This window comes from Leptospira stimsonii, from assembly GCF_003545885.1.
Lineage (GTDB): Bacteria > Spirochaetota > Leptospiria > Leptospirales > Leptospiraceae > Leptospira > Leptospira stimsonii.
The window spans coordinates 57,672-115,342 of record NZ_QHCT01000005.1; the positions used below are offsets into that span (position 1 = coordinate 57,672).

Below are 57,671 nucleotides of genomic sequence, written 5' to 3' on the forward strand. Positions count from 1 at the left end.
TGATCTGGCTTCTTTGAAGTCAGGTCATCTAAAATTCGTTTGTATTTTCGATTTGCGTTTGGTGATTCCCAATCGATTACGCCTGAACATTCCTCATCTAAAATCGAGAACGGTTCTAAAATAGTGAACTCAAAACTAACAATGGAAACGAAATCAGAACAGAGTTACGGATCTCAGAAAAGTTTCGTAGCGTGGCAAGTAGACGAAGTTCGTATAAACGCGGAGATTTCAAATGATTCTTAAAACCCGAAACTACGCGAAGTTCGCATAAGCGCGGAGATTTCAAATGATTCTTATTATCTCGCACCACTCGAATTTTAAGTAAACATTCCGAATCAAAATTTTTCTATAAGTTTGGCCTATAATACGACCTTCGTATAAACGCGAAGATTCCAAATCATTCTTATGAACTCGTAATCGACTGAAGTTTACCTAAATGTTCCGAATTCAAATGATTCTTTTAATCTGACATATATGCGAAGTTCGTATAAACACGAAGATTCCAAATCATTCTTGTGAACTCGTAACCAACTGAAGTTTACCTAAACCTTCCGAATTCAAATGATTATTTTAATCTGACATATATGTGAAGTTCGTATAAACGCGGAGATTTCAAATGATTCTTATAAACTCGCATCAATACGAGGTTCATATAAATGTAGAAAATATTGTAAAATTCTTCCTCTTCTCATTCCAAGTTCAATCTGGTTCCGCGTTTGTAGAAAGCAGGAAAGGGTGTAAACTGAATTCGAATGCTCGCAATGTTCTTTGTACTGATCGTGATTCCCTAAATACTTCTGATAGAACTTGCGAATCGACGAAATGAATTTTGGAATTTTGTAAACGTTACAGAAACTTCTTTGGGTTTGTATGTATCTGAGAATTTCAGATTTTTCTTATGAGATCTGAGAATAAGGAAAAAGTGATGAATTCCTAAGGTTAGAATCTTGTTTTGAGAAAGGTTTCTACGAGAGAAAGAAAATGATTTCCTCTTTCCTCAAAATTCTTATATTGATCAAAGCTTGCGCAGGCCGGAGAGAAGACGACCGATGAAATAGAGGCTCCGTTCTCTAAACGAATCCGGAGATTTTGTTTTTCATCCAAGACAGGCTCAGATTTTCCATTTTTCAAAATTTCAAAAGCGTCGTTTAGGGTTTCTACTGCGAAAAGTTTCTCTCCGATCAGTTTTCGAATTCCTTCCTCCCAAACGGGACGACCTTCTCCGATAAGGATTACGGAACCGATTCCTTCCATTAGGAAATCATAAAGCGGTTTCGGATCCTCTTGTTTTGGCCTTCCTCCAAGAATGAGACAGGTTTTCTCCCTTTCTTTCCAGGTGGACATTCCGGCTAACATACTGTGAAGATTTGTCGATTTAGAATCGTTGATAAGCGAAAAGCCGTTTTTTTCTCCTGCGATTTGGAAACGATGCGGAAGACCTTTGAAGAGTGAAATTTGAGATTGAATCGATTTCGGTTTTCCTCCGATCGCTTCCGCCGCAAGAATTGCGGCGGCGAGATTCTCTCGATTGTGGGTTCCAGGAAGATGGAACTGCGAAAGATCGTATTCGAATTTTTTTGTTTTGATTCGAAGGGAATTCTCATCGAGAAACGCATCCGCTTCCGGAATTCTCCCGAAGCTTAGAAGTTTGCAACGAAATTCTACGGAGTTTAAAATTCTCTCTTTGAGTTTCTCGGAAACGATAAAAGAATGATTTTCATTTTGAAGATCGGCGATCCTGAGTTTCGCTTGGAAATAATTTTCCATCGTTTTGTGTCTCTCTAAATGATCGGGCGCGAGGTTCAAAAAAACGGAAACGTCCAATCGAAGAGGAGAGGAATCATCTAATTGATAGCTCGAAAGTTCGAGAACAGCCAAGGAGATTCGTTCCTTACAGAACGAAGTGAACGGAATCCCAAGGTTTCCTCCTTCTCTAAGATCCGAAAAATCTTTCTTTAAGAGATGAGCGGTGAGCGCCGTCGTCGTCGACTTCCCATCCGTGCCGGTGATTCCGATTATTTTTCCAGGAAAGAAATTTCTTCCGAGATCGATTTCCGAAAAAACCGGAATTCCTTTCTCTTTCGCGTAAAGAAGAATCGGATGAGTTGGAAGGATTCCCGGCGATTTGATGATCAGAGAAATTTCTGGAAGCGAACTTGGTTCTATAGAATCGGAAAGAAAAACGATTGAGCTTTTGTTGGGAGGATTTCGATCACAAAGAATTGGATCCGCTCCCAATGAGATCAAAAGATCCATGGCCGAATTTCCGGAGATTCCTCCGCCAAGAACGAGAGTCTTTTGGCCTTTTAGGGACTCGGGAAATTTCATTTTTTGACCTTGGAACAGTGATTGACAGGTTATTTTCACCCCCGATAGTTGTCAGTAGCAAAAACTTAAGGATATTCCCTTGCTCGATCACAAAGTACGCGACGGTGTTTTGATTGTTTATCTCAAAGGACGTTTGGACGTTTCCATCGCCAATGAAGTAGAGGAAAATCTGAATGATCTGATCGACAATCAAGGTCATAAAAAAGTAATTCTGAATATGCAGGAAGTGGATTATATGTCTTCGTCCGGATTCAGGGCTTGCATCTCCACTCTTAGAAAACTCAACTCAAAAGAGGGTGCATTAAAAATTTGTAATATCAAACCGGCCGTCAAACGTATCTTTGACGTAATCGAACTTACCTCTCTTTTTGACATTCGCGAAACGGAAGACGAGGCTTTGAAATCTTTCTAAGCTTCTGATGTCCTCTACTCAATTGCACCGGGTTCTCCGGGAAATCATCAACACAAAGCAGAACGAGATTAAAAATATTCAGAGTTTCGATCCGAGTCCTTTTCAAGGACTCGGTCTAAGGGAATCTCTGAGAAGTCGTAAGTTCTCCATCATCGCTGAATGTAAAAAGAAAAGTCCTTCCGCAGGTGAGATCCGATCCGATTACGATCCTGTAAAGATTGCGAGTATTTATGAAGACTCCGGTGCCTCGGCGATTTCCGTTCTTACGGATAGGGATTATTTCGGGGGATCGCTGGATGATCTGAAGAACGTTTCCGCTAAGGTTAGGATTCCCGTTCTAAGGAAAGATTTTATCATCGATGAGATTCAGATTCGAGAAGCACGAGCTTACGGTGCTTCTGCGATTCTTCTCATCGTTAGAATTTTGACTCCGGAGCAGATCAAAACATTTTTACGATCCGCGTCTTCTCTGGGAATGGACAGCCTCGTGGAGGTCCATACAGTCGACGAAGCTAAATTAGCCTTGGACTGCGGGGCAGAAATTATCGGAATCAATACAAGAGACTTGGATACATTTCAAATTCATAAGAATCTTGTGGAAGAAGTTTCCTCATTCTTGCCACCTAATGTGGTTAAGGTGGGCGAATCCGGTGTGAAGAATCGTTCCGATCTGGACAACTTCCGAAAACTTGTGGACGCGGCTTTGATCGGAACCTATTTCATGGAGAAGTCGGATATTCACAAAGCTTGGCTCGATCTATTTTAAGATCTTCGATTTTATTCCTAATTCGAGTTTTTTTTCGAACCGTTTACCGGTTCGGATTTTTAAAAAAACAAAGCGATTCTTCAGAATGTTCTTATTTGATTCCCAGAAAAATGGATTTGAATGAGATTTGAGACAGGCGTGTTGTGCGAATTCGACAAGTCAGGATCTTTCCTAATTTGAGAGATTGTCCTTTTTATTCCCGGATTGTTCCACTTTGTCGATCGAAACCGTTTTCGGCGGAACCTATTCTTATAGACATTTATCAATAGAAAGTTAAGAATTTTAGAATGCCAATTCCTGTTATCCCGGAAGTTTTTGAGGGAGAGTGAGGAAAAGTATGGTCCGATATTCTTTTTTCTGGTTGCTCCTTCTTGTTTTTGCATTTCTCAATGCGATGATCCGGGAACTTACATATAAAAATATTTTTGGTGAATTTTTATCGCACCAGATTTCGGTCTTCACCGGAATTTTTCTCTTGAGTTTTCCGATCGCAGGGGTGGCGAAATATTTTCCCTTTTCAAGCGCGAGACAAGCGATCGTTGTCGGTCTTCTTTGGCTTATTCTTACCGAGCTCTTTGAATATGGGATGATCGTTCTCTGGTCTAAAAAGTCGATTTCCGAGTTCTCTCAGGCACATGACGTTTTTCACGGCGAACTCTGGATTCTTATCTTAATTTGGATTGCGGTTTCTCCTTATTTGTTTTATCGATTTTTGAGTCGTTCGTAGAAGAGGGCCGTTTGGAAAGGAAGCTTTCGTTGTCGAAATCGTGTGTTATTCTGCTCAGGTTGGCGGTTTCTGCAAATTTTCTTCGAAGCTCAAAGGTTAGCGAGTTTGTCTTCTGTGGAAACCGATCTAAGGCAAGCTCCGTTGCTGAGAGGCGAAGTTCGCCTAAACGCCGCGAAACGGATTCAATCGATCCGTCATCGTAACTCGGACGTGAAGAATCTGATTTGATTAGGTTTTCTTGGTGTTTATACGAAGTTCGTATAAACGCACGGCGACTCAAGGGAATGATTCTCGTAACGTCGTTCGCCGGAACTCAGACAAAATCTCACTTCGCGCTTCGACTTCTCCGTTACACGAAGTTCGTATAAACGCGCGGCAACTCAAGGGAATGATTCTCGTAACGTCGTTAGTCGTAACTCCGACAAAATCCCACTTCGCGCTTCGACTTCTCCCTTACAGGAAGTTCGTATAAACGCGCGGCGACTCAAGGGAAGGGTTCTTTTATCCTCGTTTGTAGTAACTCCGACAAAATCCCACTTCACCATCAACTTCTCACTTATACGAAGTTCGTATAAACGCGCGGCGACTCAAGGGAAGGGTTCTCGTATCGTCATAACTCTTCCAAGATTACACTTCACACATCGACTTCTCCCTTACAGGAAGTTCATATAAACGCGCGGCGACTCAAGGGAACGACTCTTATCTCCTCATTCATCCTAACTCTTCCAAAATCCCGCTTCACCATCGACTTCTCACTTACAGGAAGTTCATATAAACGCGCGGCGACTCAAGGGAACGACTCTTATCTCCTCATTCGTCCTAACTCCAATAAGATTAAATTTCACACTTCAACTTCTCGCTTATACGAAGTTCGTATAAGCACGCATTCTTCGAGTTGGAATCGAACCGGAACCGGCGTTCCGAAGTTGGATAGAAAGATAGGGTCTTTTCAAATCCTAGAAGAAAAAAGGAACATAAGAATCCTCCTCGAAAAGTAAAGGGGTTCTGATCATTTAGAAAAGTGAAGAGACTTTGCTCCTTTAAAAGAGCAATGTAGCGAAGGTTCTTTTTCTCCTTCGTTGAAAAATTCTCTTTGAAAAGAGTTTTCTCAAAGGGGCTAGAGAAAAAAATCGACTTGTAGGATGATTCCCATGACACAAGAGACGCTCGGAGAAGTTCAGACAGGAAAAATTCCTTTGAAGGGTAGAACCTTGAAGGAGCTCTCGGATATCATGTCGTCTCTTGGTGAAAAATCTTTTCGTGCTAAGCAGATCTATCATGGTCTCTATGTAAATCGTTACGAATCCTGGGAACAGTTCACAACATTCTCCAAAGCTCTTAAAGAAAAATTGGAAGAGCTCTGCTCCCTCACTCGTCTTCACGTTGCCAAACATCTCAAGTCAGTAGACGGAACTCAAAAATTTACGTTTACTTCGGAACCGAACAACGGAAAAGAATTCGAAGCCGTTTGGATTCCATTCGGGGACGGAGGAAGAAAGACGATTTGTATCTCTTCTCAAGTGGGTTGTACTCTCAATTGTAAATTCTGCGCGACAGCAAAATTGGAGTTTCAGGGAAATCTCAAGGCTCACGAGATCGTAGATCAGATTCTCCAAGTCGAAAAAATCGTAGGCGATAGAGCGACTAACGTTGTTTTTATGGGAATGGGCGAGCCCTTTCACAACTATTTCAACGTGATCCGTGCGGCTTCCATCCTTCATGATCCGGACGCTCTCAATCTGGGCGCTAAAAAAATCACGATCTCCACTTCGGGGGTCGTCAACGGTATCAGACGTTTTATCGAGAACAAAGAGCCATACAACTTTGCGATCTCCCTCAATCATCCGGACCCGAACGGAAGAAAAGAGATCATGGATATCGAGGAAAAATTCGCACTTCCCGAGCTCATCCAAGCCGCCAAGGATTTTACGAGAGAATTGAATCGAAGAATCACCTTCGAATACGTTATGATTCCCGGCGTGAACATGGGACAAGAGAACGCAAACAAACTCATAAAGATCGCGAGATCCATGGATTGTAAGATCAACGTCATTCCTCTCAATACGGAGTTTTTCGGTTGGAGAAGGCCGACGAGAAACGAAGTCGAAGAGTTTACCGCGCTCTTGGAACCGGCCGGCGTTCCGATCCTCAACCGAAGATCACCAGGAAAAGATATTTTCGGGGCCTGTGGAATGCTCGCCTCAAAAAGTTGACCTCAGCTTTCCTTTCTGAAAAATGGGGGAATGAATCCGAGAAGAATTCTTCTTTTCCTCTTATTAACGATCTTACCTTTCGTTTCCTGTCAGGAATACGTTCAGCAAAAATGCAGTTCAGCCTGTAAGTTCTTCGTCCAGTGCGCCGTGACCACGTTTAAGGACGTGAAGGTGACCGAGTTGGAAAAAAATCAGGCGATGATCGACTGTGAGAGCGGTTGTATCCGAGAACAGAGTTTTGTTCTTCCCTGTTTCGAATCCGAAACTACATGCAAAGGTTTTAATACCTGTGTCCTCGAATCCGGATTTATGGATTAATAAAGGAATAGAAAATGAATTCAATCACTTCCGATAAACCTCTGATTTCCATCAAAGTCCTTTTTGTTTTTCTTTTGATTTCGATTCTTCCTTTGCTCCTCACTCTTCCTCTCGATGTAATCGATATCGATTCTTCCCAATACGCCGAGATTTCAAGAGAAATGGTCGAGGGAGGAAATCCGTTTTTTATTCGAGACAACGGAAGAAGATATCTGGATAAACCGATTCTCACGTTTTGGAAAATTTCCCTTTCCTTTCTTGTCTTCGGTTATCAAAATTTCGCGTTTCGTCTTCCGGCGCTTCTCTTTACGTTTCTTTCCTTCTGGGGAATTTTCAAACTTACGGAATTGTATTCGGGAAGTCGTCTTCGCGCTTGGATCTCCGTATTCTTATATTCTCTTTCACCCGGACTCTACTCGATGGTCGTGGATCCGAAGATCGACGTCTACCTGACTCCGTATCTGATTTTGGTCCATACATTCTACTATTTGGGATTTAAGAAGAATCGTAATTTTTACTATCTCATGTATTTTGCGATGGGCCTCGGGTTTATCACAAAAGGCCCGATCTCGATGGTGATTCCCGCCTTGTCAATCGGCGGAGATATTCTTTTTAGAAGGGACTGGAAGCGTCTTCTGGAGATGAAATTGTTTCCGGGTGCGTTTCTCGCGATCCTTCCTCCTATCCTTTGGTCGATTCCTCTTTATCTTGAATTTCAGACCTACGGTCCTTATTTCTTTTTGTGGATTCAATCCTTTGGAAGATTCTACGTGAAGATGTACAATCAAAAATTCAATCCTCTCTTTTTCTATTCCAACTTTTCCTGGGCCTTCGGAATTTTTATTCTTCCTTTTGCCGGATTTGTGATCGATCGGGTTCGTAAGTTCTTCAAAGAAGGAAAAATAAAGGGAGTATTTCAGAATATTCTAAAAAATGAATATAAGAATCTGGATTTTGTTCCTGGCTTTTGGCTTTTTCTGTTCTTATTTTTGATCAGCTTTTCAAGATATCAACTCCCTCAGTACATCTATTGGTGTCTTCCCGCCGCGGCGGTAATCGGTGCGGGAGTTTTAGAATCGATTCTTCTTTCTTTGAAAGATTCCCAAAAAGGAGATTTCTTTTTACGAATCGGAGTTCTGCTTCTTCTGATCACCGCGGGAGCGTTTTTGGTCTCGATCTTGATTCTTCCCTTCTTGAGCATCCAAGTCGGTTGGAGTTATCTGATTCTTCCTTTGATTTATTTAGCCGTTTTTATCCGGATTTATTTTCAAACGAGTAGGGAAGGGCTTCTTCTTGCGTCTTGGATATTTCCCGTGTCTTTGTTTTTTTCCGTCGTGAGTTTGTATCTCTATCCGATGTTGACTTCGTATCAACCTTCGAAAGAGATTGGAACTTTTATTCGGGAGAATGAACCGGGAAAGGAAAAACTTTTTCTCTTCGGAGTTCCCGCTTCCAAAAGATCGTATGCTTATTATTCGCAAAGAATTTCGAGAACTCTTTTTGATCCTGCGATTTTGGTCGACGCGATTCAAAAAGACGGACAACGTTATCTGATCGTTCAAGACAAGTGGTTGAGTAAAATGGATGAGTTCTTCGGAAATGACGTTCAATTCGAAACGGTAAAAGAATACCCTTCTTATAAAGTGGCTACTCCGGAAGGGAAATTTTTTCTAAAATCACAAAGAGAGAAGATCACAGGAAAGGTGATTCTGATGCGAGCCACGTTAAAAAAAACGGAGAAAAAATAAGAGTTCGTAAAAAATGATGAGGAGAATTTTCGATTCTCCCGAAAAGTAAATTAGGCTAAATTGTGAGCCTGGTTTGGTTTTGGTCCCTGGGTAAAACCGGGGACTACTTTTCCAAAACGTAGTTCGATCCTTTAGATCCTCGCTTTCTTCCCTTCTTTCTTTTGATTCTTCTTTTTCCTTGCAGATTTGGCGACGGTTGACTTTTCATAGGTTTGTATCTTTCGTTGCAAGAGATTCCTTCGTTCCGCGTTTTGGCGAGCTTTCGTCAACGCGTGGTTAGGTGAATCCGAGAGTTTCAGTGGTGAAAACCGGTTCCTCTCTTTTTCATCGAATCGAAACACCTTGTTTTTTGTTGATAGAGTATCCTAGATACTTAAGTTCTCCGTTATGTTCAGAAGGTTGATCTCGATTCTTTTTCTTGTTCTATTTTTCGGCGCACTGCCTGCATGGTTTCTTTCTACGTTGGAAGGATGGATTTTCGTGGATTGCCTCCAAAGAACGTCCACTGAAGGAATGGAGTGCGCGATTTCGGAACGATTCGCGTTCGCTTCTCGTAGTCTTGTTTATTCCACGAAAAGCGCCCGATCTTTGAAAAGTTTTCAACAAGGTCGTCGCGGAAAGAGCGTTACCTATCAATTGTTTCTTTCTACACCGAGCGGTGAAAAAGCCGTTCTACGTTCCCCGATCGGAAGCGTAGAAATCGATCGAATCGCAAAGGATTTGAATGTCGCTCTCCAATCTCGCGCGACAGCCTATCACGCGAAAATCAATCCGGAACCTTTGTTTTGGATGACTCTCTTTCTTTTCATCGTCTTTGTCGGAGTCGGCGTTTTTATTTCTCTACAAAACACGATCCGCCGCAAATCGAGAAAATGATTTCTCAGAATTATTTAGCCTCCGGTTTATCGATAGAGCATACCAATTTCATTCTTCTAATCTTGCGCTTTCGTTTTACGAAGGACGCTTTTTTATTTGAATGAGTCCGCAAATCTTGACTTCTATTTTTCGGCGCATGAAAAAATTCGTATTTCCGGATTGGCTTTGAACAATGGTTCGAGTGCGCGGACCACATCCTTCGCAATTAGATCGCTTCTAAGATCGCTTCCGCTTGTTTTTTTAATCCAAATCCGGGAAGCACTTGGACATCCTCATCACGTAACAACAGTTGTTTCGATTTTGCGCCGGATATTTTTTAGAAACGGCTTTCTAAATTTCTCTTATACGCGGTTGGCCGCAGATCGATCGTTTGTATCGATCTTTAAGATGATTTCAAGGAACGCCTTTTAGGCAAAGGTCCTCTTCGGAAGCATGAACAAAGAAACGAGGAGCGATGTAAAAATTGATTTACTCACGCCTTGTGTTGAAATTTGATTCATCTAAAGTTCTCCTTTATGATTGGGATTCTATTTGCCGTTGATGAAACTGCATTGTATAATTCTGCAATCGTGAGATAAAAATATGCAAGCTCTCTTAATGAAAATGGATTCTTCTCCTTTGGATCGTCAGGAAAGAATATGTATCTGGGGAAGTCGTTGTTTGTTTGCCGGTTATCTTCCGGATTTAACCTTGCGTAGAAGAGCGGCGGCAACGGTTTGTATCGGTTTGGATGGTGAGTTTCAGCTTTCCTTGAATGATAAGGATTGGATCGCATTTCGTTCCGCAATGATCCCTCCGATGATGGATCATTCCATACGATTTTCCGGCGGATTCTGCGTGCTTCTTTTTATGGATCTAAGTAGCCCCAATTATCATGCGCTTAGAACCTCTAACGCCGAAAAAGAAAAGGAAGGCATTTTTATTTCTCTAAAGGAAGAAACACAACTATTCGATAGGATCCATCGAATCGTATCCTCCGGCTCGGAGGAATCTATATTAGATTTATTGAATCAGATTCCACCTTTATCCGGTGACACGTCGCGAATGATAGACAATCGTATCCAAAAGATTGTGGATAGGATCACGACGATGCCTCAGGAAGATCATTCCGCAAAGGAACTCGCGGAATTTGAGGGAATGTCCGTATCGAACTTGGAGCATTTATTCAAAAAAGAAGTTGGCATTCCTTTGAATTCGTTTCGCACTTGGTTTCGGTTGAAGTTGACGGTCTATTCGCTTCTCCATGGAATGAATCATACGGAAGCCGCGCACCGCGCAGGGTTTTTCGATTCCGCTCATTTTACGAAGACGTTTCGGGCAACGTTCGGATTGCCTCCTTCGGAAATTTTCAGAAATACGAGGCCTTTGAAATCGTTTATCGAAGTTCCTGCGAGTTACGCCGAATCTTGGTAGTCATTGTAGACTCAACAAACTTAAGACTGCGTAACCTCCTGGAATGACAGCCGCTTGCGGGAAGCCCAAGATAAAGTAAAGCACACCCCAGAGAAAACCCGCCGCGGTAAAAACCATCGAGAAGATGATCCATCCGTTCATATGAAGATTCTCGCGTTCCGTTGTTGTTTTTATGGATGACATGGTTCCTCGATAAGACGAATGAAAAAATGAAAGAATAAATTATTCGTATCATAACCGTTCGGATTCTCCGGCGCTTGTATAATTCTGCAATTCGATCGAGAAGTTTTTTTTTGAACGTTCTTATTTTTTAGAAACCACTGCAGAATTATACAAGGCTCTTCGACTCGTGCAAGCTATACTACGCGGCATGCACGGTACTCTTTTGTATCAACTTTTCGAAACACAATCCTCTACATTCACTTATTTGATCGCTGATCGAGAAAGCAGAGAAGCGGCCATTATCGATCCGGTTTTGGAAACGGCGGATCGGGATCTGAAACTGATCGAAGAACTCGATCTTCATTTGGCGTATATATTGGAAACTCACATTCATGCGGATCATATCAGCGGAGCGCACGAGATTCGCAAAAATACATCCGCTAAATCGGCCGTAAGCGCTCGGGCGGGAATCGAATGTGCGGACATCGCGCTTGAGGACGGTCGGACTCTTTCACTTGGAAATAAAAAAATTACCGCGATTGCGACGCCAGGACATACGAGTGCGTGTATGAGTTTTCACTTCGAGGGAATGTTGTTTACGGGAGATTCTCTTCTCATCCGTGGAACCGGAAGAACAGATCTCCAGGGTGGTTCTTCGGAAATGTTGTATGAAAGTATCACTCGAAAAATATTTTCCCTTCCGGATCATACACAAGTTTATCCCGGACATGATTATCACGGGCGCATGAATACGACGATCGCATTGGAAAAAAAATTGAATCCGCGCGTCGGCGGCAATCGTACGAAAGAAGAGTTCAAAAAGATCATGAAAGAATTGCGACTTGCGGCTCCAAAGAAGATACATCTGGCCGTGCCCGCAAATTTAGAATGTGGGAAAATTGAAACGATCAGGGTTTTAAATCCACAGATTCGTTCCGGAATTCCCACCGTAAGGAACGAGGAAGTGTTCCAAAAAATCGGAAAAGTTAAAATCATTGATGTACGTTATCCCGGAGAATTTCACGGAGTTCTTGGTCATATTCCAACCGCTCAGTGTGTTACATTCGGTTCGGAATTGACGCACTTTTTGGAAAATGGAGATCGTTCGCAAGAAATTGTCTTTGTCTGTCGAAGCGGGAAACGATCCGCGGAAGCCACAAAGGATAGTATTCGTTTCGGTTATAAATTCGCGTACAACATGGCAGGTGGTATGTTGGATTGGAACGAGAGATTCCTGCCAAAGGAGTTAGAAGAATGACAATGGATTGGATCATGGGATTGATCGGAGGAGCGGTCATCGGAATCGCCGTCTCTTTGATGCTTTTGTGGAATGGAAGGGTTACCGGAGTCAGCGGTATCGTATACGGAGTTCTTATCCCGGTGAAAGGAGATACGGCTTGGCGTTGGTATTTCATAACGGGTTTGTTGTTAGGTGGACTTTCTCTTAAGATCTTCGCTCCCGATCTTTTAGCTGTCGAATTGCAAACGAAAACATGGATCGGCTCGCTTGCCGGAATACTTGTCGGCTTTGGCGCGATGTTGGGAGGAGGTTGTACCAGCGGTCACGGAGTCTGCGGAGTCAGTCGATTTTCAGTTCGATCCATCGTTGCCACATTCGTTTTTATGGGAGCAGGGATGGCGGCTGTACTATTACTCCGAAAGATCGGGTGGTTTGTATGAAGTATAATCTCGGCGCCCTTATCGTCGGTTTGTTATTTGCCATAGGGTTAGGGATCTCCGGAATTTTACAGCCGGCAAATATATTAGGTTTTCTTGATGTGTTTGGAAAATGGAATCCCACTCTTCTTTTTACGATGGCGGGAGCAGTGGGGATTCATTTTATCACTTACAGATGGATCCGTAAAAGAAAAACTCCGATGTTCTCTAAGGAATGGTTTATACCCACTCGACAGGAGATCACGCCCGCGCTTGTTATCGGAAGTATCATTTTCGGGATCGGCTGGGGTTTGGGAGGTTATTGTCCCACGGTTTCGGTAACGTCCCTTGCGAGTTTTGAAACAAGACCGCTCATCGTTTTTGGGAGTATCATTCTTGGGATGTTACTCTTTTACCTTCTCGATAAGAAGCTAAATTTAAAAAATAAGTTAGAATAAAAGACGAACGATGATGCAGATCTTTGGCTATTTCGCAACGTTCGTAATGGGAACATCATTCGGACTCATCGGCGCCGGCGGGTCCATTCTCATGGTGCCTATTCTTTTCTATCTGTTTAGACAGAATGCGATGGAAGCGACCACAAACTCCTTGTTTGTGGTCGGTGTAACTGCGTTGATTGGAGCCTGGGTGAAAGCGAAAAGCGGAGAGATCGATCTGAAAATAGGATTTTTTTTCGCGATGCCGAGTTTTGCGGGAATCTTTTTCGCGAGACAATGGATTCTTTCTTCGTTACCAAATTCCTTGGTCCATGTGTTCGGAATCACGTTCACCAAATCGGTGTTCGTAATGACAGCTTTTGCGATCGTAATGCTTTTCAGTGCTTGGGCAATGATTCGTTCCGGCAAAGCGGAAAGAGTGAAAGCTCCTTCCTTCAAAACGTTATCGACGAACTTTTGGAGCATCGGTCTTAAAGGATTGATCGTGGGCGTGATCACAGGCTTGGTCGGAGCAGGCGGAGGTTTTTTGATCATTCCGGCTCTTGTATTCCTTCTTAAGTTCCCTTTGAGCCTCGCCATCGGCACGTCGCTTGCGATCGTCTCCGTGAATTCTCTCTTCGGGTTTGCAATCAGCCTTTCTTCTTTGCAGACAACGGATTTTCCCTTCCTTTTCGGCGTTTCTATTTTAGGGATTGGAGGAATGTTCTTAGGACAGATGCTTTCCGCAAAGATCCAGGAACGATATCTGAAAACAGGATTTGGCTATTTCGTATTGACGGTCGCGTCTCTGATTCTTCTGGATCAAGGTTCTCGTTTGTAAAAAATATTTTACTTCTATTGAGTTGCCGACGTGTTTTTTTTCGCCCGTCGATTCTAATAACATCGATGGAATCCTTGGATGAAGAGTGTTGTCCAGTTTTCTCTTGCGGAAATATGAAAATTCTATAATATACTACGGGTTCGATTCGGATCGAAGAATCCGATCGCAGAACAGAACTTTCTTGAGAGTCTGAACCAACTCTTCGGTTTCCTTGTCGGAATGGAGAATTCAACTCTATTTCCTAAGTTATTCTCTCCAACAAAGAGAAAGGGTTCCGTTTTGAAGATTTATTTTCTGAAGGAACTGCCGTGTTTATCCGATGGCCGCCCCTTTCCGGAAGCATCTCCTAAACAGAAATCGCGTTCCATGTTGAAAATGGAGTCTTCTTTGAATTCTTTAGATAGAAAAAGGAAGAATCGCTTCGTTTCATCCGAAACGAAAAAGAGGAAAGAGAGCGGCTTTGTTTGCTGACGAAGATTTGCTTGAAAGGCAAATCGATTCAAGAAAAAATTGAAATGGGAACAAAATCCCGCTGAAGTCAGGTTAGGCGAAAGAATTCTTTCGGGAATTGTCGCGGAATCTCCTCTTCAGTAACTACAAAAAAAGTGGAAAACGAATCAAATCTATGGAACTAAAAACACTCTTAGAAAAACTTTCCAACCCGGCAAAACGTGCGATTCAAACTTTGAAACTAAAAAAAGTCGAAGACTTCACAAAGTTTACCAGGAAGGAGATCGCAGAACTTCACGGAATCGGACCCAACGCACTTTCCCTGATCGAAGCGGAAATGAAATCTCTGAAGTTGCATTTTAAGAAGCCAGAGGGTGGATCTCGGTCCATGGCCGGAGAGAAGTTCAAAACGATCGATCAATACATCGCTTCTTTTCCGAAAGAAATCCGAGAAATATTAAACGAAATGAGAGATCTCATTCGAAAATCGGCTCCGATGGCTGTGGAAAAAATAAGCTATAATATGCCGGCTTTTGCATATAACGGAAATCTTGTTTATTTTGCGGCTTTTAAAAAACATCTTGGTTTTTATCCAACCGCAAGCGCGACAAAAAAATTTGAAAACGATTTGTCCCCGTATAAATTCTCGAAAGGTGCGATTCAATTTCCTCTGAATAAGAATTTACCGAAAGCGCTCATAACAAAGATCGTAAAGTTTAGAATCGAGGAAAACAAAAGCAAATCGAAATGAGCATCCGCCTTTTGACTTTATATTTTGGCAGATCCTATCGACGAAGCGACTTTGACGTGGTTAAAGTCATAACACCGAATGAAGCTAAAACAAAGATCATCGTCGATTTAAAAAATCGAATTTATCAATGAGAATCATGAAAATCGTTTTATTAAACTTTTTTGTTAGTTTCAGTTTATCTTTTGTCGAAGAGGTCGTAAAACCGATTCCCGCTCCAACCGTATCTCGTAAAGAACTGCTGACCGCGTTTTTGGGAGGAGAAAGGACTTCTCCAATGTAAAAATCGTCGAAGTGACTTAGGAAGGAGGAAAAAAAGCTCCTACACATCTGCATCCTTGTGTCACGATCGGAGTGGTTACGGAAGGTGTGATCAAGTTTCAAATCGATGGTCAGCCGGAACCATTCTTAAAAACAGGAGACACTTTCTTTGAGTCGGAAAACGTGAGGATCGCGAAGTTCAACAATGAAAGCGATTCGACTGCGAAGTTCGTGGTCTTCTATCTACTCAAAAAAGAGAGGGATTCCACTCTTCAAGTGATCGAGAAAGAATAATAACTTTCCTTGATACGGTTTCGTATCACACTCGCGACGATCCAATCTGAATCTTCATTTCTATTTCGGATCCTTACAAAGTTAGGAATTCTAAATTGAAGAGCATGGATAGAGTCTCTCTTCCATTCTTCGAAAAAAGAAAAGAATGGAAAAAAGGATAGTCGACGATGTAGTGGCGTTATGATCGTTGAAAATGAAAACGCCAAAAAAAAGATCCGAATCATACTCCTTGTTCTCTTTGCCGCCGTTTTTGTTTTTCATTTTTTCGTTTTGATCCGGATCATTCCTTATACCATCGTTTGGGGAGGACGACTGCAGAATTTAGAGCAGATGTATATTTTCGAAGTCGTTTCCATCGTTTTGAATTCTTTCTTTCTTTTTGTTATTCTTATGGAAGGCAGATGGGTTCGAGGTTATTTTTCGACATCTGTTTTAAAAGGCATTTTGTGGGGGATGATCGTTTTGTTCTCCTGGAATACATTCGGAAATTTGAATGCACTCGATTCGTTTGAGAGTATCGTATTTACTCCCATCACGTTTCTGATCGCCTTACTTTGTTTTCTTTTGGTTTAATCGAACAAAAGGCGCCTTCGAAACTCGATTTCGAAAAAATAAAGATGGCAATCAGAAAAATAAATTCTTCTTCCGGAAAGAAAAAAAAGGATGGCATCCTGAAAAAGAATCACGCTTCCGATTCTTTTCTCGAGCTAAAAGGATTGTTTTTGGATTCTTACGGATTGAAACCGGAACAGATTTGGATCGAAAAGGAAGGAGGCGAATACGGTGCCTGCCGATTTGAACTCAACAATCGTAAGATCGTATTTCGAATGGCAAAGATTACTCCGACAAAAGCCGGTCAATTTGTTACTCTCTGGAAACGAAGGAAGGACGGTCCTACCGAGCCGTATCATATCAAAGACGACGTCGACTATTTTATCATAGCCGCCATTTTTCGAAAACATTCCGGACAATTTATTTTTCCAAAGTCAGTCCTGCATCAGCTTGGGATTCTTTCCGGCGCAAAGGAAGGAAAACGAGGTTTTCGAATCTATCCACCTTGGGATGTGTCGCTTAACAAACAGGCGAATCAAACTCAAATCTGGCAGTCGAATTATTTTTTGGAGAAGGTCGCGGATTTAGAAATCGATCGAAAGAATTTTCTCAACCGCTTAGGTCTCGGAGAATAAAATGAATTTTCGTAGAAATTTCGTATTCTTTTGGATCGTTACATCGAACAATGTTTGTGATCTTTCGATTTCAACGAAATCGTTTCCCACTCTTTTGCCGTTTTAAGAACAAATTCCGTCGACTTTTATGAAAGCTTGGCCACAAGAAGATTCGAATTCTGGGAACATTCGCTGAATCGAATGATTGCAACGGCGGCGAAGAAGGATCCGGAAACCGTCTCGACGTTTATATTTTCCTCCATACGGGAAAATCCTTGCCTTCAAAAAAGATACATTGAGTTGCTCGGTTTTTATACGTAGAGATTTCCCATCGGATTCTCCGCGAAATGGAAATCCGTTTGGAAAGAGTTGGATGTTCTAGAAATGGAAATCCCGGATTCCATCCATTTAGAATTTCAAAATCGTTCAGCTCCTGAAGTCATTTCGTTTATCAATTCTCTTAGAATGGATCCGATAAAATCGAATTTACGTCCTTTTGTTTTCTATTTTTAAATCGGGAATAGAATGATAATCCTCTCGATCTGTTTATAAATTGGGTTTTGTCTTTTCGCGATTTATGGCGAAGGTTGCAAATTTATTATATAATATAATCTTAATTCAAAGACGTGAGATGAAGTATTTATTTTTAAAAAATAAATCCGCAAATTCTTGCGAGGCTCTTGTTGCTTGGTGCAGGAAAAGTCTTGAAGAAAACTTCAACGAGTCTTTGAAAATATTCTAAAGGATTCTCAATGAAACAAAAAACAATCTTACTGGCGCTTATTCTTTTGTTCCCGGTTTTGGCATACGCGAAAGGGCCGACAAAATACGTTGCGTCTTTGAAAGACTCAACTCAACAAAACGTGAATGCAAGAGGAAGCGTGGACGCGATTCTGGACGACGAAACAAACAAGCTGAAAGTTTCGGGTTCTTACGAATACTTTGGAACGAACGCGACCGATATCCTTGTTCAAGTAGAAGGGGCCGCCGCTCCGATTTGTTCCTTCAAACCTCCTTACAACGCGACCAATAGTCCTTGGAAAGACTGGGGATCCTGTGATTTGAATCTGGATCAAAAGAAGGCGTTGAATGCCGGAAAGGTTTATATTCTTATCAAAACGATCGGAAGAGAAGACGGACAAGTGAAAGGAACGATCACTCTCGAAGCAAAAAAATAATTACCATTTAAGAATTTCCATTAACTGATCGATTGAATTCGAGTTTGTCTTAGGCGCTCCCGAAGCCTAAGACAAATCCTTTTTTTTACAATTTGCGCGAAAATCAATGCTCGTAAAAAACAAATTCCCCGCCAAAAAGTTTTGTTTTCTCTATTGTGCCTCAACGAATGAAACGGAATTCGTATGAAACCGATTTACTTCATAGTTTGTTTCGCGATTTTCCTGATTGGATGTTTTTTTACTCTAGAAGCTAAATACATGGGATTTCCTTCCTCTTCCGGAGGTGCGACCGAATTGGAAAGGGCGCAACGACCTTTGTTCTATCAATACGGCTCATTCTGTTTTTTTATCGCCGCCGCTCTTCTGACTCTTTCTTACAAAGCGGACGGATCTCGATGGAGGAACTTGTTGAGAATTCTAATTCTTCTTTTATTCTTCGTTCTTTCTTTGATCGTGTATGAAATCGATCAGAAATTTGTTTCCACACTGAACAGAGGAGAAGGCGGCTAACGTTGGTTTCGGATTTTAAAACAATCTTCTTGTTTGAGTTCAAGTGCAACGATGGATTCTTTCAAAACGGATCTTTTCAAAAAAGAAAAGTTAGGAATACCTTAGAATAGAATCTCCATGTTTAAATGGTAATTCGCCGTATAAAAATCGGCAATTCTATTTGAGTTTGATATTCTTAGGATCGCTGGGGAATGGGGTTTGTTCGGATCAAACTCGGGCAAACCCCAATCCTGAATTTACTGTTCTACACAAAGGATTCTCGCTGTTGTATTGCAATTGATTGTTCCAATATGGATCGACTGAACATCCTTTTCTGTTGGCAAGCCGACTTCTCCTTGTCCTCCGGCGTCGACGGTCCAATTGGTACATGACGGTGCGGCGCTCCAGTCCGGATTTAAAGCGGTCCAAATTCCGGTTCCACCGGTCGTGGTAAAAGAGTTTTGCAATGAGTTTGCCGGGTTAAAGTCAAAGAGTCGTCTGCTGTTGGTTCGAAAAACAATCGTCGTTCCGTTAGCGCTTCTGTATTCCGTATCTGCCCTTAGTACCCAGTCGACTTGTCCGTCTCCTAAGCCGTTAAAGTTTGCATCCGCATTCAAAGATGCTATTCTTGTGTTTCCGGCGCCGGCGTTTCCCGTAACGAGCAACGCTTTGAAATTTCCAGTCGTTCCTAATCCGTTCGGTGTTTGGATTCTACAAAACGTATCAGCTCCGCTGATGCCGCCGAAGTTTCCGTTATGGGCGTCCGCAGTCACGAAAAGGTATCGAAAGCCGCGATTATCAGGAGAAGACGCCGATTCGGTACTCTGTTTAAACAGGAGCAAACTAAGTAAATCGGAATTGTCGTTCTTATCTTTCCCCGAACAAAGCACATTCAGAAAAACGAATGAAAGGATTAATAGTTTTTTAAGAATTGTTTTCATGCACCCAACGACCGAGATAGGTGTTTATTTTTGCATTTCTAAAAAAAATCAAAGGCTCAACTTATAACCGAGGTCTTGAGTTATGAATCACAAATTCTTGTTCGATCAGAATGTCCTGAGGCCATTCCGGAATGAAAAATGTATGTTTTGAATTTTACTTTTTCTTTTTTTTCGACATCGAATCCGCTTCGAAAATATTTTTGTCCCACCCACGGAGTTCGTAATACTTAGATTTTGGCTCACCCGTCCAACCGTGGATTCCTTTTTTTGGAAGAACGATCGCGTGGATGTAGAGAACGGGTAAAAGTGCTAAGGCTAAAAGTAGAAAAGAGAACGTTCTTCCGAAGTAAATGGAAGTAAGGATGATGATCATGAGAGTAAGAATAAACTTTCCCAGCTTTCTCCAACTGGGGCCTCTTTCTTCGAAATGCCCTAAAAAAATATGTCCTAACAAAAAGAAAATGGTCACAACCGACACTTCCAACCATAACGAATCCGTATTCCACATTCTTTTGATTCTCCTTAACGTGTTTGTATCAAATCAACCGCATAGATCCGCTTAAACTCGACTGGAAAAAGTCCGAATTGAGACCGTAAACTTCCTTTATCTCGCGAATTTTTGATCGCATATGCGAAACGTTACGCGGAAGAGCCCCGGGAACTTCTGCAAAAATCAAGCGCGATTTGACTGGAAAACGGACTTTCAGTCCGCAACAACCTTTTTTCAAAGTAGAATCCATTTGTCGGAACAATCAATTCCATAAATTTAGGCTTGAAATCCGCAAGAGTATTTCACTCGAGTCCGATCTCCAAGGCGACAGGGCAGTGGTCGGAAAGTCTTTTCTCGCTTTCCGGAATTCCGTCAAAGTCTCCGTCGTCTTCGGGAAACGGAATTTGACTAAAGCGCGCGTTTTCAAAGGGAAGATCCGTCAATATAAAATCGATCAGGGATTTGTGGCCCCAACAGGTCTGTTTCGTATAACGTCCCGGATTTTTCAGATCCAAGTCTTCGGAAAGAAGTTTCCAGGATTTTTTGTCCTTCCCCAAAGGAACGTTCATGTCACCGAGTAAGAAATAATTTTTTTTGCCTTTGAGAATTTCGTTTAACGTTTTGAGCTGTCTGAATCTAAGATTGCGATCTTTTCCGGAATGACCCGCTTTGAGATGAACGTTTAGGAAAGAATATTTCCTTTTTCCGATGGATACTTTCAGTTCGATTCCACTTCTCGCGCCGGGCTCTAAGGAAAGTTCGGGATAAAGAAGAATCTCGTGAGAGACGAATTTCTTCTTCCAACATATTCCCACTTCTTGTTGATAACCGGGAGTTTTTGTCACGGAGCAAAGATAAGAATTCGGAAGAATTTTGAGAACCGCTGTCTCGTTCTCCACCTCTTGCACCGCTAAAATGTCCGGATCGATCTTCGAAAGATGCGCTTTGATTTTTTCGAAGTCGGATTCTTTTCTTGGAATTCTTCCTTTTGGAAATTTATTTTCGTCTCCGACCTCGTCATAGAGAAACATCGCATTGTAACTTACGATCTTGAGTTTGGTTTCCTGCGCGCTCAAAGATGGCAACAAACCGGAAAGAAATCCAAAAAAAATAAGGATTCGCATCAGGATTCCGGGTGAGAATGAGATCTTTTCTTTCTGCATCGTGTTGAATTTCTCTAACATTCTTTTTATCCGTAGTTATGTTCGGTTTTCGGGTCTTCTTTTTGGATTTTTGGAATCAGAATTTCCAAACGCACCGGGACCGAGATCGGAAAAGACCTCTTTTCTCTTCCGGAACACCGTCAAAATTTCCCTCGTCTTCCGTTTAAGGAATCCTATGAAACCTAGCATTTTTATCAGAACAGAACTTACATCGACAAGCGGATATTGATTTTTCCTTCAAATATCGATTCGATCGTTTTTATTTCCGGGAATGGCTTTTGTAACGCTATAAGAATCCGAATTGGGAAGAATTCTCCAGATCGCGACTTCGTTTTCCATTTCTTACAATACGATTCTGAGAGAATCGATTTTCAGCAAATGATTCCGAATTTTCTCGAAGTCGGATTCTTTTCTCGAAATTCTTTCTTTTGAAAATTTTGTTTCCTTCTTCTGCTTCCTCCAAGAGAGACATTGTGTTGAAGCTTGCAATTTTAAGCGTTTCTTCTTGTGCCTTGAGAGATTTCACAGCGGGATCACCGCCGAAAAGAGAAGAATCGTCCCGTAAATTCGATTTCATCTTATAGTTTTCGGAGATCGCATCGAAAGGAGAGGCCTTAGACGTTCCTTGCTCGTCAACTTTCCATTTTTTGAAACCATCTTTTCTCAAAAAAATGAGAATTCTCCTCGGTTGTTCCTTCGGATTCGAAGAATTTTTTTTTCTTCTTTCAGAACTTTTTTTAAAACAGATGAAACTTTCGTAATTGATTTCGATTCTCAAATAGCCTTCAAAATAAACGCAAAGAAAAGGCCCTGGATCTTCGTTTACTTGCAATTTTTCACATAACCAAAAATCCTGTTTCCAATACCAATATTGGATTCATAGGGACTTCATACGAATGAATAACAGAGCACTGAAACTTTCGGTACCGCTCATTGCCATCGCGGCCGTAGCGTATCTGATTTTCTCTCCCTCCAAGTATGTTGGGTATGCGCCCGATCAGCCTATACCCTTCAATCATAAGATACATGCCGGAGATAATAAGATAGACTGTAAGTACTGTCACACCGGGGTAGAAACCTCAGCACACGCCACAGTCCCCTCCACATCAACTTGCATGAACTGCCACTCTCTTGTAGCAACCTCCAAACCCCTCATCAAAACGCTGACAAAATCGTATAACGAAAACAAGCCGCTTGAATGGGTGAAGGTGCACGATATGCCGGATCACGTTCAATTCAACCACTCTCGTCACATTTCGAGAGGAGTGGATTGTTCTCAGTGTCATGGAAACGTAGCGGAGATGGTCAAAGTGAAACAAGTCGCATCCCTGAATATGGGATACTGCGTGGATTGTCACAGAGAGAACAACGCACCGACCGACTGTTCAACCTGCCACAGATAACCGGGAGTAATACTAAGCATGGATCAAAAAAATTTCCAAAAAGAAAAGAAGGCTCACTGGCTCTCTTATGATCTCAGAGACAAAGACGAAGAAGTTAAGGAAATGCAAAAAGCGGAATTCTTTACTTCTCCGGATCCTCTGATCGCGAGAATTAAGTCGGGAGAATTCGATCGCAAATCCTTTCTCAAATTGATGGGAGCCGGGGTCGCGATGACCTCTCTCAATTGTGTGCGTAAGCCGATTGAGAAAATCGTTCCTTATGTGGATCTCAATAAGCCGGACGAAAACGCTCAATATGATTTCGTAAAACACGGACATTCTTACTACTACGCTTCCGTTTATGCAGGAACCGGGATTCTAATCAAAGCAAGAGACGGACGTCCTCTGAAACTCGAAGGAAATCCCGATCATCCGGTTTCTCAAGGAGCGCTCGGCGCCGCAGGTCAGGCTTCTATCTTCGATCTTTACGATCCGGACAGAGCGCAAGGACCGGCTACCATCGAAGGTGGTATTGAGGTTAAAGCCGATTGGGCGACCGTTGACGCAAAAGTAAAAGCGGCTCTGGCTTCCAACAAAGGTAAAACAGTCGTTGTTACAAGACCGCTCGATTCTCCTTCCACGAAGTCGATCATCGGAGATTTTCTTCGCACGGTTGGCGGTGGAAAACACTACGAGATTTCTCTTACTTCTGCGGAAGAAGTTGTGGCAAAAGGGCAGGCCGCTTCCTACGGAAAGGCTCTCATTCCGAACTATCACTTCGATCTCGCGAACGTAATTCTTTCTATCGATTGCGACTTTATGGGCAATTGGCTTTCTCCCGAGGAACACCAAAAAGATTTTTCTAAAAGAAGAAATCTTCGTAACGGTGCGAAGGACGTAAACTTCTTCGTAGCGGCGGAATCCATTCCTACGATGTCGGGATCCAATGCCGATCTTCGTCTTCCGATTCGTCCCGGGGATCAAACCGCTCTCGCTCTTGCGATCGCGGCGGCTCTCGGCGAACTCGGAGCCAACACAAAAGACGCGTTAGGCGGTGCTACCGTTGCAAGCCTCGCTTCTTCCTTAGGTGTGAGCGAAGAAAATATCCGTAAGACTGCAAAGGCTCTTTGGTCCAACAAAGGCAAGTCTCTCGTGGTTGCGGGAAGTCTCGCTGCGACGACCAAAGACGCAGTGGATCTTCAAGTTCTTGTAAACCTTCTCAACAGCGTTTTGGAAAATGACGGCAAAACCGTGGATCATTCCAATCCGAAAAAAGAAGGTTCTGCGGATTATTCGAACAATCTGAATTCTTTAGCTTCCGAGCTGAAAGGAACCAAAGTAGGCGTTCTTTTCGTAAACGACGTCAACCTGGTTTATCAAGCGGGAGAAGAATGGAAAAACCTTCTTCACCAAGCCGCGTTAGTCGTTTCTTTGAGCGATCGTGCGGATGAGACTGCGCTTGCGTCTAACGTTCTCGCGACCACCACTCATTTCCTCGAGTCTTGGGGAGATTCCGAAGTCACAAAAGGAATTTTCTCGATCCAACAACCTGCGGTTCGTCCTCTCTTCAATTCTCGTTCTTTTGAAGACAGTTTGATCGCTTTTGCGGGCGGATCTCTCGGCGGAGAAACGAGCTTTTACGAATACGTAAAAAATTCTTGGACCAAAAAACTCGGTTCGAAACAAAAATGGGAAGACCTCTTAAGAATCGGAACCACCGTAAAGGCGTCCGATCGTAAGAAGTCCGCCGGTTCTTCTCGGAACTTCAACCGTTCCGCTCTTAAAAAAATCGCTTCTCCTTCTGCGGGACTCAAACTCGCGTTGTATGAAACCTCTGCGATCGGAGACGGTAGAGCCGCGAACAATTCTCAGCTCCAAGAACTTCCCGATCCGGTCACCAAAGTTACTTGGGACAACTACATTCTTCTTTCTCCCGCTCTTGCAAAAGAAAAGGGAATTTCTTCAAACGACGTTCTGGTTTTAAAAACCGGAAACAAAACGATCGAACTTCCGGCGCAGATCCAACCTGGAATGCACAAAGAAGCGATCGGTGTTGCGGTCGGTTATGGAAGAACTGCTGCGGGCGCCGTCGGAACCGGAGTTGGTAAGAATGCGTATGTTCTTTCCGAAAACGGAATCTATTCAGGAATCGCAGTCACTTCTCTGGAGAAAACAGGAAAGACTTACAAGTTGGCTTGCACTCAGCATCACCACATGTTGTCTCCCGGTTTTAACTACCCGGATCGTCCGCTCGTTCAATCCACTTCCATCGAAGAATACCGTAAAAACCCTGCCTCCGGCAAGGCAGCATCCGAGATTCCTAAGATTCTCAAAGACGGAAAACTCGTGGATGCGGTCGGAGCGAATCCGAATTATTCTTACCCCGGTTACAAATGGGGAATGAGTATCGACCTTTCTTCCTGCACAGGTTGCGGTTCTTGTGTGATCGCTTGTCAGGTAGAGAACAACATTCCGGTCGTTGGACGTGATGAAGTTCGCGTGGGTCGCGAGATGCACTGGCTCCGTATCGACCGTTATTACATCGGCGAGCCGGATCAACCGGAAACTCTCCAAGTGGCTCACCAGCCTATGCTCTGCCAGCACTGCGATAACGCTCCTTGTGAAACCGTTTGTCCGGTTCTTGCAACCGTTCACAGTTCCGAAGGGATCAACGACATGGTTTACAACCGTTGTGTGGGAACTCGTTACTGCTCGAACAACTGTCCTTACAAAGTGAGACGTTTTAACTGGATGCAACACTGGTATAACGGTGCGGAAGGCGCGAAGGCTCCTCGTTATCTGGGACTCAATCCTGAAGTTACGGTTCGCGGTCGCGGGGTAATGGAAAAATGTAATTTCTGTTCTCACAAAATTGCGGAAGCGAAGATCGCCGCGAAAAACGAAGGTCGAGTTCTGAAAGACGGAGAAGTCAAAACCGCTTGCCAACAAAGTTGTGCCGCGGATGCGATCAGCTTCGGGAATACGAACGACAAAACTTCCGAAGTTGCGAAACTTTCTTCCGATCCAAGATCGTATCGTGTTCTCGAATATCTGAACGTCGGTCCTCAGGTTGCGTACCTGACCCGAGTCAGAAGCTCAATTTAATGGAGTAACGTAAAAAGCTATGTCAATGTCCAACGCAGTCAAAGAAGCCCTGGATATCCAGCCTCTCGTAACCGGCGGTAAGTCGGTTCGAGACGTTACCGAAGATATCCTTAGACCGGTCGAAGCGTTCCCCACTTCTTTGTGGTGGAAGGCTTTCCTTCTGGTTCTTACCATTACAGTCATCGATTTAGGTATCATCGGATATCTAATGTGGGAAGGTCTCTATATCCTCGGGATCAACAATCCTGTGGCTTGGGGATTTTTCATCGTAAACTTCGTATTCTGGATCGGGATCGGTCACGCCGGAACCCTGATTTCAGCCGTCCTTTATCTGTTCCGCCAAGAATGGAGAACAGGGATCAACCGTGCCGCGGAAGCGATGACCATCTTCGCCGTGTTAACCGCCGCTTCCAACTTGATCATCCACATCGGTAGACCTTGGGTGGGATTTTGGTTGTTCCCTTATCCGAACGAAAGAGGGCCTCTTTGGGTCAACTTCCGTTCTCCTCTGATCTGGGATACGTTCGCGGTTTCGACTTACTTAACGATCTCTCTCGTGTTCTGGTATATCGGTTTGATTCCGGATATCGCGGCTGTAAGAGACCGTTCCAAAGGTGAGATGAAACGTAAGATCTACGACATTCTTTCTTTAGGTTGGGTAGGCTCGAACAAGGCCTGGTCTCACCTCGAGATGGTTGCGATGATCCTCGCGGCTCTTTCCACTCCTCTGGTTCTTTCGGTTCACACGATCGTATCCTTCGACTTCGCGGTTTCCATTCTTCCTGGATGGCACACGACGATCTTCCCTCCATACTTCGTGGCTGGGGCGATTTTCTCCGGATTCGCGATGGTTGTGACCCTGATGGTAATCGCGAGAGAAGTGTTCAACCTGAAAGACTACATCACGATGAAACACTTGGAGAATATGAACAAGGTCATCATGGTCACTGGTTTGATCGTGGGTCTTGCTTACTCCACCGAGTTCTTCATGGCATGGTATTCGGGTAACGAGTACGAAGGATTTACCTTCGTAAACAGAGCCTTCGGTCCGTACGGTTGGGCTTACTTCATTATGTTTAGCTGTAACGTTTTTTCTCCGCAGGTATTCTGGTGGAAAAAACTCAGAACCAGCATTCCGGTCATGTTTATCATTTCTATCGTCGTAAACATCGGGATGTGGTTCGAAAGATACGTGATCGTTATGACGACGCACGCGGACTTCCTTCCTTCCAGTTGGGATATGTATATTCCAACCGTTTACGACTTCATGATGCTCATCGGAACGTTCGGAATCTTCTTCACGTTGTTCCTTCTGTTCTGTAGAATCATGCCTGTTATCGCGATCGCGGAAGTCAAAACCGTAATGCCTCACAAAGACGGAGGACACCACTGATGTATAGACCTCATAAAGAACAATTTCATACGTTTGAAGAAACGAGCGCCGGAGTATTCGGCCTCTTCGACTCCCCAGCGGAAATTATTTCTGCGGCGGAAAAAACGAAAGAGAAGAATTATACGAACTTCGATTGTTTCACTCCGTATCCGGTTCACGGATTGGATGACGCGATGGGAGTTCCCCGTTCCGGTCTTCCTTGGGTCACATTCTTCATGGGACTTTTCGGTTGCACCGTAGGTTTCGGAATGCAATATCTCACTCACAAGTTTGATTGGCCGATCAACATCTCCGGAAAGAACTTGAACGCTTGGTTTGCTTATATCCCGATCACATTCGAGTTCACCGTGTTTATGGCCGGTGTAGGAACCGCGGCGGCGATGTTCTTTCTAACCAAACTTCCGAAGATCAATCGGAGAGTTTTGCATCCCGATATCACTACGGACAAGTTTGCACTCTGGATCCCTTCTTCTTCCAAAGGTTACAAGGAAGACGAAGTGGTTAGCTTTATCAAAGGTCTTGGCGGAAAAAACGTCGAGGTTGTGAAATAGGAGTAGCGACAAGAATGAAATTTACTAAATCACTGATTTTTCTTTTGGCCGCTGTTCTATTTTGGAACTGCGAGTCCAAAACGCCTCCACTGGAATACTTTCCGGATATGGCAGATTCTCCTGCGAGAGAAGCGCAGGAAGTGGATCCGATTTCGAGCAACGGAGCGGCGTCCAGAATTCCTCCGAAGGGCGCGATTCCTGTGAACTATCATCCATACGAATTCCTCGGAATGGACGTAACACAATTACCTAATAAAGGACTTTCTAATCCTTATAAGAATGATTTAGCGAATCTCCAAAAAGGAGAGGCGAAATACCAAACTTATTGTTCACCTTGCCACGGCGTAAGAGGAGCAGGGAACGGAACCGTCGTTGGTCCGGAGCCGCGCTTGAAGGCCATAAACGAATTTGGTAATATGCGACCTCTGATTAACGAAAGGGTTAATGGATATTCCGACGGACAGATCTATCACGTGATAACCGCGGGATGGAGTAGGATGAAAAGCTATTCAGCTCAAGTTTCTCCCGAAGACCGCTGGAAGATCGTTCTCTACGTGAGAAAACTCCAGGAATACGAGAAAAGAACAAAAAAAGACGTGGCCAGGAATTAAGAATCATGGAAGTCAAAGTCGAACAAAATCTGATTAACTTTAAACTCGACTCCAAAACTCGTAGCGCCCTTTTCGGGATGATCGGGATCGGAGTTTTGAGTTTACTCATCGGGTATTTTACCCTATCACACACACCTCCAAGACACGAGGGTGGACATTCCAATCCGGCTTGGTCCGCGTTTTTGATCGGAACCTTTTTTATCACCGGGATTGCTCTCGCGGGAGTATTCTTTACTGCGATCAGTCATATCACCGGTTCTCATTGGTCCGTCACGGTCAGAAGAATTGCGGAAGGATACGGTTTGTTTTTACCGGTTGTCGCGGTTCTTTTGCTCGTTACCACGTTCGGTATTCACGATCTTTACGAATGGAGTCATGAGGACGTCGTAGCACACGATCATCTTCTGCAACACAAGAAACCTCTTCTGAACATTCCTTTCTTCGTAGTTCGAATGATTCTTTTCGGAGCGGTTTGGTCGGTTTTCGGTTGGCTCTTCTACAAAAGATCCACGAAACAAGATCAGGATAAGGATGTAGCGCACACGCAGTTCAACGCAAGATTGTCCGGTGGGTTTATCGTATTTTTCGCACTTTCCTTTTCTCTCGCTTCTTTCGATTTGATCATGTCCTTAACCCCGCATTGGTTCTCTACCATGTTCGGTGTGTATTGTTTTGCAGGCGCGTATCAAACCGGACTTTCCAGTCTCGTGATTATGATCTACTTTCTGAAAAAGAAAGGATATCTCGGAAACCTCGTAAACGAAAATCACATTCACGATATCGGGAAGTTTCTGCTCGGCTTCTGTACATTCTGGGCATACGTAGGATTCTCACAGTTTATGTTGATCTGGTATGCGAATATCCCGGAAGAAACTTTTTTCTATGAACAAAGATTAACCGGCGGATGGGAAGTGATCACATACGCTCTTCCTTTTATTAAATTCGTAATTCCATTCCTTCTTTTGTTGAATCGTCCGAACAAACGAGATATCAATTCACTCGTGAAGATCGCTCTTTGGATCGTATTTACACAAGTGATCGAAATCTACTGGCTGGTTTTCCCGGCGAACTTCGAACACTTTAATTTTTCCGGATTGGTTCTTACTTTCGGAGCGGTGATCGGGTTTATCGGATTGTTCGCCTTTGTAGTTCTCAAACGTTATGAGTCGGCTCCATTGATCCCGGTGGGGGATCCTAGATTGGATCAAGCTCTGCATCATCATCAATAAAGAGGAAGAAGAATGAAAAGAAATATAACACTTGTTGTTCTCTTGACCGCAACGGCTCTTCTTCTGGGAGCATGTTCCAAATTGGCCCAGGTTACAAATCATAAGAATTGTGATCCTAGTTTGGTGAATCCTTCTCTGAACCCGACGGTACCAATCTTTGCGGAAGCGGATGCGACGTCCGCCGTGAAGGAGAGAGTTGCACCTGGAACCGTTGTAAGAGTGTATGACTATAGAAATCATGGACCAAACCCAAGACCGTTTGTTCGTGTAAAAACCGAAACCGCGGAAGGTTGGATCAATCCTCGTTGTTTGGTCGTCGGTCAAGATCCTGAAAAATCCGTTTTTTCTTGGGGTTACCGCAAAGACTACGTTCACTTTTACAATCCGGAAGATCACGAACACTATCCAAACGGATACGAATTCCCGGATTATGCTTCTCTTCCAAAGGACAAGGTTCCGCTCGCGGAACTTGCTCCTGAATTGAAGAAGTAAGTAAACAGCAACCGTTACAAACATTAGAAAGTTCCATGTCTCTCCGAAAGGAGGGCATGGATTTTTTTTGTCCTCTTCTCGCTTGCAAGTGCAATGGAAACGATTTGAATTCCTTGTGTTCTGCGTTGTTTGAAAAAGCCGTTCTATCTACGATTTCTCCTTCAGAGATTATTGATACATTAAAATACCTTAATATTTGGAGCTGATCCAAGATAAAAAAAAGAAAAAGTTTCGATTCCGGTTCTTTCATCTCATTCCCATACGGAAATGCTATGGTTTTAAAAGTGGAAGAATATTGAATCAACCTCTCTTCAGAGTTTTTTGTTCTAAGAAGAATAATCCACAAAGAAGATCAAAAAAATTCCAAGGAATTATGCCCGATTGTTTATTTCGATTCATGAATGTCGAAAATCGTGTTCCATTGCTACTCTACTTCCTCTTCCTATCGAGGAGATCGACCTTTCCTCGACCGCAGAATTTCAGAGATTCCATTCATACAATTTGGATTCAAGAAGGCGGAGATCAAAAATTATTTGTAAATCGGACTCCGGATATTCAATCAAATCGATTGCTTTGGGCTACTTCTTTAAAAAGAACAAACATGCATATTCATAACCTGCTTGGACAAATTTGATCACTTGGGGGACCAAGAGCTTACGAACTCAGTCTGTCGCAGTGGAATAATTTTCTAAATCTGAACCCAAACTCAAAGGAAAAACAAGGGCCGATCGTGGGTGAATCTAAGAATGATTTATCAGAGCTCGAAATCCGTTAGGCATCACTTGAGGAAGGGGGCGCAGAATTGTTAAAATATTCTTACCTTGATCAACAAACTATCAATGAACCTATGAAAATTAGAGTTTAAAAAAATGTAAAGTTAGACGAAATTTAGATTCTGAGGAAAGATCCAAGATCGAATGTTCAAAAATCCGATTTTGTTCTTTTGTTCCGGAACTTTTATACTTTAGTAACGGATTGAAGGGGTTCCCTATTCACGGTTGAATTATAAAATATTAATGTTATAATACTCACTTTATATATTGAACTTTAAAAAACGGGAACCATTGGAAAGTAAAAAACACACTTACGGTCTTAGCGACCATGGGCAAATCGTACGGTAAAGATGGATTTCAAGATCGAAAAACAGATCGAAACCAAAGGATTCTTTTATTTTCACTCGCGCTCTTGTTGAGTGCTACAAGCGAGGTATTATCGCAAACTACCGCACGTTTAAAAATATTGGCGGCTTCTAAGACGGATCCGCCGAGGGAAGTTTGGATTCGAGGGGAGGGCTATTCTAAAATTCTTTCTTTTTCCGATCAGACAGAACTCTCCGTTGAATTGCAACGTCGCGGAACTTACGACGTTGTACTTACTTTTCAAAGCGGTCGAATGGAGCAGAAATCGATTCGTGTTGATTCCGATCAGGAACGCGTAGAATTCTTACCAAAACGAAAGTTCGACTCGGGTATCAACGTAGTCGGAAAGAAGCCCGACTTTCCGCCGAGTTATACATTAAATCAAGAAGACGCCATTCGAATGCCGGGCGGTTTCGGAGACGCATTGAAAGCGGTTCAATCTTTGCCCGGAGTGACTCCGTTGTATCAGACTTATACCGGTTCCAGTTTTCAGAACGCGATTCAGACGTTTAACCAAAAATCGACCTCGAGCAGTCCGGACAAACCGAACGGAGAGCCAGGTTTTCTCGTGATGAGAGGGGCGGGGACCAGGGCCAATCAATTCTATTTCAACGGACTTCCGATGAGTTATCCGTTTCACGCGGACGGTTTGACGTCCGTAATCAGCAATCAGGCGATCCGTTCTATGGAATTGTATTCCGGTTCTTATTCTGCGCGTTACGGCTTCGCAACGGGAGGAATTATCAACATTGAAGGATTTCAAAAAAGAGACTCCAATCTAAGAGTGGCACATTTGAACGCGCTCCTTACGGATGTATACGCATACCATAATATTACAAAAGACTTAAATGTTTCCGTTTCCGGGAAGAAATACTATCCAAACGTTGTTTTCGGAAAAATTCCTCACCTGATCCCGACGGAAACTTTTTTGGCGGATTACAACGATTATCAGGCGAGAATAGGTTGGGATATCAGCGACAAACATTCGATTTCCTTTCAGACGTTCGGCGCAAGAGACAAACGATATCCTTTTAAGGAATATAGTCAATATACACCGAAGGAAGCCGGTCGATCCGCATTTCAGCCCCCATCCGATAATGCGAGATTGAATCGCGTTTTTAGGACGGACGGGTTTCAGCATATTTGGAAACCGACGAACGCGATCACCAATACTTTCAATGTTTCCAGAAATTACTTCAATGAAATCACGGAAAGCGGTCTGGATACCTTGGTTTTGGATTTTTCGAAAAAGACAAATCCACTTTCCCTTTTTGAAAGAGTTCACACGGTACAAAACGAATACTTTAACGATCTAAAACAGTTGGAAAATATCTCCGAAATTGAGTTGCTAAAACGAAATTGGAAAATCGCTTTCGGTGGACAATATCGGGAAGTAAATGCGGGTTATAAGGGAAAGATCACGCAGTTCAATCCGGATCCGTTTTATAACTTTTATCATAAACTATTGCTCTCGTCTCCGGAGACAACGGCGATTTTGGAAGGAGATTCGGTGAATACGAGACAGATCGGTTATTTTTTAGAGAACAAAATAAAGATCAAAGATCTAAACGTAAATTTGGGAATTAGGAGGGAATACTACGATAAAGAAAAGGTTTGGAAAACCGCCCCAAGAATCGGAGTCAGTCAAGAGATACCTTGGACCCAGTCTCGCATTTTTGCAGGTTATGGAAAACACTTTCAGGCGCCGGTCGACGTTAGTCGTTATTCGGCGAAAACAGGGAATCCAAATTTGAAAATGGAGGAATCGGACCACGCAGAAATCGGATGGGATCAAAAGGTCGGGGCTCTTTGGAATGTGAAAGTGGAAGGGTATCACAATACGTTTTCCAATTTAAGCGTCGCCGATCCGTTCGTAATGGATCCATTCTCAAGAAATCGGGATCTCGCGCGGGAGTCGTTGGATCCGAATGTAAATTCTTCCTTGTTTCGTCCGAATCATCTGAATTATTCCAACTCGATGAACGGCTTCTCTAAGGGTGTGGAGCTTTTTATTAAGAAAGAACCGAGCACAGACTCTGGTTTTTACGGCTGGCTCTCTTATACGAAGTCCGTCACGAAAAGAAATCGAAATCTTCCTGAAATGACCGACCAGCAATACGCCGCTTGGTCAGCACAAAGTTCTTCAAAAGAATTGCTTCATCAGGAGGATACGAAGCACTATTACGCGAATTATTATCGGGATGGAAGTTACGATCTTCTTCTCAAAAACTCTAAGGAAGAATTGTACGACTTCGACAGAACTCACGTTTTTACGATGGTGCTCGGCTGGAAGTTTTCGGACAAGGGGCAGATCGGAATAAAAACGACCTACTTAACGAATTATGCATATACTCCCGTATCTGGTTCGGTCCAGACTACTTTGAATCAAAGCATCAGCGAAGCATTTCCTGATCTACCTCCTCTTTCCTCGAGCGGAAGCGGGAGTAGTTCTTTGCCGGTGTATAAGCCGATTTATTCGGATATGCATCGTTCGGCGAGGCTTCCTCATTATAAACAATTCGACATCCGTTTTGATCGATTCATTCACACGGATTGGGGAAAAATTACACTCTATTTGGAGCTCGTGAACATCACGGGAAATCGGATTGCCTCCGGACCCGGAACTTTTGTACCGATTCTCCCCCATGTTCCCGGCGCAAATCCTCAGACGCAGTATATGTATATCAACGGTCAACAAGCATTGCAGACGGATAAGAATAAGATTCCGTATTTGAATTTCGGAATCGAACTGCGATTTTGAAAAAAATTGACTCAAAGAGAAATCGATTTTCTTTTTGATTGCAAAGAAGAATCGTTTTACTGATTCTAATATTAAAGGAAGGTTTCGATTTTTGAAACCTTCTTTAAGAAAAAATTATGAAAGATCAGCAAAGCTTCCGATTCTTCTTTTTTTTATTTTTGTTCCTTCTGAATTGTAATTACCACTATTACGTCCAGAAAAGTCCAGCCGAGTCCGCGATAATTCCGAATCTATCTAAGGGAAGAATTGTCTATATCGGTTTTCGTCCGTTTTCCGCGGAATTGACTACTTCGAACTCTCAGGAAAGAATTTATACGGCCAATCTGGTTTATCCAGATCGAACCGTTCCCAAGTTTCAGAACGGATTTTACGCATCGGACTTGAGGTCTTTCGGTTTTAGAAAAGACGTTCCTTCGGAAAAAGTTAAGAAGTTTGTGAAGGATTATCTGAACGAAGTGAAAGAGAGTGGAGTTTTGGAACTCACCTATGTTACGAGTATAGAAAAAAAGGGAGAGGAAAGAATTTACAAATTAAAGGACGTCGGCGCGGACTATTACGTCGTTGGCATTCATAATCCTGCTTTTCAATCAACGAAAAATTTTGCCGGAAGTTTTGTTCAGCTTTTTTCCTCGATCTTCTCCGTCATAACTTTCGGTTTGATCCCGAGCTATGCTTCCTTACAAGCAGAAACGGAAATTAAGATATATGATAAAAATTTGAATCAACTAACGACGATTCAATACGATAACGGATATTCGGTTTTAGGAGCGGTATGGGCTTCTTCCATTCCGGAAGAATGTGGTAGAATGGGGTGTAACGCCCTAAAACAGGTGAGTTCGCCTCCTAAATTCGTTTACCAAGATTTGGGTCCTAAGATGGAATTGGATATTGTAACCTTTATCCAATCACATCCTTCGTATCGTAGATGATATGATTTACTTGGATTGGTTCGGGAATGCGTTTGCAATTTTCGGCGGGTTCTTGGCCTTTCTGCTCGCGGTCCCGGACCTTCTTCTCCCCAAGAGGACCAAGTTTCAAACGTATTTTTCGATCGTCTTGATTCTGATCGGCGTCTTACAACTGTTAAACGAGATCGTCTTTCAAGGAGTTTTGCGGGATCCGTCCATCTATCTTGCTTTCAGTCTTCCTTTTCTTTTTACGATCGGTCCGGTTGCGTATCTCTCCATTCGAGCGATGGTTGAGGAAGAATTCCGATTTGGAATCTTCCCTTGGATTTCTCTTCTGCCGGCTATTGTGGTCGTTTTTCCCATTTCTATTTTATTCTCAACGGTTCGTTTTTTTCCTTGGGATTTTCCTTTCTCGGAGCTCAACGAAGCGGAATGTCTTTTCAAAGCGCTTTATTTGGTTTCGGCCTTGTATTCTTTTTATTACGGGATTTTGATTCTTCGAATTTTATCTTCCGTTCAAGAAAAAAAACTCAAACTTTTAATCTGGATTTCTTTTATCGATTTTTTCTTCGTTTCCATTTTTGGTTTTTTGGGAATTTCCGTTGAATTCTTCTTTCTGAAAGTTTCAAGTTGGGTTGTGACGCTCGCGTTGTGTTTGGTTTATTACGTCAGGAAAAAATATCCGGAGTTTGAGGAGACGATTCATGTCGAACTCGTAAAGGCGAAATATTCCCGTTCTCGGCTTGGAGGATTGGAAGTGGATTCCATTCTCAAGAAACTTGAAGTAATGATGAAAGTCGAAAAGGTCTTTCAAGACGAAGAGATTTCTCTTTCCTCCGTTGCAGAGAGGGTTTCTCTTACCACTCATCAGCTTTCTGAGTTGATCAATCGTAAACTCAACAAAAGTTTTTTTATCTGGTTGAATGAATATCGAATCGAAGAGGCAAAAAGACTTCTTTACGAAACGGATAAGACCGTCATCGAAATCGCTATGGAGGTAGGATTCAATAATCGTTCTTCTTTTAACGAGGCCTTCTTAAAATTCACGCAAAAAACTCCGGTGGGCTACCGCAAATTTTCAAGAGAGGACGCCACATTTTTCACTTCTTCTTAGAAAACGCGATTTCCAATAAAAGACTTCCTAATCCTTTTAAAAAATATGTAAGCCGTTATAACTCCAGTCGATGGGCTTTCGAAAATGGGGTAGACTGTCTTTCGTTACAAAACTTCAACTAGGATGATAAGAATGCAAAACGACAATCTTACGATAACTCGATCCGTCGATCAGGATCGAATTCTTTCCCTCATTTCAAAAATTTTTCTCCTCATGAACATCGCGGTGTACGACGCCTTCGCGATCGGTTTTTTCTTGATTCCGCTGAAATTGGCTTCTTGGATCGGAATTGAACTGCAAACAACCGCGGCCTTAGCCGATTTTCGCGCTATGTATGGCGGACTTTGTTTCGGCATTGGAATCGTTCTCGTTCTTGCTCTCTTTCGGAAGGAATGGCTTTCGAGTGGACTTTTACTTTCCGTTACTACGGCAGGCGGTCTCTTGTTAGGAAGGCTCTATACCCTTCTTTGGGACGGACCCGGGAACGAATACATTTACATCAGCATGGCAATGGAGATCGGCGCCGTTTTGATCGGAGGTTGGCTTTTAAAACGTTCCTAAAGAGAAAAACTTCCCTCGACTTTGAACGAGGGAAGTGAACGGATTACTGTTTCCTACAACGTGCTCGAAATGAAACAGTTGTATCCGGCGGGTTACCGCCCTGACCGTTCAATTCATCCGTAACTGGACAATCGATCAATTGGAGATCGTAGACCGTCGCCGAATTTTCTTTTACGGTTGCTGTACAAGAGCCGGCAACTTTGTTTTTCCCTGCCATGTAGACACCAATAGTCGTATCGATGTCCATCTGAGAGCCACCGGCTCCGATGGTTATCGTGTTCTTGGACGGATCAATATTATGTACGTTTAATCCTGGAGGATACTCTGCGGCGGATTGACCGATCGTAAAGCCGCCGCCTACCACTCCTGCTGTGCAAATTAGAACGTTCGTTAATGTATATTGAACGTCTCCTAATTTCAGGCTGGCCGTGTTCAAGGCGGGTTGGGGAAGATCTACTGTTTTCTGTGTTGCGGCTAATGCGAGCAATGGCGTCAAATCTTCTTTTTTGTCCTTCTCGCAGTTCGAAAAACTCGTAAACGCGCCGATCATCAAGATCAGGGTCGCGATTTTTAATTCTATTTGCATTGTCTTCAATGGGAAACTCCTAAAAATGTTTGTTGGAGCGGAAGAATCCTTCTGTAGTCTATTTTTTTTCAGAGGAAGTTTGCTCCGCGTCGACATGAGCTCGATTTCAATTTTCATATTACTCAAAGATAATTTGGGTTTTCGAAAATCAGAATTCCGATTAATCCTAAATGTCTCGAGAATCGAAAGGTCCAATTTGTTTTGAGATTTCTCTTGAATCTTTACGTATTTTTCAAAGTCTCTACGTTAGAATCTACATCGTATTAAATTGGATTTCGATATTCTTATGATCAGGCGAATCGAGGCAATTTTGTTTGGTACAAAATTTGTGACTGAAAAGAGACGAAACTCCCCTTTAAGTCCTTAAAGGGGAGTATGAAAATTACTGTTTCGTACAACGTACTCGGAAGGATGCAGTTGTATCCGGCGCGTTACCGCCCTGACCGTTCAATTCATCCGTAACTGGGCAATCGATCAATTGGAGATCGTAGACCGTTGCCGAATTTTCTTTTACGGTTGCTGAACAAGAGCCGGCGACTTTGTTTTTTCCTGCCATATAGACCACTCCAGCGGCTTTGTCGATATCCATTTGGGATCCTCCAGCGCCAATCGTCACGGTAGATTTCGTAGGATCGATAGCATGCACGTTCAAGACAGGAAGTACGTTCGGGAGTTGGCCTATGGTGATTCCAACGTTTGCGATTCCCAATTTACAATCCTGAAGATCGGCGAGAATAAAGGTCTGGTCACCGAGCTTTAAAATCCCTGTGTTGTTCGCAGGTTGAGGAAGGTCAACAGTTTGACTAGAAACAGCGGCTAACGCTAGTAAAGGGGTCAAATCGTCTTTTTTTTCCTCTTTGCAATTCATCGCACCGATCAGAAGTCCGATCATAAGTAGTATCGAGGTGATTTTTATTTTGGTTTCTTTTAGTTTCAATGGGAAACTCCTTATTGTATTTGCATGCTCAGAACGAAATCATTCCTTTTTATATTCAAATGATGTTCGTTCCAATTTGTAGTCAGGTTGGTTTTCATATTTTTATTTTTCAAATTACTCAGAAGATCCGGATCTCGAAAATTCGGAACGATACTCTCCAAACGGAAACACAGAGTTCTCATTTTGCGATTTACTCATTCGCAAGCTATGCTTCAACGCAAAGGAGAGTAACGTTCTTTTTTTGGTTTCGTATTTGCACTCTGGTCTTACAGTTTGAGTTAACCGATTAGGATTTTAGAATTTTCATGAAAAATCACATAATTTCTATTTGGTGAGTTGTTCATTCCGTTATTTCTGGGCTTTGTTCCTTTTTGATGTTTCTTTTTTTTCTTAAACCGAGAAAAAATAATTCGATATGCAATGAACTCTTTCCAACTGAGATTCGGATTCTTTTTAGAAAATTTAAAATTTGAAAAAATAACTCAGATATTGGAAAGAATTGTCGCGGTGACTGTTAACGTGATTTTCTAAAGGGATTCTGAAGTAGAATTGAATACGATCGAATTACAAGAAAAAGTTAGAAAAAGTTTCTCATAATTCGATTTTGTACGCAGGGAAAATTCTAAAATCAGTGCTGATTTGTGATCAATTGAATATTTTCAGGGTAGAGCGGTTGTCCAAATTGGGCTCCATTTGAATTCTTATAATATTGGTAAACCGCTCCTGTATACAGTTCGTTTTGTTCTATCAATGCACGAGGAATACTGAAGTCGCCGATTCCGGTCATTTTCGCGAATAAAAATTTTCCCGTCGCAAGCGGAGTGATATTCGCGGTCTCATCTTCGATTTTACAAACTTCATATAGCCAAAGTACGATTCCGTTTGCGTCCGAGCTTTGTAATCCGAAGTAGGACTCGTAGTCGTTTGTCGTTTGTGCAAAAATGGATTGTGGTGACGCAAGTGAGGAAACGAGGCCGATTCCAAATTTAGAAACGTATGCGCATTGATTGAATCCCCCGTTTTCCTGACAGTCGACTGTGATTTGATTGGGGGTGTTTCCTCTATCTCCATTTAGATCATATTGGAACGTCCATGTTGCGTTTTGAATGCTTGATCCGTTAGTCGCTTTTGTGACGTTCTGGACAATAACTTTGTATTTGGAATAAAGTTCTCCTTTGCTCGTGGAGACAAAACGAATCGATTTTGAATCCGGATAGGATATCGTTCCTGGAACTGGAACTTGCGACGAATTTTGAAGCAAGATCGTTCCCGATGAAATCGCTTCCTTGTATACGATATTGATTTCTATCGGATCCGAGACAGAGATCCGTTCCAGTTGAAATGTTCCATTAGACTGACAATTATTCGACTGAAAGTGAATTCCTTCTTCCGTGTATGCCGATCGAAATTTTCCGCGATGTGCGGGAGATATGGATTGAACCTCTTGCGGGATCACGGAATCGTCCTGATTCAGATTCGGATTGGAAGAACTGAAAGCGGGGCCTAAAGCAAGAAGTGCGGCGTCGTTCTCCTTTTTTTGATTTTCAGTTCCGCATTGGATCAAAAAGAAGAAAAGAAAGAAAATTCTTAGTTTAGAAGAGAGTATGTATTGCATTTTGCTGTCCTTTGGAAAGAGCGTTAGCTCTCTTTGTTCTTGAAAGTTCATTGTATTCTGTGATCGATGAGTTCTTTTCGATTTTTTTGAATCCGCTGTACAGAGCACTTAGAATTTCCAATGGATGAACGGCATTCATTCCGAAAAGTCGTCTGTTGATTCCTTTATTTTTGCTGGTTGGGTCTTTTTTAGAGATCGCATTTCATAAAAAAAATATCAAAATCGAAAACTTTGTCCTAATTCTTAATCGGGAATCTTGGGCGATTGTTAAAAGTACATTCTTGGATAAACGTTATCGCCTGTTTGCGTAGATTTTGGATGTTTGGCAATTACAAGGAAAAACGAGAATTTAGTTCTTTGATTGCATTCGTTCCGTTTCTCCGGATTTTTGGAGGTAAGAACTGAGAGAAACAGAGAGAATTATGATTCCAAATAGAATACGCGATTCCTTCCTTCGGCCAAAGGCTGAATTTCCTAAAAAAATTAATCTTCCCTTTGAAAGGATTTGGCAAAAGGTGATCGCACTTTTCCTAATTCTTCTTTTTCCCGGATCTTTGTTTTCTTGGGGAACTCATTATCTTGTTATGGACCGTGCTTTGGAACATCCGAGTATGAGTTTTACTTCGCAAGAGGTTATGTCGGAATCTCTTGATTCTTTCGTTAAGAAGGAAAGGGATTCTCTTAAAATTTTGTTTGATGAATTCGCGGAATGGGAGCGGGCAAGAGGTTCGAAGCGATTTCAAAAAGTCGAGTTCCGTCCCGATCACGCGAGCGTCTTAGAATTTTTACGCGCGGCTCGTCTCAATCCTGCGACAAAATTCTTAGATGTGGAGAGAATTCTTCCCAGTAATCCGATGAGACAAGGGAACGTTTTAGCTTCTTCCGTTTCTCCTTATCTTCCCGATACGCCCGAATTACCCGCGAAATTTATTTCTAAGAATGGTGGAAAGATTCGGATTCGTTCCCTTCTTTTCACTTATATCGATGAACCCGACTGGGGAATGGATCATAGTCTTTGGGGAATCTCAGAATACGGTTATGGTAAACAACCCTATGGAAAACCGGATGGAGAAAGTAGTAAGGCGCCGTTTCACATGCAGTTTCAGAATGAGAATTGGCTTCTTTCTATTTTTGCTCCGGAAATCGTGGAAGGCGGAATGATGTTGGATCGTATCGAATTGTTTTCCCGACTTTCTCGCTTAGCAGGAAAAACAGGACACGATTATTGGAAATATCGATTTGCCGCTTGGGCCTGTCATTATATCCAAGACATCGGACAACCTTATCATTCTAAAGCGGTTCCTGACGCGGGATTCTTTTATTACGTCCGTTTTGTTTTTTCTTCTAAAGATGCAAAAAAAGTAATGAAAGCGAGAACAACTCAGTTGGTTTCGAACCGTCATTTTCTCTACGAAGATTTTGTTTCCTACGGCTTGATTCAGTTTTATAAAGGCCCGACTCCGGTGACTTCCGCTCTCACCGGCTTTTTGACAAAGGAAGTCGAGGGTTTTCCGCAGGCATCGTCTAACGAAGATTTAATGAAGTTCGTCGGAAAGAAGGCTTCTTCCCACGCGACGGATATCAACGAATCAATCATTGATACATTTAGTCCGGAGTACACAATGAATCCTGAATATGATTTAGAAAAAGAACTCGGCACCAAAATGAAAGAAATTTTTCCGACCTTGGATCCGAAACGAGCCAACCAACTATTGGAAGAGACGGGGCGTGATTTTTCTCTCACTGGCGTTGCGACCAGGGAAATTCTTCTTTCTATCCTAAATCACTAGAACGGATTTTTGTTTTCTCTTCGCGGTTGTCCTTTTCAGTGAGTGGACGTGAATTTTGAGAAAACGAGATTTTGTGAGGGAGTTTTGTAGGAGTTCCTACGTGGTAATTTTTATTTGCGAGACGTTTGATTTTGTGATAAGGGAAATCTCCCGGTTTTTTCCGCCCCCCACCCCTCCACCCAAAAATAGGGTGGGGCGCGCGAGGTTTTTACGGACGATTGTCGTAATTCCGACGGAAACTTGATACAGTAAAGATTTGCTTTTCAGGCGAACATTCTTCTTTGGAAAGGTTTTGGGTTTTCGTAACATTCTTATTTTTTTTTCGTTTTTTTTTGGCCGCTCGATCGGCGGGGCAAAGCGCCATTTATTGGCATTTTTGTTCCCTTTGAGAAAAAAGTCCTCAGGATAAGACGAGGAAAAAATTTTTGGAAAGAGGAAACTTTTCAGCATCCTGAAATCTTTCGTAAAATTCCATTCTCTCCTTTTCGAACCTCGCTCGAAGGAAAAAAGTGACACCTAAAAATTCCTTTCCGATTTCGGAATCGATCAGGTAATTCCAGTCAAAAATCATAAGTCTGGTCGAATCAGATTTCCTTTCCTGATAAGATTTTTTATTCGAAGAAACGAAAGGTTCCGTTTTGGGATTTTTCTAAGAGTTCGAATCTAATTTGGAGAATTGGGGAATGGCTCAGAAATTGAAAGAAGAAAAGTTAAAAACAAAATCATCCGGAACTCAGACCTTGGAAGCAATTATAGTCGGTACCGGCTTCGCAGGTCTTGGAATGGGAGTGCGTCTCAAAGAGAAAGGAATTCATTCTTTCTTAATCCTCGAACAAGCCTCTGGAGTGGGTGGGACTTGGAGGGACAATCATTATCCCGGTGCGGCGTGCGATGTTCAGTCGCATCTTTATTCTTTCTCTTTTGAAAGAAATCCAAACTGGTCTAGAATGTACGGTCTTCAATCGGAGATCTTAGAATATCTCAATCATTGTACGGATAAATACGATCTCCGACCGCATATTCATTTTAATACTTCAGCGGAATCCGCGATTTTTGACGAAAAAAACGGGTTTTGGAACGTGAAGACTTCGAATGGAAATTCTTACAAAGCAAAAACTTTGATCAACGGTTCGGGAGGTTTGAGCCGTCCTGTTTTACCGGATGTTCCCGGTCTTAAAAAGTTTAGAGGAAAAATGTTCCACTCTGCGAGATGGGATCATTCTTACGATCTCAATGGGAAGACGGTGGGAGTGATCGGAACCGGTGCAAGCGCGATCCAGATCGTTCCTGCCATTCAACCGAATGTGAAAATTTTGAATCTTTTCCAGAGAACGGCACCTTGGGTAATCGCGAAACCGGATCGTGCAATTTCGAATTTTGAAAGAGGACTCTTTCGATATTTCCCGCCGGCTCAATGGCTTTTTCGAATGGCGATTTATTGGATGTTAGAATTTAGGGTGATTGCCTTTACCGTTCATCCAGGTCTTATGAAGATTTTAGAATTCTTTGCAAAAGGTTATATCAATAAGAATGTAAAGGATCCGATTCTTAGAAAAAAAGTGACTCCTAATTTTACGATCGGCTGTAAAAGAGTCCTTATTTCGAATGAATACTATGGTGCATTACAAAAACAGAATGTGAATGTAATTACGAGCGCGATTCAGGAAATTAATGAGAATGGGATCGTCACTCAGGATGGAGTGGAATATCCACTCGATGCTTTGATCTTAGCGACAGGGTTTCAGGCCGCAGATGCGATGTCTCCGTTCGAGGTGAAGGGTTTGGGTGGATTGGATTTGAATGACGCTTGGAAAAACGGAGCCGAGGCGTATCTAGGGACTACAGTTTCAGGTTTTCCTAATATGTTTCTGATCGTCGGTCCCAATACCGGCCTCGGTCATAGTTCTATGGTTTTGATGATCGAATCGCAGATCAATTATACTCTTCAATGTATTCTTTCTCTACGGAAGAAAAAATTGAAATTCATCAATGTTTTGAAGGAAGCTCAAGATCGTTATAATCGAAAGATTCAAGCGCGTTTGGAAAAGTCGATTTGGAATACCGGAGGTTGTATGAGTTGGTATCGTACGAAGAACGGAAAGAATACGACTCTTTGGCCTGGTTTTACTTTTGAATTTCGTCTAAAGACAAAGTCTGTAAATCTTTCGCACTATGAGATCGCGAAATCGGACGATTCCCTGGAACGCCTCGGTTTGGTCTCGAGAATCGCGATGATTTTCGGCGGAATCTTTCGTTAGAAGAGAGATTTTGTTTTTAAGAGGTCTCTCGAGTTCGATATCTCCGGATCGTTTTTAGATGTTCGGGGGTGAATTTTAGAATTCGGGAGATCTTATTTTGAAACCGGTCGTACTGGAGGGTATAGCTGTAAGAGTTGTGGAGGGTGGGAACACCCACCCCCAGGACTTCACGAATGGACTCGCCTACGTCGAGGGAGTCCAGCCAGAGGATATAGTTGAAGAGAAAACTCTTAGAGACTCCATGGGCATCGGCGAGGACACGGAGGAGCTCCCAGTTTTCCGAAGCGATTCTCATATTTACTTTTATTAGCTTTCCTTCTCCTCTTTGGTACATAACTTTTTTCGCTCTTGGATTGAGGCGTCTGAGAGAGACGAGATATTTTGTGTACGTTTCCAGGAGAGGCCCGACGATTTTCGGAAGATTCTTTCTCTCTAAATCCGTGAGTCTTTTAAGGAAAGATTCTGGAATCAGAATCGATTCCACATTCTTTTTACTACCCGTTAAACGGGAACTCGTCGAAGGCGTTGCTGAAATCAATATCCCCATACTCTTCACGGTTCTGGAAAGGAGCAAAAGGAGCTTCATTTTGAAGATTTTTTCCTCCTTTTTTTTTAAAAAAAATCCTCCCGCCTCTCCGTGAAAAGTAGGAACACCCACTAATATCCGTTTTACAATTCTACCCCCCTAATAGATTCAGTAAGAAAGAAATTTTTAGAACATGCAGACAGAATACTTTTCCACAACGAAAGCCAGATCCTCCGTCGATTATCTACTCAGAACCGTCCACCAACATCACGTCCAATTGAGTCTCATGGCCGATCAAAAGGCGAATATATTGATTGCCGCTTCTTTTGTTATCCTTTCCTTAGCGCTCGGGTTTTTGCAACGAGGGACGTACGTCACCGGGATGATCATACTCATGGCGTTTGTTGCGGTGGCGGCGTCTTTGGCGATTTTTGCCGTGATGCCCTTTTCGAAACGTGATAAACTAAAAAAGAAGAATCCATTGTTTTTCGGTGATTTTGCTAACGACGACGAAGAAACATTCTTTAAGAATATGGAATCTTCTTTAGAATCGGATGCATCCCTCTACAAGGCGATATCCTTCGATATTTATCAGATGGGAAGAAGTATCTATTTTACAAAATATAGATTCATACGATGGAGCTACCGATTTTTTCTGGCTGGATTTTTTATCGGAGGAACTCTGATCGTATTTGAAAGCGTCGGTTGGATCCCCTCCCTCATACGTTAGAAAATAAGAATCGAACTTCGTTTTAAAAAAGATAGATTTAAAACGAATTGGGAGATTTTAGATAATAAGTGTTCTCATGAGCTTTGTCTCTTTTCTATCAAGAATTTTTGATATTCTTCCCAGTAATGATCGTCAAACGGAAGCCATCTCTGTTCGTCGATCAGAGAATCGAAGTCTTTAAACGAAGCAAACTCCGACCAAATCTCTCTAAAAACGTTTGTAAGAAGTTTCCTATAGAAAGTTTTATCCCAGTGGATTTTTTTATTCTTACTTATAAAAACCGGAAGGGCCTCTTCCGGAAGATACCATTGGTCCTTACTTTTGGAATTTCGATTGAGTACTAAATATCGGATTTTTTCACCCGCTTGAACTTCGATCCCTAATTCCTTGAGGCGAAGAAGCGAAAGTGAGGTTGCGCCGTGTACTTCGTATTCTTCCAGATCTTTCGAAGTGGATCTTCTGACCAAAAGTTCTTCGAGAGGAACTTTCTCCGTTTTGAGTTGATTATCATAACGATCGAAGATCTGTAAGATTTCCTTTTCCGAATCGATCAATTCTTGGATCGTAATTTTTTCTCTCATCCATTCCAACATTTCCTTTTGAGCGTTCCTAATAAAGACGGGAATGTCTTTTCTTCTGGAACCGATTCCTCTACACTTTAACTTTCCCGATGAAAATCTTCCCATGTATCGGTTTGCAACAGGCATCTTCGGATCTTGACTGGACGACGGAAAAAGAAGCCAAGTATAAATCCCGTCGACATCGATTTTAACGGAAGTCTTTGCCGTTATTTCGGCGCAGAGAGAATCTAATTCTTCTTGAGAGAACGAAGAAGAATCCTCTTTGCGGATAAAAAGGCTGTCGGTAATCGCGTGGATAAAAACATAACCTCTTTCCTCCGAAATCTCCTTGGCGGTTAGAAGTTTTTCTCTTGCGAAAGCGTTTACGCTTTCGTGACTTTCCAATCTTCCGAATTTTGCGTTTCTGTATCCAAGATAACCGAAAGAGGTGACCAACATCCACTTAAGACTGGATTGTTTGAGTTCGCTTTCATAGAGTTTTACTTCGTCTTTTGTTTGTTTTACTATATTTTTGTAATGTGCTCTTCGAACCAGAACGTGTTCCAAAGCCTCCGAAACGATTCCTTTTCGTTTGTTACATATTTTGTATCCTAAACTCGGAACTACCGGAGTTGTTTTGTCGTTCTCGCAACAGGAACAGTTTACACATTCAGGAGAAATGTTATGGAGAACCATGATGCTCGGGTACATTTGTGCAAAATCCAATTGTGCTACGTTTTCAGCGGTCATTCCGAAGCTGATGTCCGGCTGAAAGACAAGTCCGCCTTTGTCCGCTTCTAAAAGTTGAAGGGCGGTTTTCGGAGATTCGATCGCGCTCTTTTGCCAAGGGACGAGATACCCTCTTCTCAAGGCGACGTCCGTTTCAATCGCGGTCAGGGCTTTCCCCGTCGAAGCTCTTGCCATCTTTTGAATTGGAAGACGAGAGAGTCTTGCTAATTCGACAATACCCAAAAGATCCGCTTCTTTATGAACAAAGCTATTTTCCGAATCGATATGCCAACGTCCAAAAAGAGGGTAAGAAGGAGCTCGAAAAACGATCGTGCCGTACGTATTAAAGCTAGTACCTTTCGTTTGAATATTTCTTCGAATCGGACTCGCTCGGTCCCGATCGAATGCGGGGAAAATTTTAAACTTTTGAGCTTGAGAGAATAAATACGGGAAGATGATCTGATCACCGTAAGAGGAGAGAATGATATCGGGATCCTCTTCTTTGAGAAGAGCGTCGATCTGAGATAAAAGTTCTTTCGGATTCGAGCCAGAGAATTCCCAAGACTTGTCAAAAGTTCGAAATACGAGAGAGTTTTTTTTCATGTCGAGTCTATGACTCTGAGAAAGTCGCATAGAAAGAATTTTGAACTTAGGGACATCGTAGTCTAAATTTTCGATTTCATCGAGGGCTATTATCTCGTGAATTTTTTTTCCGTCCCTTTCTTCCGAATAGGAGAGTCGCACTTTGCACAAAGGAAATAATTTTTTTTCAACGAGATAGCTTGTTGGGACTTCGATGTCTGAATGAAAGATGTCGAATTTTCCGTAGAGCGCATAGAGTTTTCTGGAAACCTTAGACAAAACGGAAGGACGAGCGATCGTAAGTTTGAGGACGGAGACCGTCTGATTTTCATAGAAGAGATTTTTCTCCTCGTAGGTCGGGATTTCCGCGAGCGCTCTGAGTTGATAGAGTCTTTGTACGAGTTTTTTAAGAAGAATTTCATCTCCCCTGGCATAGATGACCGGCTGATAAAAATCGTAAACGAGAAGAGGTTCTCCTTTACCATTGAGAATCCAAATATGTATTCTATCTTCTATATGATAAATATCGAATAGAGTTCCTTCGATCCAAATCGTTTCAGCCATCTCCTTTTAAAACCTTGGTCGAAATCATTTCCTGCTTTAACTTTTGTATTTCCTTTTTTAGATCGATCATCATGGTTAAGAGCATCGTATCGATCGGGTAGGGCGCGGATGCCATAACCCCTGCCTGAACTTGCAACTTTGCGGTCCGTATGAGATCGTCGAAAACTTCTTGATCCGGTTTTCGAAGTCCTCTTCGAAATTCAAGAAGACCGGATTCTACTTGTTGCATTTGTCTGGAGTAAGGAGTGACTGTTCTACCCATAAGCGCTTTTATACCTCTCTGTTTTCTTCCAAGGACTCAACGGAAGGAATCGACTTCTTTCTAACTTTGAGATAAGAAAGTTGATTTTCAATTTTCAGTTCCCAAAGATCCGAAGACGCGTTTGCTAATTTCGGAAAAAAATTCTGAAACGTGGGATGTTTGTATTTCATCGATTCGATTACGAGGATTGGAATATTTTTCGAATGAATCGTTTCCAAAATCAGCAACATCTTATCCAAAAGAAATCTTCCTTCTTCCTCTTGAACGTCTCCGTCGAAGAATTGTTTGCAAGGCGCTAAGAGAAAGTAGATCGTGTTTTGCGAGTTCCGGTTTGCTATGTTTTTTAATGCGTCCAAAATCTGATAAGGAGTGAACGCCCTCTGGACAAAAATATTTTCCAGTAAGGACTCGGGAGGAATTCTTCTCTTTCTTGTTTCGTCGGTGATTACGAACGGATTAAAACGAATTGCACAATCCAGATTGAAAACTTTAAAACCGGAGACCGCAAACGCGTATTCCCATTGAAGTGCGAGATGAAATACCCCGGACATTCCCGTGAGCATACTCAATCCTTTTCGATTCCAGGAAAGAACCGGTTGGTAAAGGTTTGCACCGGGTGTTTGGCGCTCTGCTGTTTCCAAAAACATAAATACTATTCTAATGATAAGTATAAATTTGTAAAGCAAAATGTAGGATGAAGAAAATGATAATTCGAAAATATGTCTTATAAGATCGGAAATTCGTAATTTTAGCAAAAGAGAAGGAGTGGATGATTATTTTGTTTTGGACCTTTTTTCCGGATATCCTTTTCGGAACGGCGATTTGCTGGATAAAATTCTTCTCATTCTAAGAAGAATTTGGAAATAACAGAGAATCTTCCGAAATTTTTCATATAAACAATCGGAAGAGTTAGTATATAATAAAAATTGAATATATTGTGCGTTATTGGAGTCATTTTTCGCGTTTGAAAGACGCTTTCGGAGAATTGATTTTCATTTCGATTGAATTTCTTGATTTGAGAGCGACTCTTCAAAGAATCCTTTTTCCTATTCGGGGCCTTTTTCCGGATTCTTCCTATGAATTGTAGGACAAGATGAAGTTTGGTTTTTTGAGAATGAAACAAGTCGATTCTCTCTTTCCGAAAGGATACCGAATCTGTCGGCGATCGGTTTTTTGTTTTCGATCTTTGGGAAACGTTTCGTAAATTTCTCCCAACAAAATTCCCCTTCGAAAACGACTTACAGTCACCTTCGACGCGAAGGACCCGCGGAAGAATTTCGTTTCTTTGAAAAAGGAGGGTCTTTTTTCTTTAGGAAAGAATGTTCGGAATCGCCGAATGCAAATCGGGGATTCTTCTAAGATGGGAAAAAGTAGGAACTCACACATTTCGGAATCACAGAGAACGGCCCTAGACGTTTCGAAAATAGGGATGGGATGTAATTTGTGGGAACTCACACGAAATATAAAAAGGAATTCTTTTTGAGGATCGTTCTAAAATGAAAAAAGGCGCCATTTTCAGGGCGCCTTTTTGAATTCTCGAAAAAAAAAGAACCTCTTCAATCCAGACGGAAACGATCCATCGGAAATCTCTGAGTGACTTCCTTGACTCCACCTTTTACTTTCGAACGATTCTTTTCGTCGTTTGGGTTGTCGAGAAAATCGCAGATCAGATTTCCTACAACTTCGATGTCCGAAGGTTTGAGTCCGCGAGTCGTAAGCGCCGGAGTTCCCAAACGAATTCCGGAAGCGACTGCCGGAGGATTCTTATCAAAAGGAATCGCGTTTTTGTTTACGGTCACTCCCACTTCGTCCAGTCCATCCGCCGCCTGTGCTCCGGTAAGTCCTTTTACGGAAACGTCCAGAAGAACGAGGTGATTGTCCGTTCCACCGCTCACGACACGATATCCTCGTTTTACGAATACTTCTGCAAGAGTTTTAGCATTTGCTAATACGGTTTCAATATAAGTTTTGTATTCGGGTTGAAGCGCTTCTTGGAATGCTACGGCTTTGGCGGCGATCACGTGCATCAGAGGTCCGCCCTGAATTCCAGGGAAAACGCGAGAGTTGAGTATTTTCTCATTTTCTAAGGAAGAAAGAATGAGCCCGCCTCTCGGTCCTCTCAGGGTTTTGTGAGTCGTGGTCGTTACGTAGTCAAAAAGTCCAACGGGAGAAGGGTGATATCCGGTGGAAACAAGCCCCGAGATATGTGCGATGTCCGCCATAAGTTTGGCTCCGACTTCTTTTGCGATCTCCGCGAATTTCGCGAAATCGATGATTCTTGCGTAAGCAGAGGCACCGGCAACGATCAACTTCGGTTTGTGTTCTCTCGCGAGTTTTGCGATTTCATCGTAGTCGATCATCTCCGTTTTCGGATCCACTCCGTATGGAATCGGTTTATAATAACGACCGCTGATATTGACCGGAGAACCGTGGGTCAGGTGACCTCCGTGCGCGAGGTTCATTCCGAGGAAAGAATCTCCCGGTTCTAAACAAGCCAAGAAGACGGCCATATTTGCTTGCGCGCCCGAATGAGGTTGGACGTTCGCGTATTCCGCGCCGAAGAGTTTTTTCGCTCTTTCGATGGCGAGGCTTTCCACTGCATCCGCGTTGACACATCCGTTGTAGTATCTTTTTCCCGGATAACCTTCCGCGTATTTGTTTGTGAGTGTTGAAGTGTAGGCTTCCAGAACCGGTCTGGAAACAAAATTCTCGGAGGCGATCATTTCCAGGTTATTTTCCTGTCTTTCGTCCTCTTTTTTGATCGCTGCATAGATTTCTGGATCTGCTTTCGGAAGAAACTGCATCGTGGCCCTTCTTTTCTAACGGATTTATGAAGTAGAATGGAACCCGATCAGTCTCTGAGGATAAAATCCATCCTCGAATACTTATTCTCCAGGAGAGTTTTCGCTTCTCTGAGAATCAATTTTGTAAATCGGAGATCCTTCTCTGTGCCCATTCTGGAAAGACCCAGAGATTCGGCAAATACATGAGAAAGGTCTTGGCCAAATTTTAAGGTAGAAAAATGCTCGGGGAGGGCCGTCACGAAATCGGAATGTTTTCGATTCTTTCTGTATTCAGGTTCTTCCGGTGGATGTTTGAGAAGTCCGGAGACTCTTTCGATGAGGGAAGGTTTTAAGATCAACGTCCCGTGATGGACGACCGCGCCTCTTTTCCGGAATTGTGCATTTCCCGAAATCTTCTTCTCCAATCCTTGATCGACGACCGCAAGATCCGATTTCCCTCTGAAAGAAGCGTCTAACGTTTGTTTTTTCAAGGACGCGATGACTAAACTTAGGAAATAATCATAGGATTCTTTTACCTTGTAGAGTTCCGGTTTTACGTCCAAGGAAATGAAGAATGTGAAATTTAGATTCTCTTCCGGATGATGAACCACGGTTCCTCCGCCGCTCGCTCTCCGGACAATCGAAGGTGAAGAATTCTTTTGGATGTTTTTTTTGTTTTTGAGAACGGATTCTTTTCCTGCGTTTTTTTCGAATTCTAAGAATGGATTGAGTATTTCCGGGAGAACCGTTTCTTCCGGTCTTTCAGAAAGACCTACTACGATGGAGAATGGGTTTTTCCAGATCCGAAGTCCGGCTCCATACCCGGAGGATACCAGATGAAGCCCGATCGCTTCTTCGATGGCAAGATTGTATGTGGCAGATCGTTCCGAGTTTTGAATAAAGGAGAATGTGCGCATTGTGTTTTCTTTGCAGATTGTTAGGCTTCTCTTTTTTTGCAATCGGTTTGTGAAGAGGGACAACGTGTGAGTTCCTACTTTTTCGAATCAAAGCGGACTTCTTTGTTCAAAGAAACGTGTGAGTTCCTACTTTTTCGAATCAAAGTGGACTTCTTTGTTCAAAGAAACGTGTGAGTTCCTACTTTTTCGAATCAAAGCGGACTTCTCTGTTCAAAGAAACGTGTGAGTTCCTACTTTTTCGAATCAAAGTGGACTTCTCTGTTCAAGGAAACGTGTGAGTTCCTACTTTTTCAAATCAAATCGTCCTTACAAAATTCTTCTTGAAACAATTTAGAATGAATCGATCCCGATTTCTCGAGATCGAAAAAAAATCATTCTTCCGAAGAATACTGGCTAGACGCGTCCTTTAAGAATTTCTTTTCCTTTCTCGAAAGAGAATCCATTCCACTCTTCGAAATCTTATCCAAAAGAAGATCCACTTCTTCTCGGACGTGAATCTTTCGATTCATCTCTTCTTGCCATTTTTTCATCTTTCTCTTCTGGAGATAACGACTCAAAGAAAGAGAAGAAGGGATTTTAGACTTAAGTTTATTATAATAAAAGAAATAAAGGGCGCCTCCGATGGCACCTCCTGCATGAGCCATATGCGCAATGTTCCCGCCCGGACCGGAGAACGCGATGATCAGCATGAGGATGACGACCATGTATTTCGCCTTCAGGGGAAAAAAACCCATGAACAACAATTCCTGGTTCGGCCAGATCAAAGCGAAGGCAACCAAAAGACCGTAGATTCCTCCCGAAGCTCCTATGATCGTTCCTTGGTGCCACCCTAAGAGATGCAAAATCCAGGGAAAGAAGCCGCCCATAAAACAGGAGAAAAGATAGAATTTAAGAAAGTTCTTTCCTCCCCAGTGATTTTCCAAAATGGAACCGAACATCCAAAGAGAAAACATGTTAAACAGAATATGGAAGATGTTCTGTGTGGAATGTAAGAATGCGTACGTAATAAATTGCCAAACGTAATAATGATGCGTGATTGCGTCGGGCGTTAATCCGAAAAAGAGAGTGAGATAATCTCCTACCGTCCAGGAAAGAAGGAGTTGAATCGCGAAAATTCCCCCGTTTAAGATCAAGAGCATCCGAACCACGGGAGTCAGCTCCGGCCCGATCCGATTGTAGTAGCCTGTCATAGGGGAACATGATTTCTCCTTAGAATTCGGGAGACAACCGTAAAACGAATTTTCTTTCCTCTCTTCTCTTTGACAGAATGTGAGAGATCGAAATCCTGGGTTCAAGGTGATCATCCAGCTTTACGGAACTCGAGGTTCGATTTCCGCCCCTCTCCGAACTACGGAATATATACAAAAGCTTATTCAAGTCCTGGAAATCGTCCGGGACGGAAACCCAAATGTACTTTCGGATATCGAGAAATTTATTTCCAATCTTCCTCCTTACCTTACTCACGTAGTAGGCGGCAATACCACTTGTATCTCCGTGGTTCTTTCCTCGGGGAGAAGAATCGTGATCGATTGTGGGACGGGCGCTCGCGTTCTCGGCGACGAGCTCATGCAGGAGAAGTTCGGCAAAGGTCAGGGAAGGATCGCGTTCTTCTTTACCCATACGCATTGGGATCATATCCAAGGGCTTCCCTTCTTCAAACCCCTCTATATTCCGGGGAATGAACTCCATTTTTATTCTCCTTTTTCCGATCTTTCGGAACGTTTTGAAAGACAGCAGGCCTCCGAATTCTTCCCTCTTCCATTTTCCGCGCTCGCTTCCACGAAACTCTTTACCTGCGTCCAGCCTGGCGAAACTTTGGATTTAGAAGGGGATTGTAAGGTGAACGTCTATCCTCTCAAACACCCGGGTGGGTCTTTCGCCTACCGGTTGGAGGAGAAGGGAAAGGTCTTTATTTTCGCCACGGACGCGGAATTTACCGGAGAAGATTTTGCTTCCGTTTCGGAGATGAAACCGTTTTTTCAAGACGCGGATCTTCTCATCCTGGATTCTCAATATACCCTGGATGAATCCTTCCAAAAATTTGACTGGGGACATACATCCTACACGATGGCCGTAAATTGTGCAGTTGCTTGGAATGTGAAAACACTGGTTCTCACTCATCACGAACCCGCGTATGCGGACGACGTTTTGGATATCATTCTCCAGGAAGCGCGGGCACACGCGGTCGCGCTCGGCAATCATACACTCAAGATCGAACTCGCCATAGAAGGGAACGAATATAAACTATCATGATTAAAAGTATCGGACTTCATAGAACTTCACGAGCCTTGCTCGTCATCGCCCTCTTAGGAGGTCTCTTTTTCGGTTATATTCTTTCCGAAGTGGACGAAGGGGGAGAACTCGCGATGCTCGCGTCGTATCAGCCCACGACCCCGACCAGACTCTACGATATCAACGGAGTCGTTTTCGCAGAACTCTACAAACACAAACAACAACTTCTCAAATATCAGGATATTCCTCCTCACGTGGTGCAGGCGTTTCTTTCCGTGGAAGACAATAATTTCTTCAATCACTTCGGGATCGATTTCGTCGCGATTCTCAGAGCTGGGATCGTAAACGTTTTTGCCGGAAGAATCAAACAGGGTGGTTCCACACTCACACAACAGTTGGCAAAGACCGTCCTCCAAAACAGAAAACGTTCTTTTGCAAGAAAATTCATCGAAGCCCTCTTTACGCTTCAGATCGAACAAGAATATTCAAAAGAAGAAATATTAGAAATTTATTTTAATCTTATCTATCTCGGACACGGAACCACGGGACTCGCCTCCGCCGCCGACGTTTACTTTCAAAAAGACGTAAGTGATTTGGATATCGCGGAAGCGGCGATGCTCGCAAGACTTCCGAAGGCACCTGTAAAATATTCTCCATTTAAGAATCCGGCGATTTCGAAAAACGCACATATCGGCGTTCTCAGACTCATGGCTTCTCAAGGCTACATTCCGGAAGACAAGGTTCAGAGCATTCACGACGATTTTTGGAATAAATACTGGCCCGTTGTCATCACGAAGTCTCCGTCTCAATCGACTTGGGGGAATCGTCTGAACAAGGCTCCTCACTTTACGGAATACGTTCGTCAAAAGCTCGAAAAAGAATTGGGCGAAGACAAGGTTTATACCGGGGGCTTAAAAGTTTATACGACCCTCGACGCTCGCAAACAAGAGATCGCTCAGGAAGAATTGTCCAAGGCGATCAAAAGACACGACGACCTCGTTTCCGGAATCACGGTAAACTATTCCGGTGGAGCGGATCGTGGTTTGGTCGGACTCTATTATTTGATGGGATCCATTTTCCCAGTGGGAATGCCTTTCGTCAGTAAGTTGGACGAAAAGGCGAACTACCGTGTTTATCTGGAACGAGAACTCATCGATGCGGCGGATATTCTTTCGATTCTTACTCCCGGTGAAAACGAATCCGCGGCGATCTCCGAATTTCAAAAACAAACCGCGGTTTTCGGAAAGAACCTTCACGTAGAAGGCGCGGCGATCACGATCGAGCCTTCCACCGGTTATATTCAAACCATGGTCGGAGGTTACGAATTCACTCCGAAGAATCAGTTCAACCGTGCGACGATGGCCAGACGTCAAACCGGATCCGCGTTCAAACCGTTTGTCTACGGCGCGGCGATCCAAGAGCGTGTGGTCGGAAGCGGAACCGGAATTATGGACGCTCCTCTGACAACTCTTACCGAAGAGGGAGAAGGCTGGTCTCCACAGGATTTCGACGGAGACTTTCTCGGAATGGTTCCTCTTTCCAGAGCTTTGTCCTTATCTTTGAATATCGTTTCGGTACAGGTTTTTCTTCGAACCGGACCGGACGCGGTGATTGATTTCGCCGCTCGACTTACGGGAGTCAATCCTTCTCGTTTTCCTTCCAGTCCCGCGCTCGCGCTTGGAATCGCGGAACTCACTCCTTTAGAAATGGCTCTTGGTTACGCGACGATTGCAAACGACGGAAGAAGGGTGATTCCATTCTCCGTTCGTTACGTGATCGATCAAAGCGGAAACGTCGTCTACAACGAGGAGTCTAAGGTTCAGGAAGAACTTCAGAGACAAGCAAAGGATGGAAGCATCCAAGTTATCTCCGAAGGAACGGCCTATATTCTTAAGAAAATGCTCATAAACGTTGCGATGGCTGGAACCGCGGCGATGGGACTCAGAGACCCGGACAAAGGAAACTACCGAGGAATCGCCGCTGGAAAGACCGGATCCACTTCTTCTTTCACCAATGCTTGGTATTGCGGATTCGACCCGAATTACACGACCGTGATTTGGTTGGGTTTTGATAAGAGTTCGATTTCTTTAGGAAGAGGTCAGGCGGCTTCCGTTCTCGCGGTTCCAATCTGGGGAAAGATGTACAATCGTTTTTACGGCGGAGAAAACTACCCGACCTTTGGCGAAGACGTTATGCCGGAAGAAGTGCAAGGAGGAGGAACCTGTGCTTACAACGGTTTGGCTCCGAAACCGGGAGTATGTCCCGTAACTCAGAACCTGACTCTAAAGCCGATCACCGTAGCCGGTGTTACAAAGGCGGTGATGGGAAATCGTCAGTGTGACGGAGAGAGGGATCACCACAAGTCCATGGATTTTAGAGAATTCCTACAAAAAGAATATCAGATCAGTGATGAAGAATTAGGCAAAACCGATCGAAAATTCAAACCAAGGACGGAATAATTCCGTTTTGGAGAATTTCGTTTACAGAATTTTTTCGTTTATAAGGATTGAAACCGAGGCCGGCCTTATAGAGCATCCTAAGCCTCCCAAAAGGAATCATACATGTCTGTAGAAATCAAGGTCCCCGAAATGGGGGAATCGATCACGGAAGCAACCATTGCGAATTGGGTAAAGAAAGAAGGAGAACAAGTAAAACAGGACGAGATCCTGCTGGAACTGGAAACCGATAAGGCGACCATGGAAGTTCCCGCCCCGTCTTCGGGTGTTCTTCAGAAAATTCATAAGAAGGCGGGGGACACGGTAAAGGTAAAAGAGATCATCGGTCTCATTGACGCCGCCGCTGTCGCCTCTGCTCCAACTCCTTCCTCTTCTCCCGCTTCTTCTCCTGCATCCAACTCGACACCGGTCTCCAACAACGGCAACTTAAACGAAACTCTTCCACCTGCGGTCCGTAAGTTGATCGACGACAACGGTCTGAACGCATCCGCGATTTCCGGTTCGGGTAAGAATGGACAGATCACAAAGGAAGACGTGTTAAAAGCAATCGAAGCTAAAACATCCGCACCGACTTCCGTTCCGGCGAAAGCATCGGCTCCGGCTCCAGAAATTCCAAAAGCCGTTCCGGTTGCGAGCCGAGGAGATCTTCCGAGAGAAAACACGGTTCCGATGTCTCGTCTTCGCAAAGTAATCGCGGAAAGACTCGTCTCCGCACAACACAATGCGGCGATTCTTACCACTTTTAACGAAGTTGATATGAGCGCGGTGATGGAAGTCAGAAATCGTTACAAGGATAAGTTCAAAGAAGCGCATAACGTCGGCCTTGGTTTTATGAGTTTCTTTACGAAAGCGGCGATCCACGCGCTCAAAACGATTCCTGCGATCAACGCGGAAATCCGAGGAACTGACATCGTATATAAGAATTACTTTGATATCGGAGTCGCAGTCGGCGGACCGAAAGGTCTTGTAGTTCCGATCGTAAGAGACGCTGATCTTTTGAGTTTCGCGGGAGTGGAACAGGAAATCGGAAGACTCGCCAATCGGGTAAAAGACGGAAAGATCGAACTCTCGGAAATGGAAGGCGGAACGTTTACGATTTCCAACGGCGGGATCTACGGTTCCATGATGTCTACTCCGATCCTCAATCCACCACAAAGTGGAATTTTAGGACTTCATAATATAGTAAAACGTGCGGTGGTGGTAAACGATCAGATCGTAATCCGTCCGATGATGTATCTCGCTCTTTCCTACGATCACAGAATCGTGGATGGAAAGGAAGCGGTTACGTTTCTCGTGAAGGTAAAAGAAGCGATCGAAGACCCGACTCGACTTTTACTCGAACTTTAATGAAAGAGGAATCATGTCAGCAGAATTTGACGTAGTCGTGATCGGTTCCGGACCGGGGGGCTACGTTTGTGCCATCCGTTCCGCTCAGCTCGGTTTAAAAACCGCAATCATCGAAAAAAGAAAAACCCTCGGAGGCACTTGTCTCAACGTGGGTTGTATTCCTTCCAAGGCGCTTCTGGATTCTTCAGAAGAATATCATAAAACTCTACACAAGTTGGACGTTCACGGAATCACCGTCGGAAAAGTCGATCTCGACCTGAACAAACTTATGAATCGTAAGGATCAGATCGTGAAAGAGGTCACCGATGGAGTGGACTTCCTCATCGGCAAAAACAAGATCAAACGTTACGAAGGTTTTGGAAAGGTTCTTTCCGCGAGCAAAGTGGAAGTCGCATTGAACGACGGAACCAAAGAAGTTCTGACTGCCAAACACGTAGTCGTTGCAACCGGATCGGTTCCGATCGATATTCCCGG

At 43.0% G+C, this 57,671-nt stretch carries 52 protein-coding genes and 1 pseudogene (1 of these 53 only partly in view); 37 read left to right on the plus strand and 16 right to left on the minus strand.

The features are described 5' to 3' along the window. Positions 1-939: 939 nt before the first annotated feature. Positions 940-2,328, minus strand: coding sequence for a UDP-N-acetylmuramoyl-L-alanine--D-glutamate ligase (murD, locus tag DLM75_RS16860; protein WP_118969688.1), 1,389 nt, complete (start codon positions 2,326-2,328; stop codon positions 940-942). Between the two features lie 79 nt (positions 2,329-2,407). Here murD and DLM75_RS16865 point away from each other — a divergent pair, with 79 nt between their 5' ends. The 8 genes from DLM75_RS16865 to DLM75_RS16910 all read left to right on the plus strand — a co-directional run bounded on the left by DLM75_RS16865 (position 2,408) and on the right by DLM75_RS16910 (position 10,801). Continuing rightward, a complete protein-coding gene (locus tag DLM75_RS16865) occupies positions 2,408-2,740 on the plus strand; it encodes an STAS domain-containing protein (protein WP_118969689.1) in 333 nt (110 codons plus the stop codon). Positions 2,741-2,747: 7 nt separating this feature from the next. Further along, positions 2,748-3,506: an indole-3-glycerol-phosphate synthase gene (locus tag DLM75_RS16870; RefSeq protein WP_118969690.1), complete on the plus strand. Its 759-nt coding sequence runs from the start codon at positions 2,748-2,750 to the stop codon at positions 3,504-3,506. A 337-nt stretch (positions 3,507-3,843) separates the two neighbouring features. Beyond that, the gene (locus DLM75_RS16875) at positions 3,844-4,233 is read left to right on the plus strand and encodes a hypothetical protein (RefSeq protein WP_118969691.1); all 390 of its coding nucleotides are present in this window, start codon (positions 3,844-3,846) and stop codon (positions 4,231-4,233) included. A 1,151-nt stretch (positions 4,234-5,384) separates the two neighbouring features. Continuing rightward, complete coding sequence (gene rlmN, locus DLM75_RS16885) at positions 5,385-6,446, plus strand: dual-specificity RNA methyltransferase RlmN (protein ID WP_118969693.1); 1,062 nt, start codon at positions 5,385-5,387, stop codon at positions 6,444-6,446. A gap of 30 nt (positions 6,447-6,476) precedes the next feature. Beyond that, positions 6,477-6,764, plus strand: coding sequence for a Cys-rich protein (locus tag DLM75_RS16890; protein ID WP_069606545.1), 288 nt, complete (start codon positions 6,477-6,479; stop codon positions 6,762-6,764). A gap of 14 nt (positions 6,765-6,778) precedes the next feature. Next, positions 6,779-8,512 carry an ArnT family glycosyltransferase gene (locus tag DLM75_RS16895; RefSeq protein WP_118969694.1) on the plus strand — a complete coding sequence of 578 codons (1,734 nt, stop codon included), beginning with the start codon at positions 6,779-6,781 and terminating at the stop codon, positions 8,510-8,512. A 588-nt stretch (positions 8,513-9,100) separates the two neighbouring features. Further along, positions 9,101-9,388, plus strand: coding sequence for a hypothetical protein (locus DLM75_RS24135; RefSeq protein ID WP_147456652.1), 288 nt, complete (start codon positions 9,101-9,103; stop codon positions 9,386-9,388). Between the two features lie 582 nt (positions 9,389-9,970). Next, positions 9,971-10,801, plus strand: coding sequence for a helix-turn-helix transcriptional regulator (locus DLM75_RS16910; RefSeq protein ID WP_241547962.1), 831 nt, complete (start codon positions 9,971-9,973; stop codon positions 10,799-10,801). Here DLM75_RS16910 and DLM75_RS16915 read toward each other — a convergent pair whose 3' ends face one another. Then, on the minus strand, positions 10,802-10,984 hold the full coding sequence (locus DLM75_RS16915) for a hypothetical protein (protein WP_241547963.1): 183 nt from the start codon (positions 10,982-10,984) through the stop codon (positions 10,802-10,804). A gap of 202 nt (positions 10,985-11,186) precedes the next feature. On the opposite strand from DLM75_RS16915, the gene DLM75_RS16920 reads away from it, so the two are divergent. From DLM75_RS16920 to DLM75_RS16980, 11 genes and pseudogenes are all read left to right on the plus strand, one after another. Continuing rightward, positions 11,187-12,221, plus strand: coding sequence for an MBL fold metallo-hydrolase (locus DLM75_RS16920; protein ID WP_241547964.1), 1,035 nt, complete (start codon positions 11,187-11,189; stop codon positions 12,219-12,221). Continuing rightward, positions 12,218-12,643, plus strand: coding sequence for a YeeE/YedE family protein (locus DLM75_RS16925; RefSeq protein ID WP_118969697.1), 426 nt, complete (start codon positions 12,218-12,220; stop codon positions 12,641-12,643). Before DLM75_RS16920 ends, DLM75_RS16925 begins: the two co-directional genes overlap by 4 nt. Continuing rightward, a complete protein-coding gene (locus DLM75_RS16930) occupies positions 12,640-13,077 on the plus strand; it encodes a DUF6691 family protein (protein WP_118969698.1) in 438 nt (145 codons plus the stop codon). Before DLM75_RS16925 ends, DLM75_RS16930 begins: the two co-directional genes overlap by 4 nt. A 10-nt stretch (positions 13,078-13,087) precedes the next feature. Then, positions 13,088-13,897 (plus strand): sulfite exporter TauE/SafE family protein, encoded by an 810-nt coding sequence (locus DLM75_RS16935; RefSeq protein WP_241547965.1) that lies wholly within the window; start codon positions 13,088-13,090, stop codon positions 13,895-13,897. 838 nt (positions 13,898-14,735) lie between these two features. Further along, entirely contained in the window at positions 14,736-15,098 is a 363-nt protein-coding gene (locus DLM75_RS16945; protein WP_118969912.1) for an iron chaperone, read from the plus strand. Between the two features lie 127 nt (positions 15,099-15,225). Next, positions 15,226-15,378 (plus strand): hypothetical protein, encoded by a 153-nt coding sequence (locus tag DLM75_RS24295; protein ID WP_158586485.1) that lies wholly within the window; start codon positions 15,226-15,228, stop codon positions 15,376-15,378. A 35-nt stretch (positions 15,379-15,413) separates the two neighbouring features. Further along, positions 15,414-15,650 (plus strand): annotated as a pseudogene (locus tag DLM75_RS16955) (cupin domain-containing protein); the annotation flags it as partial. A gap of 180 nt (positions 15,651-15,830) precedes the next feature. Further along, the gene (locus tag DLM75_RS16965) at positions 15,831-16,223 is read left to right on the plus strand and encodes a hypothetical protein (RefSeq protein WP_118969704.1); all 393 of its coding nucleotides are present in this window, start codon (positions 15,831-15,833) and stop codon (positions 16,221-16,223) included. A gap of 44 nt (positions 16,224-16,267) precedes the next feature. Next, positions 16,268-16,837, plus strand: coding sequence for a MepB family protein (locus DLM75_RS16970; RefSeq protein WP_118969913.1), 570 nt, complete (start codon positions 16,268-16,270; stop codon positions 16,835-16,837). A gap of 731 nt (positions 16,838-17,568) precedes the next feature. Further along, positions 17,569-17,994, plus strand: coding sequence for a hypothetical protein (locus DLM75_RS16975; RefSeq protein ID WP_118969705.1), 426 nt, complete (start codon positions 17,569-17,571; stop codon positions 17,992-17,994). Between the two features lie 183 nt (positions 17,995-18,177). Next, entirely contained in the window at positions 18,178-18,504 is a 327-nt protein-coding gene (locus DLM75_RS16980) for a hypothetical protein (protein ID WP_118969706.1), read from the plus strand. A gap of 236 nt (positions 18,505-18,740) precedes the next feature. Here the strand turns inward: DLM75_RS16980 and DLM75_RS16985 are convergent, their stop codons facing one another. The 4 genes from DLM75_RS16985 to DLM75_RS24455 form a co-directional block, all read right to left on the minus strand. Next, complete coding sequence (locus DLM75_RS16985) at positions 18,741-19,325, minus strand: DUF1554 domain-containing protein (protein ID WP_158586486.1); 585 nt, start codon at positions 19,323-19,325, stop codon at positions 18,741-18,743. A 253-nt stretch (positions 19,326-19,578) separates the two neighbouring features. Continuing rightward, positions 19,579-19,932, minus strand: coding sequence for a hypothetical protein (locus DLM75_RS16990; RefSeq protein WP_118969708.1), 354 nt, complete (start codon positions 19,930-19,932; stop codon positions 19,579-19,581). 284 nt (positions 19,933-20,216) lie between these two features. Beyond that, positions 20,217-21,098, minus strand: a complete 882-nt coding sequence (locus tag DLM75_RS17000; protein ID WP_118969710.1) for an endonuclease/exonuclease/phosphatase family protein — start codon at positions 21,096-21,098, stop codon at positions 20,217-20,219. 265 nt (positions 21,099-21,363) lie between these two features. After that, complete coding sequence (locus DLM75_RS24455; RefSeq protein ID WP_167731776.1) at positions 21,364-21,744, minus strand: hypothetical protein; 381 nt, start codon at positions 21,742-21,744, stop codon at positions 21,364-21,366. Between the two features lie 229 nt (positions 21,745-21,973). Here DLM75_RS24455 and DLM75_RS17010 point away from each other — a divergent pair, with 229 nt between their 5' ends. The 11 genes from DLM75_RS17010 to DLM75_RS17065 all read left to right on the plus strand — a co-directional run bounded on the left by DLM75_RS17010 (position 21,974) and on the right by DLM75_RS17065 (position 36,323). After that, on the plus strand, positions 21,974-22,480 hold the full coding sequence (locus DLM75_RS17010; protein ID WP_083244061.1) for a cytochrome c3 family protein: 507 nt from the start codon (positions 21,974-21,976) through the stop codon (positions 22,478-22,480). Positions 22,481-22,498: 18 nt separating this feature from the next. Beyond that, a complete protein-coding gene (locus DLM75_RS17015) occupies positions 22,499-25,564 on the plus strand; it encodes a TAT-variant-translocated molybdopterin oxidoreductase (RefSeq protein ID WP_118969712.1) in 3,066 nt (1,021 codons plus the stop codon). 25 nt (positions 25,565-25,589) lie between these two features. Beyond that, a complete protein-coding gene (nrfD, locus tag DLM75_RS17020; RefSeq protein WP_118969713.1) occupies positions 25,590-26,957 on the plus strand; it encodes an NrfD/PsrC family molybdoenzyme membrane anchor subunit in 1,368 nt (455 codons plus the stop codon). After that, positions 26,957-27,508, plus strand: a complete 552-nt coding sequence (locus DLM75_RS17025; RefSeq protein WP_118969714.1) for a DUF3341 domain-containing protein — start codon at positions 26,957-26,959, stop codon at positions 27,506-27,508. Before nrfD ends, DLM75_RS17025 begins: the two co-directional genes overlap by 1 nt. 14 nt (positions 27,509-27,522) lie before the next feature. Beyond that, positions 27,523-28,119: a c-type cytochrome gene (locus DLM75_RS17030; protein ID WP_118969715.1), complete on the plus strand. Its 597-nt coding sequence runs from the start codon at positions 27,523-27,525 to the stop codon at positions 28,117-28,119. Between the two features lie 5 nt (positions 28,120-28,124). Next, positions 28,125-29,348 carry a hypothetical protein gene (locus tag DLM75_RS17035; protein ID WP_118969716.1) on the plus strand — a complete coding sequence of 408 codons (1,224 nt, stop codon included), beginning with the start codon at positions 28,125-28,127 and terminating at the stop codon, positions 29,346-29,348. Between the two features lie 12 nt (positions 29,349-29,360). Further along, on the plus strand, positions 29,361-29,840 hold the full coding sequence (gene lsa16 / locus DLM75_RS17040; protein ID WP_118969717.1) for an E-cadherin-binding lipoprotein adhesin Lsa16: 480 nt from the start codon (positions 29,361-29,363) through the stop codon (positions 29,838-29,840). Positions 29,841-30,941: 1,101 nt separating this feature from the next. After that, positions 30,942-33,740 (plus strand): TonB-dependent receptor plug domain-containing protein, encoded by a 2,799-nt coding sequence (locus tag DLM75_RS17050; protein WP_118969719.1) that lies wholly within the window; start codon positions 30,942-30,944, stop codon positions 33,738-33,740. A 116-nt stretch (positions 33,741-33,856) separates the two neighbouring features. After that, the gene (locus DLM75_RS17055) at positions 33,857-34,669 is read left to right on the plus strand and encodes an Lp29 family lipoprotein (RefSeq protein ID WP_118969720.1); all 813 of its coding nucleotides are present in this window, start codon (positions 33,857-33,859) and stop codon (positions 34,667-34,669) included. 1 nt (position 34,670) lies between these two features. Then, positions 34,671-35,762, plus strand: a complete 1,092-nt coding sequence (locus DLM75_RS17060) for an AraC family transcriptional regulator (RefSeq protein WP_118969721.1) — start codon at positions 34,671-34,673, stop codon at positions 35,760-35,762. Between the two features lie 132 nt (positions 35,763-35,894). Continuing rightward, positions 35,895-36,323, plus strand: coding sequence for a DUF4345 family protein (locus DLM75_RS17065; RefSeq protein WP_118969722.1), 429 nt, complete (start codon positions 35,895-35,897; stop codon positions 36,321-36,323). Positions 36,324-36,366: 43 nt separating this feature from the next. Here DLM75_RS17065 and DLM75_RS17070 read toward each other — a convergent pair whose 3' ends face one another. From DLM75_RS17070 to DLM75_RS17085, 3 genes are all read right to left on the minus strand, one after another. After that, the gene (locus DLM75_RS17070; RefSeq protein WP_147456653.1) at positions 36,367-36,918 is read right to left on the minus strand and encodes a hypothetical protein; all 552 of its coding nucleotides are present in this window, start codon (positions 36,916-36,918) and stop codon (positions 36,367-36,369) included. A gap of 373 nt (positions 36,919-37,291) precedes the next feature. Then, on the minus strand, positions 37,292-37,846 hold the full coding sequence (locus DLM75_RS17075) for a hypothetical protein (RefSeq protein WP_118969724.1): 555 nt from the start codon (positions 37,844-37,846) through the stop codon (positions 37,292-37,294). A 628-nt stretch (positions 37,847-38,474) separates the two neighbouring features. Next, complete coding sequence (locus DLM75_RS17085; RefSeq protein ID WP_147456654.1) at positions 38,475-39,461, minus strand: hypothetical protein; 987 nt, start codon at positions 39,459-39,461, stop codon at positions 38,475-38,477. A gap of 584 nt (positions 39,462-40,045) precedes the next feature. Here DLM75_RS17085 and DLM75_RS17090 point away from each other — a divergent pair. Together DLM75_RS17090 and DLM75_RS17095 are read left to right on the plus strand one after the other, a co-directional pair. Next, the gene (locus tag DLM75_RS17090; protein WP_241547975.1) at positions 40,046-41,251 is read left to right on the plus strand and encodes a phospholipase C/P1 nuclease family protein; all 1,206 of its coding nucleotides are present in this window, start codon (positions 40,046-40,048) and stop codon (positions 41,249-41,251) included. 683 nt (positions 41,252-41,934) lie between these two features. After that, entirely contained in the window at positions 41,935-43,509 is a 1,575-nt protein-coding gene (locus tag DLM75_RS17095) for a flavin-containing monooxygenase (RefSeq protein ID WP_118969728.1), read from the plus strand. A 16-nt stretch (positions 43,510-43,525) separates the two neighbouring features. Here DLM75_RS17095 and DLM75_RS17100 read toward each other — a convergent pair whose 3' ends face one another. Continuing rightward, positions 43,526-44,095: a DUF1564 family protein gene (locus tag DLM75_RS17100; RefSeq protein WP_241547967.1), complete on the minus strand. Its 570-nt coding sequence runs from the start codon at positions 44,093-44,095 to the stop codon at positions 43,526-43,528. 133 nt (positions 44,096-44,228) lie between these two features. On the opposite strand from DLM75_RS17100, the gene DLM75_RS17105 reads away from it, so the two are divergent. Further along, positions 44,229-44,765: a Pycsar system effector family protein gene (locus tag DLM75_RS17105; RefSeq protein ID WP_241547968.1), complete on the plus strand. Its 537-nt coding sequence runs from the start codon at positions 44,229-44,231 to the stop codon at positions 44,763-44,765. A gap of 74 nt (positions 44,766-44,839) precedes the next feature. Here DLM75_RS17105 and DLM75_RS17110 read toward each other — a convergent pair whose 3' ends face one another. The 6 genes from DLM75_RS17110 to DLM75_RS17140 form a co-directional block, all read right to left on the minus strand. After that, a complete protein-coding gene (locus tag DLM75_RS17110) occupies positions 44,840-47,200 on the minus strand; it encodes a DNA polymerase domain-containing protein (protein ID WP_118969729.1) in 2,361 nt (786 codons plus the stop codon). After that, positions 47,193-47,462: a DUF8156 family protein gene (locus DLM75_RS17115; RefSeq protein WP_118969730.1), complete on the minus strand. Its 270-nt coding sequence runs from the start codon at positions 47,460-47,462 to the stop codon at positions 47,193-47,195. The genes DLM75_RS17110 and DLM75_RS17115 overlap by 8 nt, the downstream gene beginning before the upstream one ends. 8 nt (positions 47,463-47,470) lie before the next feature. Next, the gene (locus DLM75_RS17120) at positions 47,471-48,109 is read right to left on the minus strand and encodes a hypothetical protein (protein ID WP_118969731.1); all 639 of its coding nucleotides are present in this window, start codon (positions 48,107-48,109) and stop codon (positions 47,471-47,473) included. A gap of 909 nt (positions 48,110-49,018) precedes the next feature. Further along, a complete protein-coding gene (gene glyA / locus DLM75_RS17130; RefSeq protein WP_118969733.1) occupies positions 49,019-50,266 on the minus strand; it encodes a serine hydroxymethyltransferase in 1,248 nt (415 codons plus the stop codon). 47 nt (positions 50,267-50,313) lie between these two features. Continuing rightward, complete coding sequence (locus tag DLM75_RS17135) at positions 50,314-51,162, minus strand: lipoate--protein ligase family protein (RefSeq protein ID WP_118969734.1); 849 nt, start codon at positions 51,160-51,162, stop codon at positions 50,314-50,316. 371 nt (positions 51,163-51,533) lie between these two features. Further along, positions 51,534-52,352 carry a rhomboid family intramembrane serine protease gene (locus tag DLM75_RS17140; protein ID WP_118969917.1) on the minus strand — a complete coding sequence of 273 codons (819 nt, stop codon included), beginning with the start codon at positions 52,350-52,352 and terminating at the stop codon, positions 51,534-51,536. Positions 52,353-52,458: 106 nt separating this feature from the next. On the opposite strand from DLM75_RS17140, the gene DLM75_RS17145 reads away from it, so the two are divergent. The 4 genes from DLM75_RS17145 to lpdA all read left to right on the plus strand — a co-directional run. Next, the gene (locus tag DLM75_RS17145; protein ID WP_118969735.1) at positions 52,459-53,415 is read left to right on the plus strand and encodes an MBL fold metallo-hydrolase; all 957 of its coding nucleotides are present in this window, start codon (positions 52,459-52,461) and stop codon (positions 53,413-53,415) included. After that, on the plus strand, positions 53,415-55,853 hold the full coding sequence (locus DLM75_RS17150; protein ID WP_118969916.1) for a penicillin-binding protein 1A: 2,439 nt from the start codon (positions 53,415-53,417) through the stop codon (positions 55,851-55,853). Before DLM75_RS17145 ends, DLM75_RS17150 begins: the two co-directional genes overlap by 1 nt. Before the next feature lie 102 nt (positions 55,854-55,955). Further along, positions 55,956-57,197 carry a 2-oxoglutarate dehydrogenase complex dihydrolipoyllysine-residue succinyltransferase gene (odhB, locus tag DLM75_RS17155; protein WP_118969736.1) on the plus strand — a complete coding sequence of 414 codons (1,242 nt, stop codon included), beginning with the start codon at positions 55,956-55,958 and terminating at the stop codon, positions 57,195-57,197. 13 nt (positions 57,198-57,210) lie between these two features. Continuing rightward, on the plus strand, positions 57,211-57,671 hold the 5' portion of the coding sequence (lpdA, locus tag DLM75_RS17160; protein ID WP_118969737.1) for a dihydrolipoyl dehydrogenase. The gene runs 943 nt beyond the window's last position; 461 of the gene's 1,404 nt are visible here — the first part of the coding sequence; the start codon lies at positions 57,211-57,213; its stop codon lies off the right edge, out of view.

Coding starts and splice junctions, on each gene's coding strand:
- murD (WP_118969688.1), bottom strand. CDS start 2,328: ATGAAATTTCCCGAGTCCCTAAAAGGCCAAAAGACTCTCGTTCTTGGC.
- DLM75_RS16870 (WP_118969690.1), top strand. CDS start 2,748: ATGTCCTCTACTCAATTGCACCGGGTTCTCCGGGAAATCATCAACACA.
- DLM75_RS16875 (WP_118969691.1), top strand. CDS start 3,844: ATGGTCCGATATTCTTTTTTCTGGTTGCTCCTTCTTGTTTTTGCATTT.
- rlmN (WP_118969693.1), top strand. CDS start 5,385: ATGACACAAGAGACGCTCGGAGAAGTTCAGACAGGAAAAATTCCTTTG.
- DLM75_RS16890 (WP_069606545.1), top strand. CDS start 6,477: ATGAATCCGAGAAGAATTCTTCTTTTCCTCTTATTAACGATCTTACCT.
- DLM75_RS16895 (WP_118969694.1), top strand. CDS start 6,779: ATGAATTCAATCACTTCCGATAAACCTCTGATTTCCATCAAAGTCCTT.
- DLM75_RS16910 (WP_241547962.1), top strand. CDS start 9,971: ATGCAAGCTCTCTTAATGAAAATGGATTCTTCTCCTTTGGATCGTCAG.
- DLM75_RS16915 (WP_241547963.1), bottom strand. CDS start 10,984: ATGTCATCCATAAAAACAACAACGGAACGCGAGAATCTTCATATGAAC.
- DLM75_RS16925 (WP_118969697.1), top strand. CDS start 12,218: ATGACAATGGATTGGATCATGGGATTGATCGGAGGAGCGGTCATCGGA.
- DLM75_RS16930 (WP_118969698.1), top strand. CDS start 12,640: ATGAAGTATAATCTCGGCGCCCTTATCGTCGGTTTGTTATTTGCCATA.
- DLM75_RS16935 (WP_241547965.1), top strand. CDS start 13,088: ATGATGCAGATCTTTGGCTATTTCGCAACGTTCGTAATGGGAACATCA.
- DLM75_RS16945 (WP_118969912.1), top strand. CDS start 14,736: ATGGCCGGAGAGAAGTTCAAAACGATCGATCAATACATCGCTTCTTTT.
- DLM75_RS24295 (WP_158586485.1), top strand. CDS start 15,226: ATGAGAATCATGAAAATCGTTTTATTAAACTTTTTTGTTAGTTTCAGT.
- DLM75_RS16965 (WP_118969704.1), top strand. CDS start 15,831: ATGATCGTTGAAAATGAAAACGCCAAAAAAAAGATCCGAATCATACTC.
- DLM75_RS16970 (WP_118969913.1), top strand. CDS start 16,268: ATGGCAATCAGAAAAATAAATTCTTCTTCCGGAAAGAAAAAAAAGGAT.
- DLM75_RS16975 (WP_118969705.1), top strand. CDS start 17,569: ATGAAACAAAAAACAATCTTACTGGCGCTTATTCTTTTGTTCCCGGTT.
- DLM75_RS16980 (WP_118969706.1), top strand. CDS start 18,178: ATGAAACCGATTTACTTCATAGTTTGTTTCGCGATTTTCCTGATTGGA.
- DLM75_RS16990 (WP_118969708.1), bottom strand. CDS start 19,932: ATGTGGAATACGGATTCGTTATGGTTGGAAGTGTCGGTTGTGACCATT.
- DLM75_RS17000 (WP_118969710.1), bottom strand. CDS start 21,098: ATGTTAGAGAAATTCAACACGATGCAGAAAGAAAAGATCTCATTCTCA.
- DLM75_RS17010 (WP_083244061.1), top strand. CDS start 21,974: ATGAATAACAGAGCACTGAAACTTTCGGTACCGCTCATTGCCATCGCG.
- DLM75_RS17015 (WP_118969712.1), top strand. CDS start 22,499: ATGGATCAAAAAAATTTCCAAAAAGAAAAGAAGGCTCACTGGCTCTCT.
- nrfD (WP_118969713.1), top strand. CDS start 25,590: ATGTCCAACGCAGTCAAAGAAGCCCTGGATATCCAGCCTCTCGTAACC.
- DLM75_RS17025 (WP_118969714.1), top strand. CDS start 26,957: ATGTATAGACCTCATAAAGAACAATTTCATACGTTTGAAGAAACGAGC.
- DLM75_RS17030 (WP_118969715.1), top strand. CDS start 27,523: ATGAAATTTACTAAATCACTGATTTTTCTTTTGGCCGCTGTTCTATTT.
- DLM75_RS17035 (WP_118969716.1), top strand. CDS start 28,125: ATGGAAGTCAAAGTCGAACAAAATCTGATTAACTTTAAACTCGACTCC.
- lsa16 (WP_118969717.1), top strand. CDS start 29,361: ATGAAAAGAAATATAACACTTGTTGTTCTCTTGACCGCAACGGCTCTT.
- DLM75_RS17050 (WP_118969719.1), top strand. CDS start 30,942: ATGGGCAAATCGTACGGTAAAGATGGATTTCAAGATCGAAAAACAGAT.
- DLM75_RS17055 (WP_118969720.1), top strand. CDS start 33,857: ATGAAAGATCAGCAAAGCTTCCGATTCTTCTTTTTTTTATTTTTGTTC.
- DLM75_RS17060 (WP_118969721.1), top strand. CDS start 34,671: ATGATTTACTTGGATTGGTTCGGGAATGCGTTTGCAATTTTCGGCGGG.
- DLM75_RS17065 (WP_118969722.1), top strand. CDS start 35,895: ATGCAAAACGACAATCTTACGATAACTCGATCCGTCGATCAGGATCGA.
- DLM75_RS17085 (WP_147456654.1), bottom strand. CDS start 39,461: ATGCAATACATACTCTCTTCTAAACTAAGAATTTTCTTTCTTTTCTTC.
- DLM75_RS17090 (WP_241547975.1), top strand. CDS start 40,046: ATGGACCGTGCTTTGGAACATCCGAGTATGAGTTTTACTTCGCAAGAG.
- DLM75_RS17095 (WP_118969728.1), top strand. CDS start 41,935: ATGGCTCAGAAATTGAAAGAAGAAAAGTTAAAAACAAAATCATCCGGA.
- DLM75_RS17100 (WP_241547967.1), bottom strand. CDS start 44,095: ATGAAGCTCCTTTTGCTCCTTTCCAGAACCGTGAAGAGTATGGGGATA.
- DLM75_RS17105 (WP_241547968.1), top strand. CDS start 44,229: ATGCAGACAGAATACTTTTCCACAACGAAAGCCAGATCCTCCGTCGAT.
- DLM75_RS17110 (WP_118969729.1), bottom strand. CDS start 47,200: ATGGCTGAAACGATTTGGATCGAAGGAACTCTATTCGATATTTATCAT.
- DLM75_RS17115 (WP_118969730.1), bottom strand. CDS start 47,462: ATGGGTAGAACAGTCACTCCTTACTCCAGACAAATGCAACAAGTAGAA.
- DLM75_RS17120 (WP_118969731.1), bottom strand. CDS start 48,109: ATGTTTTTGGAAACAGCAGAGCGCCAAACACCCGGTGCAAACCTTTAC.
- glyA (WP_118969733.1), bottom strand. CDS start 50,266: ATGCAGTTTCTTCCGAAAGCAGATCCAGAAATCTATGCAGCGATCAAA.
- DLM75_RS17135 (WP_118969734.1), bottom strand. CDS start 51,162: ATGCGCACATTCTCCTTTATTCAAAACTCGGAACGATCTGCCACATAC.
- DLM75_RS17140 (WP_118969917.1), bottom strand. CDS start 52,352: ATGACAGGCTACTACAATCGGATCGGGCCGGAGCTGACTCCCGTGGTT.
- odhB (WP_118969736.1), top strand. CDS start 55,956: ATGTCTGTAGAAATCAAGGTCCCCGAAATGGGGGAATCGATCACGGAA.